This window comes from Cryobacterium sp. HLT2-28 (genome assembly GCF_004402495.1).
GTDB classification, from domain to species: domain Bacteria; phylum Actinomycetota; class Actinomycetes; order Actinomycetales; family Microbacteriaceae; genus Cryobacterium; species Cryobacterium mannosilyticum.
In genome coordinates, this window is record NZ_SOFH01000009.1 from 1 (window position 1) to 55783 (window position 55783).

Consider the following 55783-nt stretch of genomic DNA (forward strand, 5'->3'; position numbering starts at 1 on the left):
CGCCGCGTCCAGCCGGCCCGGCGCGGCCAGCCGGCGCGGCGTCAGCGGCGCGCCGCGTCCAGCCGGGCCGCGGCCAGGTGCTCGGCGGCGGCGAGGGTCGTGATCCCCTGCTCGCGGGCATCCGTGAAGATGGTCGCCACGGTGTCGCCGATCGCGTCGACCCGCGCCGCGACGACGTCCAGGTCGGCACCCGGCTCCGAGGCGAGCGCCAGGTAGATGACCCCGCCGGAGTTGACGACGAAGTCGGGGGCCCAGAGGATGCCGCGCGCGTCGAGTTGGACGGCGCCCTCCGGCTGGGCGAGCTGGTTGTTGGCTGCGCCGACGACCCCGAGCACAGTGAGTTCGCCGATCACGCGCGCGGTGAGCACCCCACCGAGGCCGCACGGCACGAACAGGTCGGCCGGCACGAGGTGCACGTCGTCGACGGACACCCAGGTGGCGCCGAGCGAGTCGGCCAGCTCCCGCCGGGCGAGGTTGACGTCGCTGACGGTCAGGCGGGCGCCGGCCGCCGCCAGCGCCGTGGCGAGGCGTCCGCCGACCTGGCCGAGCCCGGAGATCACGATGTGCCGGCCGGACACCTCCCGGCTGCCGAACAACGCGTCGAGGGTGGCGACGACGCTGGCGTAGACGCCCGCCGCGGTCGCGTCGGCGGGCTCGCCCACCCCGCCGGTGGCGGTGGGGAGACCGCAGACGTGGTCGGTGCGTTCCTTGACGACGGCCATCAGCTCGGCGTTCGTGCCCACGTCCTCCGCCGTCATGTAGGCCCCGTCCAGGCTCTCGATCGCGTCGCCGAGGTCGAGCATGGCGTCGTGCTGCTCCGCCTCGGTGAGCACGGTGCCGAGGGGCAGGTGGATGACGGACTTGCCGCCGCCGAGGTTCAGACCGGCGGCCGCGTTCTTCAGCGTCATCGCCGCGGAGAGGCGCAGGGCGTCGGCGACGGCATCGGTCCAGTTCTCGTATTGCCACATCCGGGCGCCGCCCAGGGCCTGGCCGAGCCTGGTCGAGTGCACGGCCACGGTGATCACGAGGCCCGAGCGGATGCCCGTGGTGATCAGCACGCGTTCGTGGGTGAACGGGATTCCGACGAGCGCATCCAGCGACGGTGATGGTTGCGTGAGGGTCATGACTGTTTCTCCTTGCTGGCCTTGTGGGCCGGTGGGTTGGGGCCGCGGTTGTGGCGCGGCGACTGACCCAGACTAGCCTCGTCAGCGCAGGTCAGCGCGGGTCTTCCTGCACGGGGATCGAGGTGGTGAACTCCGCGGCCCGCGCCTTGGCGTTCTCGTCGCCGGAGAACAGCCCGATCGGCGCGGTCACGGGGTGGGACGGCTGCGGCCCGCGCGCGACGGCAGGCCTGGTCTGCGGTTCCCGTCGCAGCTCCATCCGGCCCACCGGCAAGGCGTCGGGGTTGTGGGTGACCAGCCAGTCGATCAGGTTCTCCCGCACGAGGCAGCGCAGGTCGAACAGGGTGGGAGCGTCGCCGGCGGAGACCAGCACACGCACCCGCACGAAGCCGCCGACGGCATCCGTCACCTGGAGCACAACGACGCGACCGTCCCAGAGTTCGGTCTGGGCGACGATCCGGTCCAGCTCCCGGCGCATGCCGGCCGGGTCGACCCGCCAGTCCAGGTCGAACTCGACCGCGCCGAGCAGCTCACTGTTGTGCCGGGTCCAGTTCTGGAACGGATTCGTCGTGAAGTAGGTCGACGGCAGCACCATCCGCCGGTCGTCCCAGATGTGCACGACCACGTAGGTGAGCGTGATCTCCTCGATCTTCCCCCACTCGTTCTCGACGATGACGACGTCATCCACCCGCAGGGCGTTGTTGAAGGCCAGTTGCACCCCCGCGAACACGTTGGCGAGGGTGGACTGGGCGGCGAGGCCGGCGACGACGCTGAGCAGGCCGGCCGAGGCGAACAGGCTGGCGCCCAGGGTCGCGGCCCCCGGGATACTCAGCAGCACGGCCCCGATCGCGCAGATGATGACCACGACGACGCCGATGCGCCGCAGCATCCGCAACTGGGTGCGCACCCGCCGGGCGACCCGGTTGTCGCGCACGTCGACCCGGTAGCGGACTGCGGTGACTTCCTCGATGAAGTAGAGCAGCGCGCACACCAGCCAGGTGGCCGCGGCGATGAACAGGGCGCGGAACACGAAGTCGACCAGGCGCTCGATCTCCGCCGTGCTCTGCAGGAACAGCGTGTTGACGGACCACATGGTGCCCATCAGCAGGGTGAGGCGGAACGGGACCCTGGCCAGCCCGATCAGGGTGCGGGCCCACGCCTCCCGCCGGCCGACCATCCGGAACACGAGCGCGGTGATCGCCGTGACCGCCACGGCGGCCACGACGGCGACCAGGAGTGCGATCAGGTAGTCCGGTTGGATGAACGCCTCGAGGTCTGACACGACTGCCCTTCCCGCCGCTGCGCGTCTGGTGGCACCTCGGACCTCTTAATCGTGCCAGAGTCCGCGGTGCCCTGCCGCACGCGGGTCAGTGGAAGAAGTGGCGCTCCCCGGTGAAGTACATGCTGACGCCGGCCTGGGCGGCCGCCGCGATGACCTCTTCGTCGCGCACCGAGCCGCCGGGCTGCACGACCGCGGTGACGCCGGCCTCGAGCAGCACCTGCAGGCCGTCGGCGAACGGGAAGAACGCGTCGGAGGCTGCGACGGAGCCGGCCGCACGGTCGCCCGCGCGCAGCACCGCGAGGTGGCAGGAGTCGACCCGGTTGACCTGCCCCATTCCCACCCCGACGGATGCGCCGCCGCGGGCGAGCAGGATCGCGTTCGATTTCACCGACCGGCAGGCCTTCCACGCGAACTCGAGGTCGGCGCGGGTGGCCTCGTCGACTTCCTCGCCCGCGGCGAGGGTCCAGCCGGACGAGTCGAAGTCGTCGAAGGTGTCGGTCTCCTGCACGAGCAGCCCGCCGGAGATCTGACGCAGTTCGAGTGAGGACCGGTGGTAGTCGGCGGGGAGTTCGAGCAGGCGGATGTTCTTTTTCGCGCTGAGCAGTTCGAACGCGGCCGGTTCGAAGCCGGGGGCGACGAGCACCTCGGTGAAGATCTGGCTGACGGTCTCGGCCATGCCGAGGGTCACGACCCGGTTCGCGGCGATGACCCCGCCGAATGCGGAGACCGGGTCGCACTCGTGCGCGCGGCGGTGGGCCGAGGCGATCGCATCCGGTGCCTTGGGGCCTGCGATGGCGATGCCGCACGGGTTGGCGTGCTTGATGATGGCCACGGCCGGTTCGGTGAAGTCGAAGGCGGCGCGCACGGCGGCGTCGGCGTCGACGTAGTTGTTGTAGGACATCTCCTTGCCGTGAAGCTGCACGGCCTGGGCGATGCCCTGCCCGCCGTCGCCGACGTAGAGCGCCGCCGCCTGGTGCGAGTTCTCGCCGTAGCGGAGCACGGCCTTGCGGGTGGCCTGGATGGCCAGGGTGTCGGGGAACGACGCTTCGGCCTCGAAGCTGGTGGCGATGACGGCGTCGAACTGCTCGAGGATCTCCTCGTCCAGGACCTCGACGTCGTCCTGCCACTGGTCGTAGACGTTCTCGGTGAACCAGGCGGAGACGCTGAGGTCGTAGCCGGCCGTGTGCTCGAAGGCGAGCGAGGCGAGCTTCTGGCGCAGGCGCAGCGTGGTTCCGCCGGCGCCGACGGCCGCGATGATCTCGTCGTAGTCGTCGGGGTCGACCACGATGGCCACGTTCGCGTGGTTCTTCGCCGAGGCGCGCACGAGCGCCGGTCCGCCGATGTCGATCTGCTCGATGACCTCGGCCGGGGTGGCGCCGGATTCCACGGTTTCGACGAACGGGTAGAGGTTCACGACGACGAGCTGGAAGGCCGCGATGCCGAGGTCGTTCAACTGGGCCTCGTGCGACTCGAGGCGGAGGTCGGCGAGGATGCCGGCGTGCACGCCCGGGTGCAGGGTCTTCACCCGGCCGTCGAGGGATTCGGGGAAACCGGTGACGGCGGAGACATCCGTCACCTCGTGGCCGGCGGCGCGGATGGTCGCGGCGGTCGAGCCGGTCGAGACCATCTCGACGCCGGCGGCCGCGAGGGCCCCGGCCAGCTCAAGCAGGCCGGTCTTGTCGCTGACCGAGATCAGCGCGCGCTTCACCGCAACGATGTCCCGCTCGCGGTACAGGCTCTGGTCGTTGGTGTGCCCGCTCATATCTGGGAATGCTCCTCGAGGTCGACGTGTCCGTTGGCGATGTCGAGCACGGCCTGCACCAGCAGGCGCCGCTCGACGGTCTTGATTCGTTCGTGCAGGGATGCTTCGGTGTCGCCGGGTAGCACCGGCACCCTCTCCTGCGCGATGATCGGTCCGTCGTCAACACCGGTGTCGACGACGATGAGACTGGCCCCGGATTCCGCGACGCCGGCGGCGATCGCGTCGCGCACCCCGTGCGCTCCGGGGAATTCGGGCAGGTAGGCGGGATGCGTGTTCAGCAGTTGCGGCGACAGCGCGGCCACCACCCGCGGCGGGAGCAGGCGCATGAAACCGCTCAGCACGACCAGATCGGGCGTCCACTGCCGGATCTGGGCCAGGAGCTCGTCGCCCCAGGCCTCCCGGCTCCGGTGGGAGGAGAACGGCACGGTGAAGGTCGGGATCCCGAACTCTTCGCCGAGGTCGAGGCCGTCGGCGTCACGGTCCGCGCCGATGGCGACGACCCGGGCCGGGTACTCGGCATCCTGGCACGCCTCGAGCAGGGAACGAAGGTTGGATCCCCCGCCTGAGATCAACACGACCAATGACAGCACGGGACGAGCCTACCGTTTGGCGGCCGGTTCGTTCTTCGGTGTGGCGCGGCTGCGCTGGAACGGATGCGGCGTCAGCAGCCCGGCACCGGCCGCGACACCCACCTCGACGGCGGTGAGCAGCCCGACCAGCAGGGGATCAGGCCCGACCTCCACGAGCCGCCCGGGGCCCATCGCCCCGCCGGACCACCAGGCGAGCAGGCCGAGCAGGATGCCGGCGACGATACCCGTCGCCAGCCCGGTGACCAGCTGTTGCGGGACGGTGGGCGGCGCCGTGTCGGTGCGGGCCTGTCGCTGCCGGGTCACGGCCGCGGCGAGGAAGCCGATCAGAACGGGCACCAGCAGGCCGAGGAAACCGAAGGCCAGCGTGCCGTGCGGGAGCACCCCGAGGATGGGCAGGCCGGGCACCGAGCCGAGGGCCGTGCCGACCGGGGACACGCTCGTGCCGACACCGACCGCGATGCCGGGGCCGACGAGCCAGGCGGCCGCCCAGACAACCAGGTTGGGGATGAGCGCGAGCTCGAGCAGGGTGAGCACGATGCCGCCGGTCAGGCCGGACTGCACCGTCTCGTAGAGACCGATCACCGTGGCGTAGTTGCTGAGGATGAGCACGAAGACGGCCACGGCGGAGACCGCGACGATGGCGGCGGCGGCGGCGGTTCCGCCGCGGAGGGCCGTTGCCGCGATGCCGCGGGCCACGGCGGGCAGGGTGCGGTAGCGCCTGACGAGGGCGCCGGCCGCCTGACCCCGGAACGCGCCGCTGAGCACACCGCTGAGCACACCGGCTGCGTAGACCGCCGTCGGGAGCAGGATTCCCTGCGGGAGCGACGGGCGCACGGCATCCGTGCCTGCGGTCAGGCTGAGCACCGTCGCGAGCAGGCCGTAGCAGGCGATCGCTGCCCCGGCGCCGACCCAGCGGTACGGGGTTTCGGCGGCGCGGGCGCCGGTGCGCCGGCCGAGCAGCACGGCCAGCAGACCGTAGCCGAGCAGGGCGATGGTGAGCGTGAACGGGGCCTCCGAGCCGGGCAGCCCGAGCGTGGTGACCACGGCGGGGTCGAGTTGCACGGTCAGGTCGACGCCGTTGCCGAGCAGCCAGACGTCCACCGCGGCCCGCCAGAAGACGACCCAGTCGATGGCGAGGCCGAACTGGGTGGCCCAGAGCACGGTCAGCGGCACGAGCGCGATCCCGACGCCGATGGCGACGACAAGGACCGCCTCGAGAGCGGCGAGCAGGGCTGTCGTTGTGCGGTTCATCGGCCCCGAGCCTACTTGGCCGGGCAGGCTGCGGGTTTCGCCCTCGCCGCCCCCGTCGAATTCGACGGAGATTTTGCCCGTTCGGCCGCTGAGCGGGCGATTTCAGGCCGTTTCCGGCAATATCTCCGTCGAATTCGACAGGGCGAGAGAGACGGGGGCCAGGGCGGAGACGACGAAGGGCCCGCCTGGTCAGGCGGGCCCTTCGTGCGGATGCTGGTCTTACAGGGCCGCGAGAACCTCGCGCAGCAGGGTGGCGGTCTCGCTCGGCGTCTTGCCGACCTTGACCCCGGCGGCCTCGAGGGCCTCCTTCTTGCCCTGGGCGGTTCCGGCCCCGTTGGAGACGATGGCGCCGGCGTGGCCCATGGTCTTGCCCTCGGGAGCGGTGAAGCCGGCGACGTAGCCGACGACAGGCTTGGTGACGTGGGCCTTGATGTACTCGGCCGCCTTCTCCTCGGCGTCGCCGCCGATCTCGCCGATCATGACGATGGCGAGCGTCTCCGGGTCAGCCTCGAACGCCTCGAGCGCGTCGATGTGCGTGGTCCCGATGATGGGGTCGCCGCCGATGCCGATGGCCGTGGAGAAGCCGAGGTCGCGCAGTTCGTACATCATCTGGTAGGTCAGGGTGCCCGACTTGGAGACGAGGCCGACCGGGCCCTTGCCGGTGATGTTCGCCGGCGTGATGCCCACGAGTGCTTCACCGGGGGTGATGATGCCGGGGCAGTTCGGGCCGATGATGCGGGTCTTGTTGCCCTTGGCCAGGTTGTAGGCCCAGAACTCGGCCGAGTCCTGCACCGGTACGCCCTCGGTGATGATGACGAGCAGCGGGATGCCGGCGTCGATGGCCTCGATGACGGCGTCCTTGGTGAAGGCCGGCGGGACGAACGCGATGGAGACATCCGCGCCCGTCTTCTCCATGGCCTCGGCGACCGTGCCGAACACGGGCAGCTCGACGCTGCCGTGCACGACGGTGGTGCCGGCCTTGCGGGCGTTCACCCCGCCGACGACCTGGGTGCCGGCCCCCAGCATGAGGGCGGTGTGCTTGGTGCCCTCACCGCCGGTGATGCCCTGCACGATGACCTTGGAGTCCTTGTTGAGGAAGATTGACATGTTCGAAAATCCCTTACTTCGCGGCGTGGGCGAGTTCGGCGGCCTTGTCGGCGCCCTCGTCCATGGTGGCGGCCAGTGTGACGAGCGGGTGGTTGGCCTCGGCGAGGATGCGACGGCCTTCCTCGACGTTGTTGCCGTCGAGGCGCACAACGAGCGGCTTGTTGGCGGCGCTGCCGAGTTCGGCGAGCGCACCCACGATGCCCTTGGCGACGGCGTCACAGGCGGTGATGCCGCCGAAGACGTTGACGAAGACGGCCTTGACCTGCGGGTCGCCGAGGATGACGTCGAGGCCCGCGGCCATGACCTCGGCGGATGCTCCGCCCCCGATGTCGAGGAAGTTGGCCGGCTTGACGCCGCCATGGTTCTCGCCGGCGTAGGCGACGACGTCGAGCGTGCTCATGACGAGCCCCGCGCCGTTGCCGATGATGCCGACCTCACCGTCGAGCTTGACGTAGTTGAGGTCGTTCTCCTTGGCCTTCGCCTCGAGCGGGTCGGCGGCGGCGGCGTCCTCGAGGAACGCATGCTTCGGGTGGCGGAAGCCGGCGTTCTCGTCGATGGTGACCTTGCCGTCGAGCGCGATGATGTCGCCCTCTTCGGTGAGGACGAGGGGGTTGACCTCGACCAGGGTCGCGTCTTCACCGGTGAACACGGTGTAGAGCTGCACGAAGACCGGTGCGACCTTGTCGACGAGCTCGGCCGGGAACTTCGCGGCGATCGCGATCTCGCGGGCCTTGGCCAGGTCGATCCCGGCGATCGGGTCGATCGCCGTGTAGGCGAGCGCTTCGGGCTTCTCGACGGCGAGAACCTCGATTTCCACGCCACCCTCGTAGCTCGCCAGCGAGAGGTAGGAGCGGTTGGTCCGGTCCAGCAGCACGGAGAAGTAGAACTCCTGCTTGATTCGGGCTCCCCCGGCAACCATGACCCGGTTGACGGTGTGGCCCTTGATGTCGAGGCCGAGGATGGCTCGTCCGGCGGCTTCGGCGTCGTCGGGGGTCTTGGCGACCTTGACTCCGCCGGCCTTTCCGCGACCGCCGACCTTCACCTGGGCCTTGACGACGACGACGCCACCGAGCTTCTCCGCGGCCGCGCGCACCTCTTCAGGGGTATCCGCGATGATGCCCGGCAGAACCGGGACTCCATATTGTTCAAACAGGTCTCTGGCCTGGTATTCGTAAAGATCCACGCTGCTCTTTCCAATCCGCGTCTTGGCGTTCCTGCTGGGTACGAGGGGGTGTGGGCACAGTGTGCAGAGCCGAATGTAGCTCGACATCAAGACATACTGGCCAGTTCAAACTCTAGCGTCCCACATCGGCACCGCGAACTCTGGCCAAACGGCCGGTGCGGCAATACCATCGCATTCACGGGCAACGCATGCCCGGGAGTTGGTCGCCCACGATGAGGTCACGCGCGAAGAAGGTTTCTGCTCCGGGGTCGCCCCCTGGGCAGACGCCCGAGCCGCGCGTGCTCGAGCTGCGGGTGCATGGCATCAACAACACCGCCCCCTCGGCGCTTCTCGATCTTGCGGTCACCGAGATCGAATGCGTGGCCGGGGACGGGTTGGGCAGCTTCTGGGCCCCGACGCCCGCCGCGCTGGACCGGCTTCGCCGTCCGCCGGATGCCGCGGGCCGGCGCGGCTTCGTGCCGCGCGGCATCCGACGCGAAGCGTATTCCTGGGGCGGGCTGGTGCGCAGCACCCCGGAGCCCACCGGGCCGGGCGGCGCACTCGTGGCCGGACTCGCTCGGGTCGGCTGGGCGCTCCTGCTGCCGTTCAGCATCGCCAATGCCGCCGTCTGGTGCTGGCGGCTGCCCGCCGGGACCGTGGTGCTGAGCGTGCGCGCCGGTCTCGTGCGTCTGTTCGGCGGGCTGCTCACACTGCTGTTGCTGTCGACGGTCATGTCGGTCGCCGTCGATCTGCTCGCCGTGCAGTGCTACGCGGGCGACAGCCTGGTCTGCACCGTGCTGCCGCAGCCCTTCGAGGCACTGGCCCGGTGGACCCCGGAGCGCCGGATGGCACTGTTCTCGCTGGCCCTGGTGCTGGTGGTGGTGGGGCTCTGGCTGTTGTCGGGCATCAGCCGGCTGCGCTACGACGTTGCCGACCGCTATCTCGACGCCCGCGAACCGTCGGAATCGGCCGATGCTGCCGACGCCCAGAAGGCCGCCGCGCCGTTGCTCGCGAGGCCGCAGTTCTGGAGCAACCGCGGCGAGACACGCCGGTTGTCCCTCGGCCACCTCGCGGCCGGAGTGAGCCTGGTCTCGGCCGAATTGGGCGCGCAGGCCGTGATCGACGGCGGAGGCGTCGGCCTGGCCATGGCCGCCTGGCTTTGCGGCGGCCTGCTGCTCCTCTCCCTCGCCACCGTTTTCGGGACCCGCACCCTCCCGGTGGAGCGCGTGGCGGCGTCGGCGGCGGGCCGCTGGCAGAAGACGCTGGCCGGGCTGGGCGGCGCCGGCTATCTTGCGACCCTGGGTCTGCTCATCGCGGGGTGGCCTTCCACCGGTGGCGACGCAACCGGCCGGCCCGGTTTCACCGTCACGACCCTGGCCCCGCTCACCATGGTCGGGCTCATGCTCGCCCTGATCGTGTCGAGCGTGTTCTTCCGCCTTCCGCGTGCCGGCGCCGCGCTCCAGTTCGAGGCCTGGCACGGACTGGCCCCCGCCGTGTTCCTCAGTCTCGCCCTCGGTATCGGGCTTGTCCTGTCCAGCCTCGTCGCGGTGGCGGCAGGCGACTGGCTGAACGGCGGGGCGGGCGCGAGCGCGCTGCTCGGCTCCGGCCCGGCCGGCGACCCGGCCGCCACAGTGCGCACGCGTTGCACCGGCACGTGCGTGTCCCTCGATCCGCAGCTCACGATCCCCACCCTCTACCCGTGGTTCGGCGGCGTCGCCCTGTTCGTGTTCGCGGCTGCGGTCCTGGTCGTCGTCGCGGCCCTGCTGCGTCGGAGAGCGGTGGCCCGCCGGGTCGAGGTCTGGGCGCCGTCGACCTCTTTCGTCGGGACATCGGCCGAGGACCAGCCGATGCCGGTGGGCTCCGCGGCCGAGCTGCTGGCCCTGCTCGGTCCGGTGCGGGACCGGAAGCGGGCCACGGCGGCGCGCCTGCACCTGGTCGAACCGGTCGTCGGCATCCTGGCGGCCGCTGCGGTCGTCGCCGTCCTCGCGTCGGAGTTGCTGGCCTGGCTGTATCCACGGCTGTCTGCCTCCCCTGTGCCGACCGAGGTCCAGGCGGCGTGGACCGGGAATGCCGGCTGGGCGCTGTCGTGGCTCGACGTGGCCATGGGCGCCTGGGCCGGCATTGCCGTGCTCGTGCTCGCCGGGCTCGTCCTGCCCGCCGGTCCGGGCCGGTCGACCCGGCCGCTGGCGACCGTCTGGGACCTGGCCTGTTTTCTGCCCCGGGCGGGACATCCGCTCGGAGCGCCGTGCTACACCGAACGGGCCGTGCCGGAGCTGTCCCGCCGTATCCTCTGGTGGCTGCGCCCCGAATCGGACACGCCGGCGACGCGGCGGCGGGAGGTCGTTCTCGCGGCGCACAGCATGGGCGCCGTCGTATCCCTGGCCGCACTGTTCTCACTGTCGTCACACCCGCACTGGGTCGCGCTTCGCCCCCGGATGTCGCTCCTCACCTTCGGCGTGCAGCTGCGACCCTACTTCGGGCGGTTCTTCCCCGAACTGCTCGGGCCGGCGGTGCTCGGGACCACCCCGTGCCTGCGGCCGCGGCTGTGGGCGGCCGACCCGTGGCGTGCGGACCACGCGGCGGGAGCGCCTGAGGCCGGAGCGAATGCCGCCGCGGCCGCGTCTCCGGTTCCCGCCCGGCGCTGGGTCAGCCTGTGGCGGGCGACCGACTCGCTCGGTTTTCCGGCATTCTCGAACCGGCCGACCGGCAACCCGATCGACGAATTCGCGGACGAAATCGACACCAGCGGGTATACCGGTGCAGTCGGAGCCCACCAAGGGTATTACCGAACCCGGCAGTACCATTCCGCTCTGGCGGATCTCGCCGGCACGGTGCGGCCGGATCCGCGCTGAAGGACAGTCAGCCCTTGGTAGCGGCGCCGACCGGGGGATGGTTGGATGCAGACATGACTGAACCGGACCACGGCACCGATCCCCACTCCGCTGGCCACGCCTCGCGCCTCAACTGGCTCCGCGCGGGCGTGCTCGGCGCCAACGACGGCATCGTCTCGGTCGCCGCCCTCGTCGTGGGCGTTGCGGCGGCGACCCCGGATGCCGCCGCCATCCTGATCGCAGGCGTCGCCAGCCTCCTCGCCGGCGCCATCTCGATGGCCCTGGGCGAGTACGTGTCGGTGAGCAGCCAACGCGACACCGAGCGCGCCCTGATCGCCAAGGAACGCTGGGAGCTCGAGCACATGCCGGATCAGGAGCTGGCCGAACTGGCCGGCCTGTATCAGGCGAAGGGGCTCAGTTCCGGCACCGCCCGGCAGGTGGCGCTCGAGTTGACCGCGCACGACGCGCTCGGCGCCCACCTCGAGGTGGAACTGCACATCGGCACGGAAGAGCTGTCGAATCCGTGGCATGCGGCGTTCGCCTCCGCCGCCGCTTTCACGGTGGGCGCCATCCTGCCGCTGCTCGCGGTGCTGCTGCCGCCGCCCGCATGGCGACTGCCGGCCACGTTCCTGGCCGTCGCGATCGCCCTCGTCATCACGGGCTGGCTGAGCGCCTACCTCGGTGGCAGCCCGAAGACCCGTGCGATCTCCCGGGTGGTCGTCGGCGGTCTGCTCGCCCTCGGAGTCACCTGGGCCATCGGCGCCCTGATCGGCACGTCGATCTAGCGCACGCCCCCGACCCCGGTCGTAGGCTTGCGGGATGAGCGCAGAGCGAGCAGTCCCGGCATCCGTCATCGTCCCGGCATCCCTTGACGCCGTTCTCGTGCTGGTCTTCGCCCTGGTCGGCCGGGCCAGCCACGGCGAGGGTCTCCTCGGAGTGCTGACGACGTGGTGGCCGTTCCTCGGCGGACTCGCGATCGGCTGGCTCGTGGTGCGCGCCTGGCGCAGCCCCCGGCGGATCGTCTGGACCGGCATCGGCGTCTGGCTGTGCACGGTGGCCGGCGGGATGCTGCTGCGGCTCGCGAGCGGCCAGGGCGTCCAGCCGAGCTTCATCATCGTGGCCACGATCGTGCTGGGCCTGTTCCTGCTCGGCTGGCGTGCGATCGCGCTCCTGGCGGCGAGGCTGCGGCGCACGCCCTCGGACGTCTGAGCCCGCGCCGCTCGCCCTCGCCGCGCCCGTTTCGGCAGCCCGCCACCGCGGGCGCGGGCGCGGGCGCGGCCCGCCGGTGCGCCCTCGTCGGCGCTGGCCCCCAGTCGGCCGCCCGGTCTCCCGCCGCTGAGCGGTCAGCCGGCCGCGATCGCATCGTAGGCCACGAACGCGCCGAACAGGACTCCGGCCACGAGCACCGCCCCGGCGAGCGCCACCGCCCGATCACGTGCCGCGGGTCCCCAGGCGAGCGCGAGGGCGACGCCGACGGCCGCCTCCAGCCACCACTGCGGGCCGCCGATCAGCAGGATGCCGTAGAGGCCTTCCCCGAGGACGACCCCGCCGATGGCCGCGGCCGCGGAGCGCCGGAACAGGGGCTCGGACCGCCGCACCAGTCCGCCGGCGAGGCCGCAGAGCGCCCCGGCGATGACCCCGACGACTCCCCACAGGAACACTTCACGCGGGGTGGGCGGCGCGGGGGCGAGGAACGCCCAGACCGCGACCATCGCGGCCAGGCAGATGGCTCCCGCGACCGCCGAATGGCGGGCTCGAGGCCGAAGGGCCACCACGGCGAAGAACGGAACGAGCCCCCACAGAGCGCTGGTGTTCGCCAGGGTGCCCCATGGTCCGGGCAGCAGCAGGAAGAGCAGCCGCGCCGCGCCGCCCGCGAGCGCTCCTCCGGCAACCATCAGCGCGAACAGGGCGGGGAGCCGTGTCCCGGCCGCCGGGTCACGCGCGGGCTCCGCGGCATCCGTCGCCTGGGGCTCGGGGCGCGGAGTCTCGGTCACTGGCCCAGCCTAGGTGCGCCGGACGACTGGCGCCGGCCCGCGCACCGGCGCATCATGGTCCCCTCGCCCCGCCTCGCTAGCTCCGGTATTCCTCCGCATCCAGGTCGGCGTCGCGGTCGTCCGCGTCGTCGAAGTCGACAGCGCGGTCATCGGCGTCGACGGTCCAGTCCTCGGCGTCAGGGTCGATCGGCAGATCCTCGTCGAGGGTCAGAGCGATGTCGTCAAGGTCGCGATCCTCGTCCAGGCCGTCGTTCGCCGCATCCGCTCGACGCGGCCAGAGCCCATCCGGGTCCATTGTCATGATCGTTTCCTCCCCGCCAGGCGAAGGGCCGGGTGCCCCCGCGCGAGCCACGGTACGCTCTTCGCCAACCCGCGACAAGGGTGCCGGCCGATGCCGCGAAGCCACGGGACGCTCGTCAGCAACCCTCGACAAGGGTGCCGGCCGATCACGCGTGCCGCCGGGCAGGGTCAGGCCCGCAACCCGGGGGTCGCCAGGAGCGACCCGTCCCGGAGCACGGCGAGCACCTCCACCGGCCAGGTCTCGGTGCTCCGGTTCAGGGTCGCCTCCCCGCCGGCGATGATGGCCGTGGCCAGCACATCGGCGGTCACGATGTCACGGGCGAGAACGGAGACCTGCCGGTAGGGCGACGCTCCCCCGTTGCCGGAAGACCAGATGTGGTCGCCGCGTTCGGCGCTGCCGGAGGTCGCGACCGCCCGCAGCGGCAGCGCCAGGGTGACGACGGCCAGGGTGCGCGCCCGGTCCTCCGGGTCGACGATGCCGGCCACCCAGTCGAGGCCCGGCGCCTGGTCCCCGGCGACGAGGACGTCCCCGCCCGCGTTGAGGGACCAGTCCCCCAGGCCGAGGGCGTGGAGCGCTCCCCCGGCCTCGTCGATGGCGAGTGCCTTGACCACTCCGGACAGGTCGAGCACGCCATCCGCCCGGTGCGGGGTGAACACCCCGTCGGTGCGGTCGCGCCAGTCGAGGGCCAGTGCGTAACAGTCCCGCAGTGCCGGGCTCGCCTGGGTGAGGCGGAGTTCCCCCCGGTTGATCCGGCTCAGTTCCGAGTCGTCGCGGTACAGGCTGAACCGGGCATCCCACCGTCCGAACACGCGGGTGACCGCGTCGCGGGCGGCCTCGCGGGCGGCAGGGTCGACCGTTCGGCCGAAACGGATGCTCAGCACCGTCCCCATGGACGTCACGGTGAGCGCGCCGGTTCCGGCTCCGTCCTCGGGTGAGACCCGGGCGTCGGGCGGCATCACGGTGCCGGGCCGGCTAGAACTGGGCGGCATCGAGGGCCGCCTGCAGTGAGGTGAGGTAGCCGCCGGTCGTGTAGGTGGCGCCGCTGACGTTCTGCACCTGGGCCGACTGGGCGGCGAGCACCTCGCTGCGGAGGATCGGCGCCGCCTGGTTGCTGATCATCACCGAGCGGCCGCCGTCGTTGGTCAGCTGGAGCGCCATGACCTCGGTGATCGTGCCGTTCGCGATCGTCACGGACACCTGCACGGGTCCGAACCGGGTGTGCACCACCGACCCGTCGAAGGTGCCGCTCGCCGCCGCCGGGGCGGCGGCGGCCGCTGTCGGTGCGGCCGATGGGGCCGCCGACGGCGTCGCCGCCGTGCCCGTCGCAGTGGCGGCGGTGCCGATGGCGGCGGCCGGCACCGACGTCGCCAGGGTCTGCTGGGATGCCGTGAGCTGGGCGCCGAGCTGCCAGCCGACGCCGACCACGGAGACTGAGGCCAGCGCGGCCAGGGTCATCGCACGGAATCTCACCAGTCGAACCTTTCAAAATGGATCTGCCGTGTCGGCAGGCCGGCCGCCCGGGCGTCGCGCACGACCTCGTCTGTCCAGCGCCGGGGACCGCAGATGTAGACGTCCGCTTCCCGCAGCTTGGGAACCAGGGTGCGGAGGCTGACCTTGGCCCGCACAGCGTCCGCCGGCAGCCAGCTGTTGACGCCGGGTGAGCGCTTCCCGGCGATGATGCGCAGTTGGGCACCCCTGGCCCGGCACAGGTCGGTCAGTTCGTCGACGAGGTAGGTGTCGTCGGCCGTGCTCGAGCGGAGGATCACGGTGGCCTGGCCCGGGGCGAAGGTCGCCGTTTCGAGCAGTGACCTGATCGGGGCCACCCCGATGCCGGCGGCGATCAGCACGATCCGGGGAGAAGTGCGGGCGAAGTCGGTGAAGAGCCCGTAGGGGCCTTCGAAGCTGACCCTGGTGCCCTTGGGCAGCGCCGACAGAGCCGAGGAGGCGTCGCCGAGGCCGCGCACGGTGATCCGCAGCGCGTCGCCGGTCGGTGCGGCCGACAGCGAGAACGGATGCGCCTGCCACCAAAGCTTCGGCGTCCAGAACCTCCAGATGAAGAACTGTCCGGAGCGGGCCCCCAGCCGGCGCAGCTGCCGGCCGGACAACCGGATCGACACGACGCCGCGGGCGACGGGGTCGACCCCTTCGACCACGAGCCGGGAGCGGAGCGAGCGCACGATCGGCACGATGAACCGGAAGAGCAGGATCGAGCCGGCCACCCCGACGTAGAGGGCGAGCCAGTAGTAGCGCTGCACGGAGCCTTCGCGGAACAGGGTGCCCACGCTCAACTGGTGCGGGATCGACACGAGCACGGCCAGGTAGGAGAGCAGGTGCACCAGGTGCCACGCCTCATACCGGAAGCGGTGCCGCACCACGACGAGGGAGGTGACCACGACGGTCACGAGCAGCCCGAGACCCACGAAGGCGAGCGGCATGTCGGGGAGGGTCGTCAGCATGATCCACACCTCCGCGAACACCGAGGCCGGCTGCACCATCGCGTAGCCGATGGTGAGCAGGACGCCGTGGCCGAGGATCAGGTAGAGCGCGGGCTTGCCCAGCGACTGGTGCAGCTCCATCGCGCTGTCGTGCCCGAAGGCCCGGTCGATCGAGGGGAGCCGCGCGGCCAGCAGCATCATCAGGAGGAGGAGATCGGTCCCGACGAGGCCGGTGACCACTCCGAGGGAGGTGATGGCGTCGGCCGGCGTTCCGAAACGGGATGCCCCGCCGTCGGCGAGGAAGATCGCGATCACCAGGGCGACCGAGACCACCGCGATGATCTGCAGCCCGTCGGCCAGGCGCATCCGCCGGTGGTAGTTCGGGTGGATGCGCGGCACCGAGGTGTGGCGCCGGGTGCGCTGGGTGGGACGGGTGTCGAGGCTCATACTCGGAGCTTTCCGGGCGATTCAGTTGAATCCCTATCGAAAAGCTGAGAACGACCTGTGCGCCACCAATGCGTCCTGCACGAGCTCTCAGGAACGCTGCCGGGTTCGAGCGAGGAGCACGATCAGGATGGCGATCCCCAGGACACCGACCGCTAGATCTTCTCGATCGGCGCGATCTTGATCAGGAGCTTCTTCGCGCCCGCGGTGTCGAACTGCACGTGCGCGATCCGTTTCGTTCCGTCGCCGGTGACCTGGTTGACCCGGCCGTCACCGAAGTCCACGTGGCGGATGCGGTCCCCCGCCGCCAGGGTCAGGTCGCCGTTGTCCCGCACCTGCGACACCCGGTTCGTCCACTCCGTCTTCGGCTTGGGCGCCGGCGGCAGCGCCTGAGGTTCGCCGCGTTTGGCGAACCCGCCGCCGAAACCGTCGCGGCGGGCGTTGAGCGCGCGCGGCTGGGTGCCGCCGCGGGAGTTCGCCATGCCGGGCGACTGCTTCCAGTCGATCAGGGCGACCGGGATCTCCTGCAGGTAGCGGCTGGGCATGGCCACGTTGATGTCGCCGAACTGCGCGCGGGTCATCGCCAGCGACAGGTACAGTCGCTGCCTCGCCCGGGTGATCCCCACGTAGAACAGCCGGCGCTCCTCGGCCGGGCCGCCGGGCTCGTTCGCCGACATCTGGTGCGGGAGCAGCCCCTCCTCGACGCCGGTGAGGAACACCGCCTCGTATTCGAGCCCCTTGGCAGTGTGCAGGGTCATCAGCGAGACCGTGCCGGAGGCGTCGTCGAGGTCGTCGGCCGCAGCGACGAGTGACACCTGGGTGAGGAAGTCGACGAGCCCCGAGTCGGGGTTCTCCTTGTTGAAGTCCTTGGTCTGGGCGACGAGTTCCTCGATGTTCTCGGCGCGCGCCTCGTCCTGCGGGTCGCGGCTGCCCCGGAGCAGGGTGAGCAGGCCGCTGCCGTCGAGCAGGAAGGTGAGCAGTTCGGAGACGTTCGCCTGGCCGGCCGGGTTGGCGGGGTCGATCTTCAGCGCCGCCTCGTCGAGCAGGGCGGCGAGCTTCAGGATGGCCCCGGTCACCTTCGGCCCGAGTCCGAGCGACGCGCAGTCGCGCATGGCCTGGCGGAAACTGATCTGGTTGGCTTCGGCGAAGCTGGCGAGCCCGGTCTCGGTGGCCGGCCCGATCCCGCGCTTCGGGGTGTTCAGGATGCGGCGGAGTGCCAGCTCGTCGTTCGGGTTGGCGACCGAGATGAGGTAGGCCAGCGCATCCTTGATCTCGGCCCGCTCGTAAAACTTCGTGCCGCCGACCACCCGGTAGGGCACGGCGGAGCGCACGAGGATTTCTTCCAGCGCACGGGTCTGCGCGTTGGTGCGGTAGAACACGGCCATGTCCCGGTAGGCCATGCCTGCGGAGTGCAGCACCTCGATCTCGTCGGCCACGAACTGGGCCTCGTCATGGCCGGAGTAGGCGGTGAAGCCGACGATCTTCTCGCCGTCGCCGCCCGCGCTCCACAGTTTCTTGTCCTTGCGGTCGAAGTTATGGCCGATCACCGCGTTGGCGGCGGAGAGGATGTTCTGGGTGGACCGGTAGTTCTGTTCGAGCAGGATCACCTTGGTGCCGGGGAAGTCCCGCTCGAACTCGGTGATGTTACGGGTGTCGGCGCCGCGGAAGGCGTAGATCGACTGGTCCGAGTCGCCCACCACGGTGAGCGAGGCGCCGGGGATGCCGCCGGTGGCGTCGCGCAGGTTGCGCACGTGCACTCCGGTGGCTTCCATCTCGTCGGCGAGTTCGGGTTCGACCGGACGGGTCAGCTCTCGCACGAGCGAGTACTGGGCGTGGTTCGTGTCCTGGTATTCGTCGACCAGGATGTGCCGGAACCGGCGCCGGTAGAGGGCGGCCACCTTGGGGAAGGCCCGGAACAGGTAGACCGTCTCCCCGATCAGGTCGTCGAAGTCGAGCGCGTTGGCGGCGCGGAGGCGCTGGGTGTACTGCCGGAAGATCTCGACGAACATGACCTCCTGCGGGTCGCTCATGTTCGCGTTGCGGGAGTAGGAGTCCACGTCGGCGAGCTCGTTCTTGAGCTTGGAGATCTTCGCGGACGCGTTGCCGGGGGTGAAGCCCAGGGTGTCGGCGTCGAGCGACTTGATGATGCGTTTGAGGGTGACTTTGGTGTCGGCGGAGTCGTAGATGCTGAAGCTGGCGGAGAGGCCGGCGTTCTCCGCCTCGCGGCGCAGGATCCGCACGCAGGAGGAGTGGAAGGTGGAGATCCACATTCCGTCGGCGCCCTGGCCGAGGATGGCCTTGACCCGGCCCTGCATCTCGGCGGCGGCCTTGTTGGTGAACGTGATCGCGAGGATCTGGCTCGGCCAGGCCTCGCGGGTCTCGAGCAGGCTGGCGATGCGCCGGGTGAGAACGCTCGTCTTGCCGGAGCCTGCCCCGGCGATGATCAGGAGGGCGGGGCCGCGGTATTCGACCGCCTCGCGCTGCTGGGGGTTGAGCCCCTCCAGCAGCGGGCTCTGGTAACCGCCGGGCCGTTCGCCGTCGGGCCGTCGGCCGTCCATGATGATCGGCCCCCCGGTCGGGGCCTGGTGGGCGGGCGTGTTGTCCGGGTCGAAAAGCGTCATCATCTCGCTGACAATCCTAGGCGCTGCATCTGACACCGGGCCGGGCGACGGGCCGGTCACTGCTCGGCAGCGAGCTCGTCCCGCACGGTGACGGCGAGGTCTGGGTGGTCGGCGAAGACCCCGTCGATCCCGGTTCCCATGATCGTGCGGAACTCACTCCGCCAGTCGCCGAAGTCTGCCCTGAACCGCCCGCGCCGGAACGTCTTGGCGAGGAACCGGTTCTCGGGGCGGAGGGTCCAGCAGTAGATCTCCAGGTCGGCGGCGTGCGCGGCGTCGACCAGGTCGGATGCCCCGGAGACGTGGCCGTCGGCATCCGTCTCGAGGATGAGAGATTTGGGCACGCTGATGCCGTCGACCTTGCCGCTCAGCGAGTAGAGTCCCTGCTCGGAAAGGAAGTCGGCGTAGTGCGGAGCCTTCGGCCCGTGGAGTGCGACCTCGTCGAAGGGCTTGCCGCGCGCCTCGAGCAGGAAGATCCGCTTGCCGTAGATGCCGCGGGCGTACACCTTGTCGAGCAGGCTCTGTTCGAAGCTTTCGATCGTGAGCCGGCCGTCCCCGGCGTTCCAGCCCGCGGTGTTGACCTCAGCCGCGAACAGCTCGTCGAGGGGCAGGCCGATCGACTCGAAGTAGGAGGCGTGCTTGATCTCGGCGACGACGCCGATCGGGCGCCTGGCCCGGCCGGCGACCCGGTCGATGAGCTTGAAGACGTCCCGCAGCCGCAGCAGGGGGAACCGGTCGTCGAAGGTGGCGCTGGACTTGCGCAGCTCGGGCAGCCGTTCCCTGGCGCGCAGGGTGCGCAGCTCCGACCAGGTGAAGTCCTCGGTGAACCAGCCGGTGAGACGGATGCCGTCGATCACCTTCGTTGCGCGGCGACCCGCGAATTCCGGATGGTCGGCGACGTCGGTGGTGCCGGAGATCTCGTTCTCGTGCCGCACGATCAGCACGCCGTCGCGGGTCGCCACGATGTCGGGTTCGACGGCATCCGCCCCGAGGGCGACGGCCAGCTCATACGCGGCACGGGTGTGTTCCGGCCGGTACCCGCTCGCCCCGCGGTGGCCGATCACAATGGGGTGCATGTGCCCAGAGTACGCGCGCAACTGCCAGACTCGAGGCGATGACACCCTGGATCGCACCTGCCGCGCGGCCGACCGCGTGGGGAAACGCGCGCGCCCGCTTCCTCGTCGGCCTGGCCCTGATCATGCTCGGCGTCGCCGCGACGGTCTTCACCAGCACCTACAGCATGTTCTTCCTCCTGATCGGGCCTTCGCTTCATCTGCTCGGCTGGCTGGTGATGCCGGGGGCGCTCTGGCGCCGCCTGGTCGTGCTGCTGCCGTGTCTCCTGGCCGGCCTCACCCTGCTCGGCGGGCCCGATTTCGCCGGCGCCTTCGCCGTGCTCCTGGCCGGCTGGCTGCTCGTTCGGCACCGGCCGCTGCCGAGCTACCTGGTGTTGGTGTTGCCGATCGGCGTGAGCTTCCTGATCAAGGCGTTCCTGCACGGCTACGCGCAGAACTGGGTCGGCGACCTCGTGGGCACGGCCACCGTGATCGCATCCGCGTGGCTGGCCTGGTGGATCGCCGGCCGGCTGGACGTCGAGGCCGGTCAGGTCGCAGAAACAACTCGGCAGATACCCAGCAGATCTGAATAGACTTTCCCCAGTCACCAGCACCGTTCGGCGCTGGCCGCAACCTCAGTCGATTGTGAGTTACGAAAACCATGGCATCCTCCAACCCCGCATTCTCCCGAAACGCCGCGTTCGGCGCTCCTGGCGCCGTTGCAGCGGGCAAGGTGCTTTCCGACAGCGACCTCCAGGGCATGTTCAACGCCCCGTCCGCCGGCTCGCAGGACACCGACCGGATGAGCTACGAAGACACCATCGTCAAGACCGTCCTCAGCTTCGCCCTGCTGCTCACTGCGGCCGTGGGCGCTTGGCTCCTGACTCCGTCCCTGCCATTCCTGCCGTTCCTCGGCATGATCGTCGGCCTCGTGCTCGGACTGGTGAACACCTTCAAGAAGGAGCCGTCCCCGGCGCTGATCCTCTCCTACGCGGTGGCCGAAGGCCTCTTCGTCGGCGGTATCTCTCAGATCTTCGACCAGCGCTTCTCTGGCGTCGTCGTGCAGGCCGTGCTGGCCACGCTCGTCGTCGTCGGTGTGACTCTCGCGCTGTTCGCCAACGGCAAGGTGCGCGCGTCGAAGAAGGCCACCAAGGTCTTCCTGGTCGCCATGGTCGGCTACCTGGTGTTCTCCCTGGTCAACTTCGGCCTGGTCGCGTTCGGCGCGATCGACAGCCCCTTCGGCCTCAGTAGCTCCGTGACGATCTTTGGCATCAAGCTCGGCCTCATCATCGGCGTCCTCGCCGTGCTGATGGCCGCGTACTCGCTGGTCCTCGACTTCGACTTCATCCAGCGCGGCGTCAACAACCGGGCTCCCCGCAAATTCGGCTGGTCGGGTGCCTTCGGCATCATGGTCACCGTCGTCTGGCTCTACGTGGAGTTGCTGCGCATCTTCGCGCTCGCCCGCGACTAGCACGACACGAATACAGGAAGGGCCTCCCCTCGGGGCGGCCCTTCCGCATTCCGGCGGTCAGGTCCCGTCAGCTCCCACCCTGGCCGTACCTGCGGTTTCCGACGCCGATGATCGCCTCGGGGGGGATATTGTGCGTGGCTCGCCATCTGTCGAACTGGTTCGTGGTTCGGAGCGGAACGAGGCCGTCGCTGGGATACCCGGCCTGGTCAAGCTCGGCGGCGACGCGGCGCCCGAAGATGTCTACCCGGTGAACGGCCACGAACAGGGCGATCAACGCGGGGGCCACCACCAGCAGGGCGACGATCAGGAGCGAGTTGACGCTCGACCCGGCCAGCGCGGGAATGGCGATCGCCATCAGCAGCAGCGCGACGGGCAGCGCTATCGCAGATCGCACGAAGAAGAGCCAGACCGGGTAGTACTGGCGGCAGAACCCTTCGCCGATTCGTGGTCCCCACGCTGCGGTCATTCGTCGTGCGCCCGGCGTTCCCGGCATGTCGGTCGTCAACACTGCACCCTGTCTTCTGTGGTGTGGTCGGCCTCGGGTGCCCGTGCCGCGGATGGTCACGGCTGCCCGGCCGCTACCCAGAATATCGCCTGGGATCACGGCGGGGTTGCCCGGCGTAGGGCGGGCCTCGCCCATCGCCTGGATCGGGGGCAGACTCCACCGTGAGAACACCGACCGACGAGGAGGCACACCCGTGTCGAAGGAACAGGATTTCGTCATCGTGGGGGCATCCCTCGCCGGGGCGTCAGCCGCGAAGGCGCTCCGCGACGAGGGCTTCACCGGCAGCATCCGTTTGCTCGGGGCCGAAGCCCACCATCCGTACATCCGTCCCCCGTTGTCCAAGGGTTTCCTCGCCGGCACGGCCGAGCGGGGCACGGTCTTCGTCGAGGCGGACGACTGGTACGCGGCGAACCAGGTCGAATTCGGCCGTCCACCCGGGTGGTCGGACTCGACCCCCGGGAGCACCGCCTCACCCTTGACGGCGGCGAGACCCTCGCCTGGGACCGGCTGCTGCTGGCCACCGGATCGTCCCCGCGCCGGCTCGCGATTGCCGGTGCCGACCTCGCCGGGGTGCATTACCTGCGCACCCTCGACGACTCGGAGACCCTCCGCGAACTGTTGGCCGGCGGAGGGAAGCGACTCGTCCTGATCGGCTCAGGCTGGATCGGCATGGAGGTCGCCGCGATCGCGCGCACGCTCGGCAACGACGTCGTCATCCTCGAGCGCGACCCGATCCCGCTCGCGAATGTGCTCGGCGACGAGCTCGGGCAGATGTTCGCCGACCTGCACCGCGAGCACGGGGTGACCCTGCGCACCTCCGTCGTCGTCGACAGCATCGCCGGCGCCGACGGCCGGCTGACCGGTGTGGTCCTGCAGGGAGGCGAGGTGGTGCCGGCGGACCTGGTCCTGGTCGGAGTCGGCGCCGTCCCGAACGTCGGCCTCGCCGAGGACGCCCGGCTGCAGGTCGAGAACGGGATCGTGGTGAACGAGAGCCTGCAGACGAGCCACCCCGACATTTACGCGGCCGGCGACGTCGCCAACGCGTACCACCCGATTGCGCGGATGCGGCTGCGCAGCGAACACTGGGCGAACGCTCTGCACGGCGGGCCGGCGGCGGCGCGCGCCATGCTCGGGCAGTCCGTGTCGTTCGACGCGATCCCGTACTTCTACACCGACCAGTTCGACCTGGGGATGGAATACTCGGGATTCGGGCCGCTGACCCGGGGGGCTAACCTCGTCTTCCGCGGCGACCGCGGCAGCCGCGCCTTCATCGCGTTCTGGCTGGCCGGAGGCACCGTGGTCGCCGGGATGAACGTGAACGTGTGGGACGTGAATGAGGCCGTCCAGGCCCTCATCCGCCGCGGCGCCCCGGTCGACCCGGGCCGCCTGGCCGACGGATCGATCCCCCTCGAGGCCGTCTAACCCCGGCTCGCTCGTCCCGAGCGGAAAGTTCTACTCCCACTCGATGGTGCCCGGCGGCTTCGACGTGACGTCGAGTACGACCCGGTTGACCCCGTCGACCTCGTTGGTGATCCGGTTGGAGATCTTCGCCAGCAGGTCGTAGGGCAGGCGGGTCCAGTCGGCGGTCATCGCATCCTCGGACGACACCGGGCGCAGCACGATCGGGTGGCCGTAGGTGCGGCCGTCGCCCTGAACGCCCACCGAGCGCACGTCGGCGAGCAGCACGACCGGGCACTGCCAGATCTCGCGGTCGAGGCCGGCGGCGGTCAGTTCGGCGCGCACGATCGCATCCGCGTGACGGAGCAGGTCGAGCCGGTCCTGGGTGATCGAGCCGACGATGCGGATGCCGAGGCCGGGTCCGGGGAACGGCTGGCGCTGCACGATCTCGGCCGGCAGTCCCAGCTCGGCGCCGATCGCGCGCACCTCGTCCTTGAACAGCGTGCGGAGCGGTTCGATCAGTTCGAACTGCAGGTCATCAGGCAGGCCGCCCACATTGTGGTGGCTCTTGATGTTGGCGGTGCCGCTGCCGCCGCCGGACTCGACGACGTCGGGGTACAGGGTGCCCTGCACGAGGAAGCGGATCGGGTCGCCGTCGATCGCGGCGGCCTCCTTGATCAGCTCGGCCTGGGCCTGCTCGAAGGTGCGGATGAACTCGCGGCCGATGATCTTGCGCTTGGTCTCCGGGTCGCTCACGCCCTCGAGCGCGGTGAGGAACTGCTCTCGCACGTCGACGGTCACCAGGCGCACGCCGGTGGCCTTCACATAGTCTTCTTCGACCTGGCGGCGCTCGTCATGGCGGAGCAGGCCGTGGTCCACGAAGACGCAGACGAGCTGGTCGCCGATGGCCTTGTGCACGAGGGCAGCGGCCACGGCCGAGTCCACTCCGCCGGAGAGCCCGCAGATGACCTTGCCGGTGCCGACCTGGGCGCGGATGCGGGCCACCTGCTCGGCGATGACGTTGCCGCTGTTCCAGTCGGCGGGGATTCCGGCGGCGCGGTGCAGGAAGTTCTCGAGCACGTTCTGGCCGAACTCGGAGTGCTTGACCTCGGGGTGCCACTGCACGCCGTACAGCCGGCGCGCGTCGTTCGCGAACGCGGCGACCGGGGTCGACGCGGTCGAGGCGAGCACACTGAAGCCGGCGGGGGCCTCCGACACCGAGTCGCCGTGGCTCATCCACACCGTCTGCGCGGCCGGCTGGCCGGCGAGGAGCGCGTTGGTGCCGTCCGAGACGGTGACCGGGGTGGAGCCGTATTCGCGAGCGCCGGTGTGGGCGACGGTGCCGCCGAGGGCGGTTGCCATCACCTGGAAGCCGTAGCAGATGCCCAGCACGGGGATGCCGAGGTCGAAGATGGCCGGGTCGAAGGTGGGGGCTCCGTCGGCGTAGACGCTGGAGGGTCCGCCGCTGAGCACGATGCCGAGCGGGTTCAACGCCCGGACCTCGGAAGCGGTGATCGTGTGCGCGACGATCTCGGAGTAGACGGATGCCTCGCGCACGCGCCGGGCGATCAACTGCGCGTACTGCGCGCCGAAGTCGACCACGAGCACGGGGCGGGCGCCGGTCTGGGCGGCGACGGCGCTCATGAACGAGCCTCCGCGGTCGCTGCGGACACGTCGACGTCACGGCCGGCCAGGAACGCCTTCACCTCGCGCGCGACGCGCACCTCGAGGAAGAACGACAGGGTGGGGATGATGCCGCCGAGCGCGATCAGGAGGAAGCGCGGGAACGACCAGCGCATCAGGCTCCACAGCCGGAAGTCGGCGAACAGGTAGAGCACGTAGAACCAGCCGTGCACGATCAGGATCGCGGTGCTCAGGTTGAACGCGGTCACGCTCTCGCGCGGAACCAGGGCGAGGAGCCCGTTCGGTCCGCCCAGTTCGAGCTCGTACTGGAAGACGAATTTCAGGATGACTTCGACGCAGAGCAGCAGGAGGAAGACACCGGTGATGATCGACGAGACCTGGTAGAGCCGGAGCGCACCGGGGATGCTGGGGATGTCGGCGGGCTTGGGTTCAAGTGGCATGCGGCAATTCTATCGCGCCTCCGCGGCGTCGATGGCGGCCTGCTCCTCCTCACGCTCCCAGGCGTCCCGCACGAGACGGTACCAGAGGAACACGGCGAAGCCGGCGAAGACCGCCCATTCGAGGGCGTAGAAGATGTTGAGCCAGTTGAGGGACGCGTCGGATCCCGGCTCAGGCGAGTCGATCACGAGCAGGCCGGTCGGGCTGGTGGAGTCCACGAGGTAACCCGCGTAGACGGACTGGTCGGTGAAGCCCGTCCACAGGTTGATCAGCGCGGCGGTCGACACCGTCGACTGAGTGTGCGGGTCGCGCCCGTCTGCCGGAACGACCGGGGCCTCCGACGGAACGAAACGGCCGGTGAGGGTGAGCGGCTGCCCGGCGGGAAGGCCGGCCAGCGCCTCGATCACCTTGTCGGCCGCGGCCCGGTCGGCGGTCCAGCCGCGGGCCACCGGGATGTTCGCGGCATCCGTCGTGACGAACCGGCTGACCACCCAGAAGCCGCTGGCGCCCACGTTGAGCCGGTCACTGATCAGCTGGTCGTCGCCCGGCACGAAGGAACCGTCCACCGTCACCATCTGCCCGGTAGCCGCCTCGCGGGGCGGCCCGTCAGGATCCACGGTCTCGTCGAGCGGGCGCACGGTCTCCGTGCTGCGTTGGACGACCTGGCCGGAGGCGACGGCGCGTTCCAGCTGCCATCGGCCGAGCAGGGCGAAGGCCGCCGCCACCGCGAGGGCGAGCAGCAGGGCAAGGATCCAGCGCGGCCGGAGCATCATTCTGATCACGAGTAGTCTCCTGTGCCGGTGTCCCGGGGTGGTTTCGCTGCGGGGCCGGCCTCGGTGGTGAACCGCTCGGTCACGAAGTCGGCCATCGAGTCGGAGCCGGCGGATGCCGCCTCCGCGCCGGCGCGTTCGGTCATCCGTTTCACGGCGTGCTCGGTGTCAGTATCGGTGGGCTTGCCGCTGTCTCTCGTGACCGCCTCGACCAGGGCGATCTCCTCGTCGAGCATCGGGTTGCGGGCGGGCCGGGCGGCCGGTTTGGCCCGGCGCAGGCGACGGCCGACGGCCGCGCCGATCTTCTCCGAGTTCGCGGTGAACAGCGGTCCGAGGATCGCCATCGTGAGCACATAGAGACCGGCGAACGGCTGCAGCCGCTGGTCGAGTCCCGCGCTCACCGACAGCGTCGCCAGGATCAGGGTGAACTCGCCGCGGTTGACGAAGATCGCGGCGGTGTTCAGCCCTTCCCTGGGGCCCATCCCGTGCAGCCTGGCCATCAACATGCCGGAGACCACACTGAGCACGAACGTCATCGCCACGGCCAGCAGCACGATCGTGATGACCGAGCCGAACTCGGCGACATTGAGGGCGAGGCCGAAGTTGAGGAAGAAGAAGGCGCCGAACACGTCGCGGAGGGGCACGGCGACGCGCTCGATCCGGCCGCGGTAGGTGCTGGCGCCGAGCACGACCCCGATCAGGAACGCGCCGATCGCATCCGTCACCCCGATGATCTCGCCCACCCCGGCGAACAGCACCGCCAGACCGAAGAAGAGGATCGTGAAGAGCTCGTCGTCCTTGGTGCGCATCAGGCGGGAGACGACCCGGCCGCCCCAGCGGGCGACGGAGAACATGACCACGAGGAAGAGGAACGCGATGCTCAACTGCAGCACGATCGGCCAGATCTCGGTCTTGCCGCTGAGAACGACGGAGACGATCGCGAGGTAGACCGCGATGAAGATGTCGCCGACGACGGTCACCCCGAGGATCATCGGGGTTTCCTTGTTGGCCAGGCGGCGCAGTTCGATCAGGAGCTTGGTGATGATCGCGCTCGAGGAGGTGCCGGTCATCCCGGCGATCACGAGGGCCTCCCTGGTGCCCCAGCCGACCATCAGGCCGAACGCGAAGCCGAGACCCATGTTGATCAGAACGTAGGAGCCGCCGGAGATGAGCAGTTTTCCGGCGTCGCCGAAGAACGCCTCCTGGTCGAACTCGAGGCCGAGGCTGAACAGGAGCAGGATCAGCCCGAAGATGGCGATCAGCTCGATGTCCGCTGACTGGAAGTTCAGCGGGAACCAGCCGCTGTTCGGGCTGGCGAGCAGGCCGACGATCATGTAGATCGGGATCGACGGGAGCCCGATCAGTTTTCCGGCGCGCCCCAGGATGTAGGCGACGACGAGCAGGATGCCAAGAGTGATGAGGTCTTCGCCGAGGTTCATGGGCTAGCCCCCGGGCGGTGCGTCGACGGTCTTGGCCTTCACTTCGCCGGTGCGGAAGAATGCGAATGCCTTCGCGACCTTCTCGGGCGAGCCGGCGACGACGAGCGTGTCCCCGGGGAAGACCCGGAAGTCGTGGGCGGGCGCCGGGTTGGCGGACTCCCCGCGCACGACGGCGACGACCGTGAGGCCGGCGATGCCGCGATCGGCCGGGTTGCCGAGGGTCTGGCCGGCGATGTGGTCCTCGTAGTCGACGGTGAACCAGTCGATGCTGAGACCGGGGATCTGGTCGAGTGCGGTGAGCGACTCGGTGATCTGGGTGCCGCCGAGAAGCTCGGCGAGGGTGTGCGCCTCGTCCTCATTGAGCCGCAGGGACACCTTTGCCGCGTCGGGCCCGCCCTCGTCATCGGCGAACGTGATCAGGTCGCTGTGGCCTGAACGGTGGGCGATGACGCCGACCTTGCCACCGTCATCCGTGATGAAGGTGTGCAGCACACCGACTCCTGGGAGCTTGACCCGACGAACGTCAACCATGGTGAGGACTCCTGAGGCTTGTGGGCTGTCCGCCTAGTGTACCGGAGCCGAATTGTGCGCCCACCGGATGCCTCCCTCCGCGCCCGGCTCGCGCCCCCGCCCGGCAACTGTTGCCGGGGCGGACGAGTGTTGCCCGCACACCGGCGACAGTTGTCCGCTCCGGCATCACTTCTCTGCCGGCCGGCCGCCTCCCGCTACTTGGTCGCGACGATGTCCGGTGCCTCGAGTCGGGCGCGGTCGGCGGACTCGTCGTCAGGCTCCAGCTGCGACGCTCGCTCGGCGGCGACCCGCTTGAGGTAGTACGCCACCTCGCGTTCCTCCCGGTCGGTGTCCCAGCCGAGCACCTCGGCCATCAGCCGGGCCGCGACCGGCGCCGCCGAAACCCCGCGATCCCAGGCCTCGATCGAGATCCGGGTGCGCCGGGCGAGCACGTCCTCGAGGTGCAGGGCGCCCATGTGGCTGGCGGCATAGACCACCTCGGCCTTGATGTAGTCGTCGGCTCCGGGCAGCGGATCGGCGAGCTCCGGTGTCGCCTTGATCAGGTCGAGCAGTTCGTCGGTGAGGGTGCCGTACCGGTTGAGCAGGTGCTCGATCCGCACGGTGTGCAGCCCGAACGCCTTGGCGATCCGGCCGCGTTTGTTCCACGCGGCCCGGTACCCCTCCGCGCCGAGCAGCGGGATCTCGTCGGTGGTCGAGGCCGGGATCCGCCCGTCGAGCGCATCGACGGCCGCATCGATCGCATCCTTCGCCATCACGCGGTAGGTGGTCCACTTGCCGCCCGCGATCACGACCAGTCCGGGCACCGAGTGGCCGACGAGGTGCTCCCGCGACAGCTTCGAGGTGCTCTCTGATTCCCCGGCCAGGAGCGGGCGGAGGCCGGCGTAGACGCCTTCGACGTCTTCCCGGGTGAGCGGAACCCGCACGACGGCGTTGACGTGTTCGAGCAGGTAGTCGATGTCGGCGGCGGTGGCCGCGGGGTGCGCCTTGTCCAGGTGCCAGTCGGTGTCGGTGGTGCCGATCAGCCAGTGCCGGCCCCACGGGATGACGAAGAGCACGCTCTTCTCGGTGCGGAGCAGCAACCCCATCGCCGACTGGAACCGGTCGCGCGGCACGACGAGGTGGATCCCCTTCGACGCGCGCACCTTGAACGTGCCGCGTTCACCGACCATGCGCTGGGTGTCGTCCGTCCACACCCCGGTCGCGTTGACGACCTGCTTGGCGCGCACCTCGAAGCGTTCGCCGGTCTGCAGGTCGTGCGCGTGCACGCCGACCACCCGTTCGCCGACCTTGATGAAGCCTTCGACCCGCACCCGGCTGGCCGCGTGGGCGCCGTAGAACGAGGCCGTGCGCACGAGCGACGCCACGTAGAGGGCGTCGTCGACCTGGGCGTCATAGTAGGTGATACCGCCGACGATGGCGTCGGTGTTGAGGCTGGGCAGCAGCCCCTTGACCTGGCGCTTCGACAGGTGGCGGTGGTGCGGCACGCCGGGCGGGCGCCCGCCGGTGTAGGAGAAGATGTCGTAGAGCAACATGCCGGCGCCCACGTAGAACCGCTCGGTGACGCGCTTCTTGAGCGGGTAGAGGAACCGCACCGGCTTCACCAGGTGCGGCGCGATGCGCTGCAACAGGAGCCCCCGCTCGGTGAGCGCCTCCCGCACCAGCCGGAAGTCGAGTTGTTCCAGGTAACGGATGCCGCCGTGCACGAGTTTGGACGACCGGCTCGAGGTTCCGGAGGCCCAGTCCCGCGCCTCGAGGATGCCGACACTCAGCCCGCGGGTGACTGCGTCCAGGGCGCAGCCCGCGCCGACGATTCCCCCGCCGACCACGAGGATGTCCAACTCCTTGCCTTTCAGCCGCGCGAGCGCGGCTGCGCGTTCGTCAGGACCCAGCTTCGTGGACCGTGACACCGAGTTACCTGTGGCCATGTGCTCACTCCCATCTGGTGGTGTGTTGCTTACCTTGACGCTAGTTCGTTCGGTACGGCGCGACAACCACTTCGACGCGCTGGAATTCCTTGAGGTCCGAGTACCCGGTGGTCGCCATCGAACGGCGCAGAGCGCCGACGAGGTTGGCGGTGCCGTCGGCGATCGGGGTCGGACCGTAGAGGATGGTCTCGAGCGGGGCCAGGGCGCCCACCTCGACGCGCTTGCCGCGGGGCAGCTTCGAGTGGTGCACCTCGGGGCCCCAGTGGAAGCCGCCGCCCGGGGCATCCGTCGCCCGGGCCAGCGCCGTGCCGAGCATGACCGCGTCGGCGCCGCAGGCGATGGCCTTGACGATGTCGCCGGAGGTGTTCAGTCCGCCGTCGGCGATGACGTGCACGTAGCGGCCGCCGGACTCGTCCATGTAGTCCCGGCGGGCGCCGGCGACGTCGGCCACGGCGGTGGCCATGGGGGCGTGGATGCCGAGCGAGGCCCGGGTCGTGGAGGCGGCGCCGCCGCCGAAGCCGACGAGCACGCCGGCCGCGCCGGTGCGCATCAGGTGGAGGGCCGCGGTGTACGTGGCCGCGCCGCCGACGATGACGGGCACGTCGAGCTCGTAGATGAACTTCTTGAGGTTGAGCGGCTCCTGGTTCTGGGAGACGTGCTCGGCGGACACCGTGGTGCCGCGGATGACGAACAGGTCGACTCCGGCGGCGACGACGGTTTCGTAGAGCTCCTGGGTGCGCTGGGGCGACAGGGCGCCGGCCACGGTGACGCCGGCTGCGCGGATCTGGGCCAGGCGCTCGGTGACGAGGGCGGGCTTGATCGGCTCGGCGTACATCTCCTGCATTCGCGAGGTCGCCCGGTCGGCGGGCAGGTCGCGGATCTCCGCGAGGAGCGGTTCAGGGTCGTCGTAGCGGGTCCACAGGCCCTCGAGGTCGAGCACGCCGACTCCGCCGAGCTGACCCATCATGATGGCCGTGGTCGGTGACACCACGGAGTCCATCGGCGCGGCGAGGAACGGGATGGAGAACTGGTAGGCGTCGATCGTCCAGTTGATCGAGACATCCTCCGGGTCGCGAGTGCGCCGGCTGGGCACAATCGCGATGTCGTCGAAGGCGTACACGCGGCGAGCGCGCTTGGAGCGGCCGATCTCGATTTCCATGGTCCCAGTTTAGGTGCCGCCCGCCGACACCGCCCACCTGGCACCGGGAGCGACTGAGGGCAGGTCGGCCGGCACCCTCGACGGCGCCGGCCGGAGGGTGCATCCTGAGGGCATGGACGTGACCGCCGAACCACTGACCCTGTTGCGCGAACGCACGAGCATGAAATGGCGCACCTACCCGGGCGACGTCCTGCCGCTGTTCATCGCCGAGATGGATTACCCGCTCGCCGAGCCGATCGCGGACGCCCTGCACGACGCCGTGCGCCGCAGCGACACCGGCTACGCTGCCCCGGCCAATGACCTCGGCGAGGCGTTCGCCGGATTCGCCGGAAACCGGTGGGGCTGGCGGGTCGACCCTGACCAGGTGGCCAGCACGACGGATGTCAGCGTCGCCATCGTCGAGACGCTGCGGGGCTTGATCCTCCCGGGCGACCGGGTCGTGATCACTCCCCCGGTCTACCCGCCGTTCTTCGACCTGGTCGCCGAGGCGGGCGGGCGGGTGGAGCCGGTGCCGCTCCTGCACGGCCAGACCGGCTGGACGCTCGACCTCGACGCGCTCGAGCGGGCCTTCCTGGGCGGCACCCGCTTCATCCTGCTCTGCAACCCGCACAACCCGATCGGGCATCCGCACGGCATCGAAGACCTCACCGCCCTGGCCGAACTGGCCGCCCGCCACGGCGTCACCGTGGTCAGCGACGAGGTGCACGCGCCGCTCACCCAGGCCGGGGCCGCGTTCACGCCCTACCTGACGGTGTCGCCGGAGGCGGCGGAGCACGGCGTGTGCCTCACCTCCGCGAGCAAGGCCTGGAACCTCGCCGGGCTCAAATGCGCCCTCATCGTCACCGCGTCAGAGCGGATGCGCCGGGTCGTCACCGCCCTGCCGCAGGAGGTGTCCTGGCGCACGAGCCAGTTCGGCCTGATCGCCGGGGTCGCGGCGTACCGGCACGGGCAGCCGTGGCTCGACGGGGTGCTCGCCGCGCTGGACGCCAATCGCGGCCTGCTCGGCGACCTGCTCGACGCGCAGCTGCCCGGCGTGCCCTATTCCCCGCCCGACGCGGGCTTTCTGGCCTGGCTCGACCTTCGCAGCCTCGGCTGGGGCGACGACCCGTCGGTCGCCGCCCTGGAGCGTGCGAAGGTGGCGCTCAGCCCCGGCCCGATGTTCGGCACTCCCGGGCAGGGCTTCGCCCGCCTCAACTTCGCCTGCTCGCCCGAGGTGCTCTCCGAGGCGATCTCGCGCCTGGCCGCCGCGATCTGACGCGATCAGCGCCGGTACGCAATCAGCGCCGGTACGCGATCAGCGCCGGTAGTTGGGTGCCTCGACCACGATCTGCACGTCGTGCGGGTGCGACTCCTTGAGCCCCGCAGCCGTGATCCGCACGAACTTGCCCTTCTGCTTGAGCTCGTCGATCGTGCGCGCGCCGACGTAGAACATGGACTGGCGCAGCCCGCCGATCAGCTGGTAGGCCACCGCGGACACCGGTCCGCGATAGGGAACCTGGCCCTCGATGCCCTCGGGGATGAGCTTGTCGTCGGACGGGACATCCGACTGGAAGTAGCGGTCCTTCGAGTACGACGTCTTCGTGCCGCGGCTCTGCAATGCGCCGAGCGACCCCATGCCGCGGTAGGTCTTGAACTGCTTGCCGTTGACGAAGACGAGTTCGCCCGGGCTTTCGTCGCAGCCGGCCAGCAGGGAGCCGAGCATGACGGTGTCCGCCCCGGCCACGAGCGCCTTGGCGATGTCGCCCGAGTACTGCAGGCCGCCGTCGGCGATCACGGGGATGCCGGCCTCCCGGGCCGCGAGGGACGCCTGGTACACGGCGGTGATCTGCGGCACCCCCACGCCGGCGACGATGCGGGTGGTGCAGATCGAGCCGGGGCCCACGCCCACCTTGATCGCGTCCGCGCCGGCGTCGACCACGGCCTGGGCGCCGGAACGGGTCGCCACGTTGCCGCCGATCACGTCGACGTCGGCGAAGGCCGGGTCGGTCTTCAGACGACGGATGATGTCCAGCACCCCGGCACTGTCGCCGTTGGCGGTGTCGACCACGAGCACGTCGACCCCGGCCTCGAGCAGCGCGGTGGCGCGCTGCCAGGCGTCGCCGAAGAAGCCGATCGCCGCGCCCACGCGCAGGCGGCCGGCGTCGTCCTTGGTCGCGAAGGGGTATTCCTCGCTCTTGTCGAAGTCCTTGACGGTGATCAGGCCCGTGAGCCGGCCCGCGTCGTCGACCAGCGGAAGCTTCTCGATCTTGTGGGTGGCGAAGATGGCGACGGCGTCCATCGGCGCCATCCCGACCTTGCCGGTGATCAGGGGCAAGGTCGTCATGACCTCGCGCACGCGAGTGGTGTGCTTCTTGGTGCTCGAGACGAATCGCATGTCGCGGTTGGTGATGATCCCGACGAGCACGCCGTCCGAGTCGATCACCGGGAGGCCGCTGATCCGGTACTGGCCGCAGAGTGCGTCGACCTCCGCGACGGTGGCGTCGGGCGAAGTTGTTACCGGATTGGTAATCATGCCGGATTCGCTGCGTTTGACCAGGTCGACCTGCTCCGCCTGATCGGAAATCGACAGGTTGCGGTGCAGCACCCCGAGTCCGCCTTCGCGGGCCATCGCGATCGCCATCCGGGTCTCGGTGACGGTGTCCATGGCGCTGGACAGCAAGGGCGTGGCTACGCTGATCCGCCGCGTCAGCCGAGACATTGTCTCGGCTTCACTGGGAATGACGTCGGTGTGCCCCGGCAGGAGCAGCACGTCGTCGTAGGTGAGCCCGGTGAAACCGAACGGATCTGGCTGATCCATGAAACCCCTTTTGCGTGAGCTGAAGAATGGAAGAAGTCCGGGAATCCCAGGGATGCGACCGGTTCATCAATGTTAAGCGAGATTGCCCCCCGCGCATTCCGGCGGGATTAAACAGCGCGACTCGCCGAACCCGCCGAACGAAATCGTCGTCTGGGGGAACATTGCCGAAACATATGAGACATAATCGGCACGTACTGTCGACAATGATGTTGGCAGGTGAGACCCGGGGCAGGCTCGGTGACAGACCCAGCATGCCGCCATGGAGGTGCAGTGAATTCCACTGAAGCTGTTCGCAGATACTCACCCAGGATGCTGGTGATCTTCCTCGGTCTGCTCTTCGCAGCCCTGACGATGTCCACATTCTCCACGCTGTCGGCAAGCCCGGCGCACGCGGACGAGGTCGGCACCGACCAGTACGACTACGTGCTGGCCGGGAACGTCCAGTTCAATCAGAAGCCGCTGGACGGCGTGCTGATCACGGTCAAGGGCTCCGGCTACGAGGCCGAGGTCAAGACCGGCGTCGACGGCAAGTGGAAGGTCGGCGTCCCTGAGAAGGCCACCTACACGGTCAGTCTCGACGAGAAGACCCTGCCCAAGGGCGTCATCGTCGCCAAGGGCGGCAGCGTCATCAAGGCCGAGTTCGGACTCACCAAGGTGAAGTCGGTGAACTTCTTCCTCGGCGAGGGCACCCGGGTCACGGTCAGCTTCTTCGACCAGTTCCTCAACCGGTTCGTGAACGGAATCAACTTCGGGCTCCTGCTCGCCCTGGCGGCCATCGGCCTGTCCCTGATCTTCGGGACCACCGGGCTGAGCAACTTCGCCCACGCGGAGATGATCACCTTCGGCGCGCTGATGACCCTGGCCTTCTCGGTCACACTGGGGCTGCCGGTCTGGCTCGCCATCATCATCGCGCTCGTGCTCAGTGCCGGCCTCGGCTGGAGCCTCGACGCGGTGATCTGGAAGCCGCTGCGCCGCAAGGGAGTGGGCCTGATCCCGCTGATGATCGTCAGCATCGGTCTGTCGCTCGCCCTGCGTTACGTCTTCCAGTTCTTCGTCGGCGGCGGCACCAGCCAGCTGCCCGGTTCAGGCCTGGCCGACCTGCAGTTCGGCCCGGTCCGGCTGTCCCTGATCGACCTGGGGAGCATGGGCATCAGCATCGTGGTGCTGCTCGCCGTCTCCTACTTCCTGCTGCGCACCCGCATCGGCAAGGCCACCCGTGCCGTGTCGGACAACCCCAGCCTCGCCTCCGCGAGCGGGATCGACGTGGACGGCGTCATCCGCATCGTCTGGGTCGTCGGCGGCGCCCTGGCCGGCCTCAGCGGCATCCTCTGGGCCTACTTCCGCCCCGGCGTCAGCTGGGACATGGGCTTCCAGATCCTGCTGCTCGTGTTCGCGGCCACCACGCTCGGCGGCCTGGGCACGGCCTTCGGCGCCCTGGTCGGCTCGATGATCGTCGGCCTCTTCGTCGAACTGTCGACGCTGTGGCTTCCCTCCGACCTGAAATACGTCGGTGCACTCGTTGTGCTGATCCTGGTGCTGCTGCTTCGGCCGCAAGGCATCCTGGGTCGCAAAGAAAGAATTGGCTAGAAGGGCATCCGATGATCGACTGGGGAGCAATCTTTAGCAACGCGGCCGTCGAGCTGATCAGCCCGACCACCGCCGCCTACGCCCTTGCGGCGCTCGGGCTGGCGGTCCACTTCGGCTACACCGGCCTGCTCAACTTCGGCCAGGCCGGCTTCATGGCCCTCGGCGCCTACGGGTACGCGATCTCCATCCTCAGCTTCGGCTTCCCCGTCTGGGGCGCCGTGCTGGTGGGGATCGGGGCATCCGTGGTCTTCGCCCTTGTCCTGGGCATCCCGACCCTGCGCCTGCGCGCGGACTATCTCGCGATCGTCACGATCGCCGCCGCCGAGATCGTGCGGCTGCTGTTCACGACGAACACGTTCGAGCCGCTGACCGGTTCGGCGAACGGCCTGAGCGGGTACAAAGGCGGCTTCGCCGCACTGAACCCGATCCCACCGGGGAGCTACGGCTTCGGGCCGTTCGAATACAACGCCTACGACTGGTGGCTGCGCATCGTGGCCTGGACGATCGTGGTGCTGGCCTGCCTGTTCACCTGGCAGATCATGCGCAGCCCGTGGGGCCGGGTGATCAAGGGCATCCGTGAAGACGAGGATGCCGTGCGCGCCCTGGGCAAGAACGTCTACTCCTACAAGATGCAGTCCCTGGTTCTCGGTGGCGTGTTCGGCACGATCGCCGGGATGATCTTCGTGCTTCCCCGAGCGGTGGTCCCGTCGAACTACCAGACGTCGCTCACATTCTTCATCTACGCCATCCTCCTGCTCGGCGGCGCGGCCACGATTCTCGGCCCGGTCATCGGCTCGATGATCTTCTGGGTGCTGCTCTCGTTCTTCTCGGGTTTCATCGCCCGGGCCGTCGAGGCCGGCTGGCTGCCGTTCATGACCAGCATCCAGGCCGGACAGTTGCGCTTCATCCTGGTGGGTGTCGCGATCATGCTCATAGTCATCTTCAGACCGCAGGGCATCTTCGGAAACAAGAAGGAGTTGGCCTTTGTCAAGTAATCCAGTTCCCAGCAGCAAGCCGGTCAAGTCGATCGACCTGCACATCGGCGAGGCCGAACCCGGGTGCAAGAAGCGCGACCCGATCCTGATCGCGGACGGCGTGAGCCGCACCTTCGGCGGGCTCAAGGCCGTCGACGTCGACCACGTGGAGATCCCCCGCGGCGCCATCACCGCCCTGATCGGGCCGAACGGCGCCGGCAAGACCACGCTGTTCAACCTGTTGACCGGCTTCGACAAGCCCGACACCGGGTCGTGGACCTTCGAGGGCCGGTCCCTGTCCGGGATGCCGGCGTTCAAGGTGGCCCGGATGGGCCAGGTGCGCACATTCCAGCTCACCAAGGCGCTCGGCCTGCTCACCGTGATGGACAACATGCTCCTCGGGGCGAAGGGGCAGTCCGGCGAGAACCTGTTCCGGGCGATGCTCCCGTTCTTCTGGCGCAAACAGGAGGAGGACAACAAGGCCAGGGCCATCGACATCCTCACCCGGTTCAAGCTGGACACCAAGAAGGACGACTACGCCGCCAGCCTGTCCGGCGGGCAGCGCAAGCTCCTCGAAATGGCTCGCGCCCTGATGAGCGAGCCGACCCTGGTCATGCTCGACGAACCGATGGCCGGTGTGAACCCGGCGCTGACCCAGTCGCTGCTCGACCACATCCTCAACCTGAAGACCCAGGGCATGAGCGTGCTCTTCGTCGAACACGATATGCACATGGTGCGCCACATCGCCGACTGGGTCATCGTGATGGCCGAGGGCAGGGTGGTCGCCGAAGGCGACCCGCACGAGGTCATGCGCAACCCCGCCGTAATCGACGCCTACCTGGGCCAGCACCACGATGAAGACCTCGGCGCGGATCCCTCCGCCGAGAAGGAACACGTCGTAGCGATCAAGGAGCTGCTCGATGACGAACTCTAGCCCGACCACAGCCCCGGCACCCTCACCCGCGCAGACGGGCGTGCCCGTCGTCGACGTGAAGACGGTCACGGCCGGCTACCTGCCCGGGGTGAACATCCTCAACGCCTGCTCGCTGACCGCCTACGACGGCGAGCTGATCGGCATCATCGGCCCGAACGGCGCCGGCAAGTCGACGCTGCTCAAGTCGATTTTCGGCCAGGTGAAGGTGCGCGAGGGTGAGATCCTGCTCCGCGGGGAGAACATCACCAACCTCAAGGCGAACAAGCTGGTCTCCAAGGGTGTCGGCTTCGTCCCGCAGACGAACAACGTCTTCCCCACGCTCACCATCCAGGAGAACCTGGAGATGGGCATGTTCCAGAAGCCGAAGGGCCTCGCTGAGCGCCTCGAGTTCGTCACCGAGATCTTCCCCGAGCTGAAGAAGCGCCTGCAGCAGCGGGCCGGGTCGCTTTCGGGCGGTGAACGGCAGATGGTCGCCATGTCGCGGGCGCTGATGATGGGTCCGCACGTGCTGCTGCTCGACGAGCCGAGCGCCGGGCTGTCCCCGGTGCGGCAGGACGAGGCGTTCCTGCGGGTCAAGGAGATCAACAAGGCCGGCGTGACCACCATCATGGTCGAACAGAACGCGCGCCGCTGCCTGCAGATCTGCGACCGCGGCTACGTGCTCGACCAGGGTCGGGACGCGTACACGGGAACCGGCCGTGAGCTGCTGAACGACCCCAAGGTGATCGGCCTGTACCTGGGCACCCTCGGCCAGGACGACTAGCCTCCCGGAACCCGCCAGTCGGGCACAGAAGCGGCGCCGGAGGACATCCTCGGGCGCCGCTTCTCTGTGTGCCCGCCGCCCTCGTTCCCACCCCGGAGCCCCCGCCCCGCGTTCCCACCCCGGAGCCCCCGCCCCGCGCTTCCCCGACCAGCAGGTGGCTAATTCAGGAGATTCCGGGCTGTCGCCGCGCTCCGCCGCACTGCTCCGGGCCCTCCGCAGCAGACTCTGCCCGATTCTCCTGAATTAGCCCCAGCGCCAGAGCGCGACGGGGTGCTTCGGGCCCCGGGACGCGCAGCTGAGACGGGTGGTTGAGACGGGTGGTTGAGAAAAAAGGGGGCCCCGACCGAAGTCGGGGCCCCCTCCTTGGTGCTGCGGAGACTAGTTGATGCGCTTGTACGTGTTGTCAGCCTTGTACTCGTAGACGCCGATGGTCGCCTCGGTCGGGTCGCCGTTCTCGTCGAACGTGACGGGGCCGGAGAAGCCGTCGTAATTGACCTGCTCACCCTTCGCGAGGGCCTTGGCGGCCGTCTTGAAGTCGGTGACCTTGGTGCCGTCGCCGGTGCCGCCCGAGACCTGGCGGAGGTAGTCGGCGATGGACGTGCCCTTGACGTCGTTCGCAGCGTAGGCGGCGAGCGCGATCAGCACAACCGCGTCGTAGGACTCGGCCGCGTAGCTGTAGTCGGTCAGGGTCGGGTCGATCTCCTTCAGGCGCGTGGTGAAGTCACCGAGCGTTCCGACGTCGAGTCCGGGCAGCGTGCCCTTCGCACCGGTGATGAGACCGGGGGCGAAGTCCTTGCTGTAGTCGGACAGGTTGCCGTCGACGAAGTAGAGCTTGCCACCCGGGTAACCGGAGCCGACGAGCGCGGGCGTGATGACCTTGGCCTGGTCGAACGTGATCAGGGCGATCGCATCCGGCTTGGCGGCGGTCACTTCGGAGATCTGCGCGGCGAAGTTCGAGTCGCCCTCGTTGAACAGTGACTTGGCGACGACCTTGCCTCCGGCGGCTTCGAACGCCTTCGTGGTGGAGTCAGACAGGCCGGTGCCGTAGGAGTCGTTGAGCACGATCAGCCCGAGGGTGCTGTTGCCGTCCTCGGCAATCTGGTTGCCGAGCACCTCGCCCTGGAGCAGGTCGGACGGCGCGGTGCGCCAGTACAGGCCCTTGTCGTCGTACTTCGTGAAGTCCGCGGAGGTGTTGGCCGGGGAGAACTGCACCACGCCGGCGCCGGTGATCTGGTCGATCACGGTCTTAGAGACGCCGGAGGAGGCGGCACCGATGATGGCCGAGACGTCCTGGGACAGGAGGTCGGTCACCGACACGGTGGCGGTGTCGGTCGTGGTGTCACCCGAGTCGCGGTAGACGGGATCGATGGTGAGCCCGAGCTTCGCGTCGTTGATGTCCTTGACGGCGAGTGCGACACCGGCTTCTTCGGGCGGGCCGAGGAAGGCGAGGGCGCCACTCTGGGGAAGGATCGTGCCGATCTTGAGAGTGAGGTTGCGGTCGCCGGCCTTGATGGCCTTCGCGTCTCCACTCGCAGCGGGCTTCTCCGATGCAGTCGGGGCAGCGGAATTGCTGCTGCATCCGGTGAGCAGAAGTGCGCTGACGCCGACCATGGCGACGCCGGTGATGACTGCCCGGACTGAGCGGGAGGCCGAGGCCTTCGCGAATACGCTCATGTTGCTCCTTGGGAATAGGAAGTGAAAGGTCACGGCGATCGATTGACCGCCGTGCTGTCACATTATTGACAGGAATCGCGTGAAACAAGACAACCGGGTTACATCCGTGTAACGCGACCCAAATCGTTACGATCGGCGGCCGGTGACACCCTCATAGGCGATCTGTTGCGTCTCGGCCAGCGCAGCCGCACATTCTCCCCAGGAGGCGCAGACCCTGGGGCCCGAACTCACCCGGTCGAGGGCCTCCGCAATCGACGGCCCGCCGTCGTCGTCGGCCTGCACCGCTGCCAGCGCCGTGAGGATCACGCCGTCGTAGGCCTCGCCTCCGCCGGCCGTGCCCTCCATCCCCGGGTCCATGGTGCCAAGGCGCGCCGCGAACTCGTCGCCGGCGGCGAGCGGGGTGCCCCCGTTCGCGAACTGAGCGAGGGAGACCAGCGCGACCCGAGCGGCGGCCAGGGCGGATGCGACGTCCGGCGGCACCGGACTGGTCGCGTCCCAGAGCACGGCGTCGACGCCGCGGGCCAGGAGATCGGCCACGGCTCCCGGAGCGTCGCGGACGGAGTCCCGGTGCACGATCACGACGGGGTGGCCGAGCACCAGGCCCTGTTCGGAGATATCCCTGGCGGCCAGTTCGGTGCCGGCGACCTGGGCTGCCCCGGAGGCGGCGGCATTCCCCGTCATCGGGAACAGCGAGCCCAGCAACAGCGTGCCGTCACCGGATGCCGCCACCCGGGGCGCGACGCTGGGCGCGGCGGTGGCCGGGGCGGCCACGGTCGTCGGCGCGCAGCCCGCGACGGAGACGAGGAGCAGCCCGGCGAACGCGAGCGAGGCGGCGATGGGGCGACGGGGCATCCGGACTCCTTTCCCCGAGCGTAACGCGGGTCAGGCCGGTTCGAGGGACGCTCGCCGCGGCGCCCGCCCGCTGACGACCATGTCCGTGGTCAGGATGACCAGCGCCACCCAGACCAGGCCGAAACCGACCCAGCGTTCGGGCGGCATCGGTTCGTGCAGGATGAACACCCCGACCAGGAATTGCAGGATGGGCGCGATGAACTGGATCAGCCCCAGGTAGGTGAGCGGGAGACGCCGGGCCGCGGCGGCGAAGAAGAGCAGCGGCACGGCCGTGACGACGCCGGTGGTGAGGAGACCGACCGTGTGCCACGGCGAGATGGCTCCGAAGGTGAGCCCGGAGACGGCACCGACGACGATCAACTGCACGATCGCGATCGGGGCGAGCCAGATGGTTTCCAGGGTGAGTCCGGCCAGGGCGTCGACGCTGTGGCCGACGCGTTTCTTGATCAGCCCGTAGAAGCCGAACGAGAACGCGAGCACAAGGGAGATCCAGGGCAGCGAGCCGTAGCCGACGGTGAGCACGACCACGGCGGCGAGACTGATGCCCATCGCCATCCATTGCAGCGCCCGGAGCCTCTCGTGCAGCACCAGAACGCCGAGCAACACGGTCACGATCGGGTTGATGAAGTAGCCGAGCGCGGCCTCGACCACGTGGCCCGACAGGGTTCCGAAGACGTAGGTCTGCCAGTTGACGAAGATCAGGATGCCGGCCAGGCCCATTGTCCAGACGATCCGCGGGCGGCGCAGCACCGCGAGGAACTGACCCCACTTCTTCGTGACCGTGATCAGCAGTGCGCAGAAGACCAGGGAGAACAGCACCCGCCACGCGACGACCTCGAACGCTCCGGTGGGGGCGAGCAGGAGAAAGTACAGCGGCAGCATCCCCCAGAGTCCGTAGGCGAGGACCGCGTAGATCAGCCCGGTGCTGTGCGCGCTCCGCTGCGGGCGTCCTGCTTCGATGTGGGTGTCCATGGTCTGCCCATCCTCCGGGACGGCCCCCGGAAACGACAAATCCCGGATGGCCAAGGCCATCCGGGATTTGCTGCGTGGTGCGTCTGACTAGCGGACGACGACCGCGAGCACGTCGCGGGCCGACAGCACGAGGAGATCCTCGCCACCGAACTTGACCTCGGTTCCGCCGTACTTGGAGTAGATCACCTTGTCGCCGACGGCGACGTCGAGCGGGATGCGGTTGCCGTTGTCGTCGATGCGGCCGGGGCCGACGGCGACGACTTCGCCCTCCTGGGGCTTTTCCTTGGCGGTGTCAGGAATGACCAGACCTGATGCGGTGGTCTGCTCTGCGTCGACCTGCTTGATGACGATGCGATCCTCGAGCGGCTTGATGGAGACCGACACGGTTGACCTCTTTCTTAGCTAAGACTTGGTTGGCAGACTCACAGCGAGAGTGCTAAGTCGAGTTTAGGGCGCATCTGGCACTCACGCAACGTGAGTGCCAGATGCGCCCATGGTTGGTAGGTTTGCGGGATGGATCGCTCAGAGCTCGTCGAGCTGTTATCGCCGGACGGCTTGCGCCTGCTGGACTCCCTGCCGCCCTATGACCCGACGGGCGACGTCGTGCGGATGGTGAGTGACCTCCGCAAGGCCGGCCACGCCCCCGGCCTGGTCACCGCCGTGCTGAACCAGTCCCGGCTGCGCGCACGCGCCGTACCCAAGTTCGGAGAGTTCGCCGGGCGGATGCTGTTCACCGAGGCAGGCCTGGAGCAGGCAACCCGGTTGCGGGTGGCCGCATTGCACGCCGGCCGATTCGTCGGAGCCGCCGTGGCCCGCGTCGTCGACCTCGGGTGCGGGATCGGCGGCGACGCGATGGCCATGGCCGCGATGGACCTCGCGGTGACGGCGGTCGACAGCGACGAGGTGACCGCGACCGTCGCCAGCTTAAACCTGGCTCCGTTCCAGAACGCGGCGGTGGCGCACGGCGACGCCGAGACGTTCGATCTCTCCGGCTTCGACGCGGCCTGGCTCGACCCGGCCCGGCGCACCGCGGGCCACAACAACACGTCCCGGCTGACCCGTCCGGAGGACTACTCCCCCAACCTCGATTTCGTGTTCGGCCTGAGTGAGCGGATGCCGATCGGCGTCAAGCTCGGCCCGGGGCACGATCGCGACCTCATCCCCGCCGGCGCGGAGGCGCAGTGGGTGTCCGTCGATGGAAAACTGGTCGAGATGGGACTGTGGTTCGGCGCCCTGGCCCGCGACGGCATCCGCCGGTCGGCCCTGCTCCTGGACCGGGACGGAACGCACGAGCTGAACGCGCCCGCCGACAGCGAGGACGTGGAAGTGGGGGTGCTCGGTGACTATCTCTACGAGCCCGACGGTGCGGTCATCCGTGCCCGGCTGATCGGCGATCTCGCCCGCTCGCAGGGCGCCCTCATGTTGAGCGAGGGAATCGCCTACCTCACCTCCGCCGTCCTGCGCCCGACCCCGTTCGCCACGGCCTTCCGGGTGCTCGAGGTGCTGCCGTTCGACGAGAAGAAGCTCCGTCTGGCGCTACAGGAACGCCGGATCGGCACGCTGGAGATCAAGAAACGCGGCGTGGACGTCGACCCGGCCACGCTGCGCACCCGTTTGCGGCTGAAGGGATCCGAATCGGGCACCCTCGTGCTCACCCGGGTCGCCGGCCAGCGCGTTGCACTGCTCGTGGAGCGTGTGCGCACACTGGCCTGAGCAGCCGGCCGAGGCCGTTCGACGGCCCGGAGTCAGTACGCGATCGTCAGTACGCGATCCGGCCCAGGGCCTGGCTGATGATCACGCACCAGCCGATCACGATCGCCAGGCCGGCGAGACCGGAGACCAGCCCCCAGACCCACAGTGCGCCGCCGAGGCGTTCGGACCGGCGCGCCATGATCGCCAGCACGACGGCGGCCAGCGAGAGCGGCGCACCCCAGACGCCGAACAGGGCGACGAGCAGTCCGGCCAGTCCGAATGTGAGCGCTGCGACGGAGAGCCCCCGCCCACCCTCACGCGATTGCAGCTCGGTGTCGGTGTAGACGTACGGGACCCATTCGGTGGGCGCGGTGACGGTCGACTCGTAGTCCAGTTCGCCGTCGACCGTTCCTCGCGGTCGCGTGAGGTCGAGCCGGAAGTCACCGCGTCCGGTGGGCGGGGCGGGCAGGTCCCCGTCCGGGCGTTCGGCCTCCATGGAGCGGTTCAGTAGCTGTATCCGGTGTTCGGGATGTTGGCGAAGACGACGGCCCAGATGACGATGCTCAGCAGCGCGAGGGCCACGCCGATCGCCCCGGTGATGATTCCGGTCAGCCAGAAACCCTTCGCGCGGGGTTCCTTGGTGCGCCCGAGGAACCCGAGCACGACGGCCGCCGCGGGAATGAACAGACCGAAGATGCCGCCGGCAATCGGGATGAACACCACCGGGGAGCCGAGGATTCCGATGATACCGGCGACGAGCGCCAGAATGCTGAGAATCGGCTGTTTGGTGGCGGGCCGCCCCGGATAGGGAGCATACGGCGCACCGGAGGCCGGCGGCGGGCTGCCGTAGGGCGGCGGGGCGTCAGGACCGGCACCGTAGCCGGGCGGCGGCGGCGTCGCGGCCGGGCCCGCACCGTAGCCGGGCGGGGGTGTGGCTGAGGCGTAGGCGGGCGCGACCGGCGGCGCGGCTGACGTGTTCGGGAAGTCGGGAACCTGCGGGACCTCAGGCACGTGCGGGACATCCGGCACCTGCGGTACCTCCGGCACGTGCGGCACCCCCGAGAGGCCTGGAGTATTCGAATCGCTCATGAGCAATTTCCTTTCCACATCTTTCATTCCGAACCGCGGCCTCGCCCCGGCAAGATCAGTAGCCGGAAATGGAGCCGTCGTTGACCGCGGCGGCGATGACCACGAACCAGACGATGATGACGATGATGGTCGCCAGCACGCCGAGATAGCCGAGGACGAGGCCTCCGATGGCCAGGCCGCGGCCCTTTTCACCGGTCTTCTTGATCTGGCTCAGGGCGATGTGCCCGGTGATGATCGCGACGAGGGAGATAAAGAACGCCGACACGAGCGAGACGATCGCCAGCACGTTGTACTTGTCGGAGGGCGCCTGGGCGTAAGGCTGCGCGTAGGCGCCGCCCTGACCGTAGGCGGGCGCGGCCGGGGCTCCGTAGGCCGGGGCGGCGGGCGGCTGGTAGATCGGCGGCTGGTTGGTCGGGGGCGGGGTCACCGGCGGCAGGTTCGGGTCGGTCATGTCATGCACTCCTTCAGGAAGTGGGTCGTGTGGCGGTGCCATAGTGGCAGCGCGGGCCGCGCGGTGTCAACGTGTCTGACGAACCGGGTCCCACTCGCCCAGAATATCCCTTTCCGCAAGGAACCTCGGATGAGACGGGGTTTCAGACCTGGATCTCCGAGACCGGCAGTGTCGAGTCCGCCCCGAACTCGAGCGACGAGGGCTCGTGCCCGGCCATGATCAACTGAGCGCCGAGGGCGGCGATCATGGCGCCGTTGTCGGTGCAGAGCGACAGGGGCGGGATTCGGAGGGCGATGCCGACGGCTTCCGTGCGCTCCACGGCCACCTGGCGCAACCGGGCGTTGGCTATCACTCCGCCGCCGAGCAGCAGCCGCGGAACCTCGAAGTCGACACAGGCGGCAACGGCCTTGGTCAGCAGGATGTCCACGACAGACTCGCGGAAGCTGGCCGCCACGTCGGCGATCGGCACGGGTTCGCCCGCATCCTGCCGCTGCTCGACCCACCGGGCCACCGAGGTCTTCAGCCCGGAGAAGGAGAAATCGTAGCGGTGCCTGGCCATGTCCTTGGTCTGGCTGAGGCCGCGCGGGAACCGGATGGCCGCGGGGTTGCCCTCCAGCGCGGCCCGGTCGATCTGCGGGCCGCCGGGGTAGGGCAGACCCAGGATGCGGGCGACCTTGTCGAACGCCTCCCCCGCCGCGTCGTCGATGGTCTCACCGAGGAGTTCGACATCGGAGACGAGGTCGCGCACGAGCAGCAGGGACGTGTGCCCGCCGGAGACGAGGAGCGCGATTGTCGGGTACTCGAGCGGAGCACCGGTCTGGTCGTCGTCGATGCGAAGCAGGTCTGCCCCGACGTGCCCGACCAGGTGGTTGACCGCGTAGATCGGTTTGCCGAGTGAGATCGCCAGGGCCTTGGCCGCCCCGACGCCGACCATGAGCGCTCCGGAGAGACCGGGGCCGCAGGTCACGGCGACCGCGTCGATCTCGGCCAGGCTGATGCCCGCCTCGGCGGTCGCCGCGCGGATCGCCGGCACGAGCTCCTCGAGGTGGGCGCGGGCGGCGACCTCCGGCACGACGCCCCCATAGCGGGCGTGTTCGTCCATCGACGAGGCGATCGTGTTGGAGAGCAGGGTGGTGCCGCGCACGATTCCGATCCCGGTCTCGTCGCAGGAGGTCTCGATCCCGAGTACCAGCGGGTTGGTGCGATTCATTCGGCCGCCTCCGGGCGTTCGGGTTCCGAGGGCACGGTCGGGGCCATCTCCGGGGCCGTCAACCGCACCCGCATCACCAGGGCGTCGACATTGTCGGGCTGGTAGTAGCCGCGGCGCACGCCGAGCTCTTCGAAGCCGAGCCGGCTGTAGACCCGCTGGGCCCCCGGGTTGTCGGCGCGCACCTCGAGGAAGACCTCGCGGGCGCCGCGCAAGCGGGCCTCGGTGAGCAGGGTCTGGACGAGCGTGCGCCCGAGGCCGTGCCCCCTGGCTTCCTCGGTGACCGCGATCGTCTGGATGTCGCCCTCCGTCGCCCCGCGGGGTGCCTGCAGGCCGGCGTAGGCGTCGATCTGGGTGGGAGCGTCGGGCGGGAACGCCACCAGATAGTAGCAGTCCGGGTCGGCGACGTCCCTGTTCATGGCTTCCCTGGACCAGGCGTCGTTCTCGAAGATGCGGGTTTCGAGCGCCATGATGGCGTCGACGTCGTCGTGGGTGGCCCGCCGCAATTGCCAGGTCACGTCAGCTCACCCGTTTCGGGCCGGTGGACATGGTGACGTCCGGCGACCGCAGGTAGAGCGCTTCGTCGGCGGCGAAGGCGCGCTGGTGGGCCCAGCTGAGCTCGGCGACCAGCCCCAGCTCGCCGGCGGACACCGTCGCCGCGTCGAAACGGGGCAACCCGGCGTGGGCCCAGTCGGGCTCCTGCAGCACGGCCGGCTTCGCCACCCCGGGCGGGTCGATGCGGATCGGCAGGCCGACGGCATCCGCCCCGCTGTACGCGGACCAGTTCACCTCGCGGCGTCGCGCGTCGGTGACCACGACGAGGCCGCCGGCATGGCCGGCCCGGTAGCGTCCGAAGGCGATGGCGTCGTGGCTGACGATCGGCACGAACGGCTTGCCGGCGCCGAGGGCGAAGACACGCGCGGCGGCGATCCCCACCCGCAGCCCCGTGAACGGGCCGGGGCCCATTCCGCCGGCGACCGCGGAGAGGTGGCCTACTGTGACGCCGGCGGCGGCGAGGCAGTCTGCGATCAGCCGGCCGACCACCTCGGCGTGGCGCATGGTGTCGTCGGTGCCGAGTTCGGCGAGGATACCGCGCTCGAGGTCGACGACGGCGACACTCGTGCCGGCGGAGGTATCGATGGCGAGAAGCACCTCACCAGCCTATTCGCTGAGCCGCGCGTCCCCGGCCTCTCCGGCGGCGGCGGGTTCGAATCCGGCGGCCCCCGCCCAGCGCGGACCGTGTGGCGTGATCGTGACCGTGCGGGGCTCGTCGAGGTCGAGCCCGTCGTCGTCGAGGCCGGATGGCGCGGCCTGCGACGCCCCGAGCGGGCGCTCGATCTCGATGTCCAGCCACGAATCGGTGATGCCGTCCAGCATGCCGCGGCCCCACTCGACGACGACGATCGAATTCGGGAAATCGATGTCGAGGTCGTCGAGTTCGACGGCGCTCGCCAGGCGGTAGGCGTCGACGTGCACGAGGGGCGGGCCGCCGACCGTGCTGGGATGCGTGCGGGCGAGCACGAAGGTGGGGCTGGTGACGGAGCCGCGAACCCGCAGGCCAACGCCCAGGCCGCGGGTGAAGGTGGTCTTCCCCGCTCCGAGCGGCCCGGTGAGCACGACCAGGTCGCCGGCCCGCAGCCGGCCGGCGAGGGCGGCGCCGAAATCGTGCATTCCGTCGGCGTCGGGGATCACGGTGCGCACGAGGCCGATCAACCCTCCGTGCCGGACTGAGTAGCCTCTCCCGGCTGCCGGTAGCTGCGCGGAACGCGGTGCCCGATCCGGGTCACGATCTCGTAGTTGATGGTGCCGGCGGCGTCCGCCCAGTCGGTGGCGCTCGGCGCGCCGGCCCGGGGGTCGCCGAACAGCACCACCTCGTCGCCGACGGAGACGTTCACCTGGCCGACACTCACCACGAACTGGTCCATCGCGATCCGGCCGACGATCGGATGCGTGCGGCCGCCGATCCGCACGGTCGCGGCGCCGGACGCCTGCCTGGGCACCCCGTCGGCGTAGCCGAGGGGGACGAGGGCGAGGTTGCCGTCTTCGGGCGCCCGCCAGAGGTAGTCGTAGGAGACCCCGGCGCCGGCGGCGACCCGGCGCACGGCGGCGACCCTCCCGCGCAGGGTCATCGCGGGGACGAGACCCAGGTCGTGCGAGTTCTGGTCCTCGAACGGCGACAACCCGTACAGGCCGATGCCGATCCGCACCATCGAGAACCGCGCTGCCGGCAGCCGGAGCGCGGCGGCCGTCGAGGCAAGGTGGATCAGGCTCGGGGCCAGTCCGGCGTCGGCGGCCAGCCGCACGCCGCGCTCGAACCGGCCGACCGCATCCGCGTCGTCGGACGGGGACGCGTTCGAGAGGTGGCTGAAGAGACCGCGCACGCGGAGCAGTCCGGCCCGCTCCAACCCGGCGGCCAGTGCGAACACGTCGGCCCAGTCCGGTTCGTGCACGCCGTTGCGGTTGAGCCCGGTCTCGAGTTTGAGCTGAACCGAGGCCGTGCGGCCGAGGGCTGCCGCGGCATCCGCCGCCTGCCGCAGCTGGCGTGCCGACGACAGGCCGAGGTCGATGTCCTGGCTGATCGCCGCCCTGAAGTCGACGTCAGGGTCGTGCAACCAGGCGAGGATGGGCGCGTCGATGCCGCCGGCGCGCAATTGGAGCGCCTCGTCGACGTCGGCGACCCCGAGCCAGTCCGCCCCGGCGGCGAGCGCCGTGCGGGCCACCGGCAGTGCGCCATGGCCATAGGCGTTCGCCTTCACCACCGCCATCAGGTGCGGAGTGCCGATCAGGGTGCGCAGGTGGGCGACGTTGGCGGCGATCGCGCCGAGGTCGATGACCGCCTCCCGGAAGCCCGTCACGAGACGACGCCCGCCATGAGGACGCACGTCATGAGTCGCCCTCGGCGACCACGAAGGCGCAGGCCACGCCGGCGTCGTGCGTCATCGTCAGGTGGACCGTGCTGATCCTCCGCGCCCGCAGCGCCTCGGCCACTCCGCCGGTGAGGTGGAAGCCGGGGTTGCCGTGTTCGTCGGCGACGACCTCCATCTCCTGCCAGGTTGCCCCCGCGCTGTCGCCGAGGGCCTTGATCAGCGCCTCCTTGGCGGCGAACCGGGCGGCCAGCGAATGCACGGGCAGCTCGCGTTCGGCGGCAGTGAACAGCCGCGGCACCAGTCCGGGCGTGCGCAGCACCTGGCGTTCGAAGCGGGCGAGGTCGACGATGTCGACCCCGATGCCTCGAATCATGCGACGACCTCGCCCATCCCGTTCCCGACGACCGCTACTCGACCGTGACGGACTTCGCCAGGTTGCGCGGCTGGTCCACGTCCAGGCCCTTGACCGTGGCCAGCTCCATCGCGAAGATCTGCAACGGGATCACGGCCAGGAGCGGCTCGAACAGCGGTGCGGCCAGCGGGATCCGGATGACGGTGTCCGCGTAGGGCAGCACCGCCACGTCGCCCTCTTCGGCGATCGCGATGATCCGGGCACCGCGGGCGCGGATCTCCTGGATGTTGGAGACGACCTTCGGGTGCAGGTGCGCCGAGCCGCGGGGGCTCGGCACGATCACGAAGACCGGCTGGCCGGGCTCGATCAGGGCGATCGGGCCGTGCTTGAGCTCTCCGGCGGCGAAACCCTCCGCGTGGATGTACGCGAGCTCCTTGAGCTTGAGCGCACCCTCGAGGGCGATCGGGAAGCCGACGTGGCGGCCGAGGAAGAGCACCGCGCGGGTGTCCGCCATCCAGCCGGCCAGTTCGTGCACGACGGATTCCTGGAGCAGGGTGGTGGCGATCTTCTCGGGGATGGCCTGGAGTTCGCGGACCTGTTCGGCCGACTCGGCGGCGGTGAGGCTGCCGCGCACGCGGGCCAGGTGCAGCCCGAAGAGGTAGAGCGCAGCGATCTGGGCGGTGAAGCCCTTCGTCGATGCGACGGCAACCTCAGGGCCGGCGTGCGTGTAGATCACGGCGTCGGATTCGCGCGGGATGGTGGCACCCTGGGTGTTGCAGATGGAGATGGCCTTGGCGCCGCCCTCCCGGGCGTACTTGACCGCCATCAGCGTGTCCATGGTCTCGCCGGACTGGCTGATCGAGATGACCAGGGTCTCCGGGCTGAGCACCGGGTCGCGGTAGCGGAACTCGTGGCTGAGCTCCACGTCGACCGGGACCCTGGTCCACTTCTCGATCGCGTATTTGGCGACGTAGCCGGCGTTGGCCGCGGTGCCGCAGGCGACGATGATGATCCGGCGGATGCCGGCGAGCACGTCATCGCCGAAACCGGTCAGCTCGGGCACGACGGCCTGGCCCTCGTGGATACGCCCGCGGAGGGTGTTGGCCACGGCATCCGGCTGCTCGGAGACCTCCTTGGCCATAAAGCTGGACCAGCCGCCCTTTTCGGCCGCCGACGCGTCCCAGGCGATGTCGAACTCCTCGATGTCAACCGGGGTGCCGTCGAAGTCGGTGACGGTGACCAGGTCAGGGGTGATCGTGACGATCTGGTCTTGGCCGACGGCCACGGCCCGGCGGGTGTACTCGACGAAGGCGGCGACGTCGGAGCCGAGGAAGTTCTCCCCGTCGCCGAGGCCGATCACGAGCGGGGAGTTGCGGCGGGCGCCGACGACGACTCCGGGCTGGTCCTGGTGCACGGCAAGCAGGGTGAAGGCCCCGTCGAGGCGGGAGACGACCGACCGGAAGGCCTCGCCGAGGTCGCCGAGCCGCTGGTATTCGCGTCCGAGCAACACTGCGGCAACCTCGGTGTCGGTCTCGCTCTCGAAGTCGAAGCCCTCGGCGATGAGCTCGTCCTTGAGGACGGCGAAGTTCTCGATGATGCCGTTGTGGATCAGGGCGAGCTTGCCGTTGTCGCCCAGGTGAGGGTGCGCGTTCGCGTCGGTCGGGGCGCCGTGGGTGGCCCAGCGGGTGTGGCCGATGCCGGTGCGACCGTTGTTGATCGGGTGGGCCTCCAGCTCCCCGGCCAGCACGGCCAGCTTGCCGGCGCGCTTGGCGGTGTTGAGCACACCGTCGGCGTCGATGACGGCGATGCCCGCCGAGTCGTACCCTCGGTACTCCAGGCGCCGCAGCCCTCCCATCAGGACCTCGACGCTTTTATCTTCTCCGACATATCCCACGATTCCGCACATGGACCCGATTTTAGTCGGACTAAGCTTGGGGAAATGTCCGATCCGGTTGCGAGCCCCTGGAAGAACGGCCATGGAACCCCGTTCGTCGAGCTCGACCGGGCCGACTGGGCCGCTCTCGCCCCCACGACGATGCTGCCGCTCCGGGAGACGGAGATCGTGCAGCTGCGGGGCCTCGGCGAACCGCTCGACCTCAGTGAGGTGACGGATGTCTACCTTCCCCTGAGCCGGCTGCTCAACCTCTACGCCGCAGGAGCCAGGCAGCTGCACCGGGCCACCAGCGACTTCCTCGGCGAGCGGGCGCAGCGCACGCCGTTCGTGATCGGCGTCGCCGGATCCGTCGCGGTCGGCAAGTCCACCATCGCCCGCCTGCTGCGGGAACTCCTCGCCCGGTGGGAGGACACCCCCCGGGTGGAACTCGTGACCACCGACGGTTTCCTCTTCCCCAACGCCGAACTGGGCCGGCGCGGCCTGATGGACCGCAAGGGATTCCCTGAATCGTACGACCGGCGCGCCCTGCTCCGCTTCGTGGCCGCGGTCAAGAGCGGCGCCGCCGAGGTGCGGGCCCCGTTCTACTCGCACCTGAGCTACGACATCGTCCCGGACGCCCAGATCGTGGTCCGCCAGCCCGACATCCTGATCGTCGAAGGTCTCAATGTGCTCCAGCCTCCGGGGCCGGGGCACGGGCTGTCGGTCAGCGACCTGTTCGACTTCACCGTGTTCGTCGACGCCCGCACCCAGGACATCGCCCGCTGGTACGAGGAACGCTTCCTCAAGCTCCAGCGGGGAGCGTTCACAAACCCGAAGTCGTACTTCCACCGCTTCTCCACGCTGACCGAGGCGGAGGCGCGCAGTCGGGCGCGGTCGATCTGGACCGAGATCAACGAGCCCAACCTGGTGCACAACATCCGCCCGACCAGGTCACGGGCGACTCTCGTGCTGCGCAAAGACCCCAACCACGCCGTCTCGAAGGTGCTCCTGCGAAAGGTGTGACTCGCCCCCGCGGCAACTCGCACCGGCGCTCGTGGACTCAGGCTCGGCAGGACGTTCGCGGCAGCGGTTCCGGTCGCTCAAAGGGCCAGGCACTCCCGCACGACGCCGGCGAGGGTGTGCGCCAGCCGGTCGGCGGTCGCCTGGTCGGCAGCCTCGACCATGACGCGCACCATCGGCTCGGTGCCCGACGGGCGCAGCAGCACCCGCCCGGTCTCGCCGAGTTCGGCCTCGGCCGCGAGCACCGCGGAGGCGATGGTGTCGTCGTGCCCCAGCGCGTGGTGGTCGACGCCGCGCACGTTCACCAGGATCTGCGGGTAGACCGTCATCACGGATGCCAGTTCGGCGAGTGTCTTCCCGGTGCGGGCCATCTCGGCGACGAGGTGAAGTCCGGTGAGGATGCCGTCACCGGTCGTGGCGAACTTGGTCATGATCACGTGGCCGGACTGTTCGCCGCCCAGGGAGAGATCGTGTTCGTTGAGCGCTTCGAGCACGTACCGGTCGCCGACCTTGGTCTCGATCATGCGGATGTCGTTGGCCGCCATGGCCTTGCGCAGGCCGAGATTGCTCATCACCGTCGCGACGAGGGTACGGTCCTTGAGCACGCCGCGCTCGGCCATCGACACCGCGAGGATCGCCATGATCTGGTCACCGTCGACGATGTTGCCGTCGCGGTCCACCGCGAGGCACCGGTCGGCGTCGCCGTCATGCGCGATGCCGATGTCGGCTCCGCTGGCGAGCACGGCGGCGGCGAGGTTGTCGAGGTGGGTCGAGCCGACGCCGTCGTTGATGTTGAGACCGTCGGGGTCGGCGCCGATCACGGTCAGGCGCGCGCCGGCATCCGTGAAGACCTGCGGCGAGACGCCGGCGGCGGCGCCGTGGGCGCAGTCGAGCACGACGTGGATGCCGTCGAGGCGGTTCGGCAGGGTGCTGAGCAGGTGCACGACGTACCGGTCCTCGGCGTCGGCGAACCTGCGGATGCGGCCCACGTCACCGCCGATCGGCGTGAGGTTGGGTCCCGCGAGGTGCTCCTCGATGCGGTCCTCGACGTCGTCGGGGAGCTTGGTGCCACCGAAGGCGAAAATCTTGATCCCGTTGTCGGGAGCGGCGTTGTGGGAGGCGGAGATCATCACGCCGAAGTCGGCGCCGATGTCCGATATCAGGAATGCGGCGGCGGGCGTCGGGATGACGCCGGCGTCGAGAACGTCCACCCCGGAGCTGGCCAGGCCTGCTGCGACGGCGGCGGAGATGAACTCGCCGGAAATGCGGGGGTCGCGGGCGAGCACCGCCACGGGGCGGCGGCCTTCCGCGAGACGCAGCCTGGCGCGGCGGCCCTGGGTGAGTACCGCCGCACTGGCCTGCGCGAGTGAGAGGGCCAGGCCAGCCGTGAGATCACGGTTGGCCAGGCCCCGAACACCGTCGGTACCGAATAGTCGAGGCATCTGGTACCGGCTATCGAGTTAGCGCTTGGAGAACTGAGGCGCCTTACGGGCCTTCTTGAGTCCGGCCTTCTTACGCTCCTTGACGCGGGCGTCACGGTTGAGGAAGCCGGCCTTCTTCAGGATGGCGCGGTTGTTCTCCTCGTCGATCTGGTTCAGCGAACGCGCGATGCCGAGACGCAGGGCGCCGGCCTGGCCGGACGGGCCACCACCGGTGATGCGGGCGATGACGTCGTAGCTGCCGATGAGGTCGAGCACCTTGAACGGGTCGTTGATCAGCTGCTGGTGCAGCTTGTTCGGGAAGTAGTCCCCGAATTCGCGGCCGTTCACCGTGATGGTGCCCGAGCCGGGAACGATGCGCACGCGGGCGATGGCCTGCTTGCGACGTCCCACGGCTGCGCCGGGAACGTTGAGGATGGCGCGGGGCGCCTTGGTTGCGGTCTCGGCGGGAGTCTCGGTCGAGTAGCTCTCCGGAGCCTGGTCAATCTGGTCTGCGATCTTCGCCACGATGTAGTGAATCCTTTTTTCTTAGAGTCGAGAAGTCTGGTGGCCGGCGCTACTGAGCGACCTGGGAGAGGGTGTACGGCTTCGGCTGCTGGGCAGCGTGCGGGTGCTCCGGGCCGGCGTAGACCTTCAGCTTGGCCAACTGGGCGCGGCCGAGCGTGTTCTTCGGCAGCATGCCACGGATGGCCTTTTCCACTGCACGGGTCGGGTGCTTCTCGAGCATCTCCGAGTAGTTGGTGGCCGTGAGGCCGCCCGGGTAACCGGAGTGGCGGTACGCCATCTTCAGGTCGAGCTTCTTGCCGGTGAGGGCGATCTTCTCGGCGTTGATGATGATGACGAAATCGCCCATGTCCATGTGGGGAGAGAACGTTGCCTTGTGCTTTCCACGGAGGAGAACGGCGGCGTGGCTGGCAAGACGACCGAGAACGATGTCTGTGGCGTCGATGACGACCCAGTCGTGCTGGACTTCGCTTGCCTTGGGAGTGTAAGTGCGCGTCACTATTGAGCTGCTTTCTTGTTCGAACGGAGGTGTTCGTGAATCCCGCTCCGGGTGTGTTCCAAATCTGGGAACACGATCGATGGAGGGCTCACGTTCGTGTGCCTGGCTGCAACGCACAGACACCAAAGATCAATAGTAGTGGCTCCGGCCGCCGGAGCGCAATTCCCCGTCGGCGGACGGCGCCTATTCCGTGTCGTCGATGAGTTCGCGGCGCGCCCTGGTCTCCCGGGCCCGGGCCGCGAGCTGCTCGTCGGCAGGGTAGGCGACCTCCATCAGAGTCAGCCCCTGCGGCGGCATCACCTTGAATTCGCTGGTCCTGGCCCGCTCGATCCGGAGGTCGACCAGCCGGTCCCCGGCCAGCCGGCCCTCGCCGACGGCGACGCAGGCGCCGACCAGGGCCCGCACCATGCTGTGGCAGAAGGCGTCCGCCTGCACGGATGCGACGAGCACGCCGTCCGGATCCCGTCGCCAGTGGAACTCCTGCAGTGTGCGGATGGTCGTCGCGCCCGGGCGCGGCTTGCAGTAGGTGGCGAAGTCGTGCAAGCCGATCAGCGTCGCCGCGGCTTCCGCCATCTTGTCCACATCGAGCCGGAACCCGTGCCAGGTGGTGCGGAACCGTTGCAGCGGGTCGTGGCCGAGAACGGAATCCGCGATCCGGTACTCGTACCGCCGCCACAGGGGCGAGAAGCGCGCGTCGAAGCCGGGTGGGGCGATACTCGAGGACTTGAGCACGATCTCGGGCTGGGTGACGAGGATGCCGCTCAGCCGCCGCTGCACCATCACCGCGAGTGGCGTCGGCGGGCGCCCCTTGCCGCGGCTGACCCGCACGAGACTGTCCGCCTGCTCCGCGTTCAGGTCGAAGTGCGCGACCTGCCCGGCGGCGTGCACCCCGGCATCCGTTCTCCCCGCGACGGTCAGGACCGGGGTCGGCGGGTGACTGTGAAGGATGCCGGCGAGCCCCGCCTCGATCTGGCCCTGCACGGTGCGCAGGCCCGGCTGGGTGGCCC

General features: G+C 69.4%; 54 protein-coding genes and 1 pseudogene (1 of these 55 cut by a window edge). 14 read left to right on the top strand and 41 right to left on the bottom strand.

What is annotated here, in order from left to right; all coding sequences use genetic code 11:
- Positions 1–41 precede the first annotated feature (41 nt).
- The 7 genes from E3O48_RS04160 to sucC form a co-directional block, all read right to left on the bottom strand.
- Positions 42–1124, bottom strand: coding sequence for a Glu/Leu/Phe/Val dehydrogenase dimerization domain-containing protein (locus tag E3O48_RS04160; RefSeq protein ID WP_134537422.1), 1083 nt, complete (start codon positions 1122–1124; stop codon positions 42–44).
- Between the two features lie 91 nt (positions 1125–1215).
- A complete protein-coding gene (locus tag E3O48_RS04165) occupies positions 1216–2403 on the bottom strand; it encodes a mechanosensitive ion channel family protein (RefSeq protein ID WP_241982387.1) in 1188 nt (395 codons plus the stop codon).
- Between the two features lie 85 nt (positions 2404–2488).
- Positions 2489–4165: a bifunctional phosphoribosylaminoimidazolecarboxamide formyltransferase/IMP cyclohydrolase gene (purH, locus tag E3O48_RS04170; protein WP_134537423.1), complete on the bottom strand. Its 1677-nt coding sequence runs from the start codon at positions 4163–4165 to the stop codon at positions 2489–2491.
- Positions 4162–4755, bottom strand: coding sequence for a phosphoribosylglycinamide formyltransferase (gene purN / locus E3O48_RS04175; RefSeq protein WP_134505799.1), 594 nt, complete (start codon positions 4753–4755; stop codon positions 4162–4164). Before purN ends, purH begins: the two co-directional genes overlap by 4 nt.
- 9 nt (positions 4756–4764) lie before the next feature.
- The gene (locus E3O48_RS04180) at positions 4765–6006 is read right to left on the bottom strand and encodes a DUF6350 family protein (RefSeq protein ID WP_134537424.1); all 1242 of its coding nucleotides are present in this window, start codon (positions 6004–6006) and stop codon (positions 4765–4767) included.
- Between the two features lie 219 nt (positions 6007–6225).
- Positions 6226–7113 carry a succinate--CoA ligase subunit alpha gene (gene sucD / locus E3O48_RS04185; RefSeq protein ID WP_134537425.1) on the bottom strand — a complete coding sequence of 296 codons (888 nt, stop codon included), beginning with the start codon at positions 7111–7113 and terminating at the stop codon, positions 6226–6228.
- A 13-nt stretch (positions 7114–7126) separates the two neighbouring features.
- On the bottom strand, positions 7127–8296 hold the full coding sequence (sucC, locus tag E3O48_RS04190) for an ADP-forming succinate--CoA ligase subunit beta (protein ID WP_134505793.1): 1170 nt from the start codon (positions 8294–8296) through the stop codon (positions 7127–7129).
- Positions 8297–8508: 212 nt separating this feature from the next.
- On the opposite strand from sucC, the gene E3O48_RS04195 reads away from it, so the two are divergent.
- Genes E3O48_RS04195 through E3O48_RS04205 form a run of 3 tightly spaced genes read left to right on the top strand, consistent with a single transcriptional unit; the run spans position 8509 to position 12315 of the window.
- Positions 8509–11127, top strand: coding sequence for a hypothetical protein (locus tag E3O48_RS04195; RefSeq protein WP_134537426.1), 2619 nt, complete (start codon positions 8509–8511; stop codon positions 11125–11127).
- A 53-nt stretch (positions 11128–11180) separates the two neighbouring features.
- A complete protein-coding gene (locus E3O48_RS04200; protein WP_134537427.1) occupies positions 11181–11891 on the top strand; it encodes a VIT family protein in 711 nt (236 codons plus the stop codon).
- 34 nt (positions 11892–11925) lie between these two features.
- Positions 11926–12315 carry a DUF3054 domain-containing protein gene (locus E3O48_RS04205; protein WP_134537428.1) on the top strand — a complete coding sequence of 130 codons (390 nt, stop codon included), beginning with the start codon at positions 11926–11928 and terminating at the stop codon, positions 12313–12315.
- Positions 12316–12449: 134 nt separating this feature from the next.
- Here E3O48_RS04205 and E3O48_RS04210 read toward each other — a convergent pair whose 3' ends face one another.
- The 7 genes from E3O48_RS04210 to E3O48_RS04240 form a co-directional block, all read right to left on the bottom strand.
- Positions 12450–13100 (bottom strand): DUF6518 family protein, encoded by a 651-nt coding sequence (locus E3O48_RS04210; protein WP_134537429.1) that lies wholly within the window; start codon positions 13098–13100, stop codon positions 12450–12452.
- A gap of 76 nt (positions 13101–13176) precedes the next feature.
- Complete coding sequence (locus E3O48_RS04215; protein WP_134537430.1) at positions 13177–13401, bottom strand: hypothetical protein; 225 nt, start codon at positions 13399–13401, stop codon at positions 13177–13179.
- A 167-nt stretch (positions 13402–13568) separates the two neighbouring features.
- Positions 13569–14390 (bottom strand): FAD:protein FMN transferase, encoded by an 822-nt coding sequence (locus tag E3O48_RS04220; protein ID WP_241982388.1) that lies wholly within the window; start codon positions 14388–14390, stop codon positions 13569–13571.
- A complete protein-coding gene (locus E3O48_RS04225; RefSeq protein ID WP_241982389.1) occupies positions 14374–14871 on the bottom strand; it encodes an FMN-binding protein in 498 nt (165 codons plus the stop codon). Before E3O48_RS04225 ends, E3O48_RS04220 begins: the two co-directional genes overlap by 17 nt.
- Complete coding sequence (locus E3O48_RS04230) at positions 14868–16283, bottom strand: ferric reductase-like transmembrane domain-containing protein (RefSeq protein ID WP_241982390.1); 1416 nt, start codon at positions 16281–16283, stop codon at positions 14868–14870. Before E3O48_RS04230 ends, E3O48_RS04225 begins: the two co-directional genes overlap by 4 nt.
- A 152-nt stretch (positions 16284–16435) precedes the next feature.
- The gene (locus E3O48_RS04235; protein WP_134537431.1) at positions 16436–18904 is read right to left on the bottom strand and encodes an ATP-dependent helicase; all 2469 of its coding nucleotides are present in this window, start codon (positions 18902–18904) and stop codon (positions 16436–16438) included.
- Between the two features lie 53 nt (positions 18905–18957).
- Positions 18958–19974 carry a glycerophosphodiester phosphodiesterase family protein gene (locus tag E3O48_RS04240; protein WP_134537432.1) on the bottom strand — a complete coding sequence of 339 codons (1017 nt, stop codon included), beginning with the start codon at positions 19972–19974 and terminating at the stop codon, positions 18958–18960.
- Positions 19975–20012: 38 nt separating this feature from the next.
- On the opposite strand from E3O48_RS04240, the gene E3O48_RS04245 reads away from it, so the two are divergent.
- Both E3O48_RS04245 and E3O48_RS04250 read left to right on the top strand, forming a co-directional pair.
- Positions 20013–20543, top strand: a complete 531-nt coding sequence (locus E3O48_RS04245; RefSeq protein ID WP_134537433.1) for a hypothetical protein — start codon at positions 20013–20015, stop codon at positions 20541–20543.
- Positions 20544–20611: 68 nt separating this feature from the next.
- Entirely contained in the window at positions 20612–21421 is an 810-nt protein-coding gene (locus E3O48_RS04250; RefSeq protein WP_134505779.1) for a Bax inhibitor-1/YccA family protein, read from the top strand.
- 67 nt (positions 21422–21488) lie between these two features.
- On the opposite strand, the gene E3O48_RS04255 is transcribed toward E3O48_RS04250, so the two are convergent.
- Positions 21489–21887 (bottom strand): hypothetical protein, encoded by a 399-nt coding sequence (locus tag E3O48_RS04255; protein ID WP_134537434.1) that lies wholly within the window; start codon positions 21885–21887, stop codon positions 21489–21491.
- 91 nt (positions 21888–21978) lie between these two features.
- Here E3O48_RS04255 and E3O48_RS18280 point away from each other — a divergent pair.
- Together E3O48_RS18280 and E3O48_RS04260 are read left to right on the top strand one after the other, a co-directional pair.
- Positions 21979–22239: pseudogene (locus E3O48_RS18280) on the top strand (hypothetical protein); the annotation flags it as partial.
- 125 nt (positions 22240–22364) lie between these two features.
- Positions 22365–23348: an NAD(P)/FAD-dependent oxidoreductase gene (locus tag E3O48_RS04260; RefSeq protein ID WP_370249118.1), complete on the top strand. Its 984-nt coding sequence runs from the start codon at positions 22365–22367 to the stop codon at positions 23346–23348.
- Between the two features lie 30 nt (positions 23349–23378).
- Here the strand turns inward: E3O48_RS04260 and guaA are convergent, their stop codons facing one another.
- The 7 genes from guaA to E3O48_RS04295 all read right to left on the bottom strand — a co-directional run bounded on the left by guaA (position 23379) and on the right by E3O48_RS04295 (position 31230).
- Entirely contained in the window at positions 23379–24968 is a 1590-nt protein-coding gene (guaA, locus tag E3O48_RS04265; protein ID WP_134537435.1) for a glutamine-hydrolyzing GMP synthase, read from the bottom strand.
- Positions 24965–25408 carry a DUF3817 domain-containing protein gene (locus tag E3O48_RS04270; protein ID WP_134537436.1) on the bottom strand — a complete coding sequence of 148 codons (444 nt, stop codon included), beginning with the start codon at positions 25406–25408 and terminating at the stop codon, positions 24965–24967. Before E3O48_RS04270 ends, guaA begins: the two co-directional genes overlap by 4 nt.
- A gap of 9 nt (positions 25409–25417) precedes the next feature.
- Positions 25418–26179, bottom strand: coding sequence for an SURF1 family protein (locus tag E3O48_RS04275; protein ID WP_241982402.1), 762 nt, complete (start codon positions 26177–26179; stop codon positions 25418–25420).
- Positions 26180–26184: 5 nt separating this feature from the next.
- Entirely contained in the window at positions 26185–27615 is a 1431-nt protein-coding gene (locus E3O48_RS04280; protein ID WP_134537438.1) for a cation:proton antiporter, read from the bottom strand.
- A 3-nt stretch (positions 27616–27618) separates the two neighbouring features.
- On the bottom strand, positions 27619–28146 hold the full coding sequence (locus E3O48_RS04285; protein ID WP_134505768.1) for a cation:proton antiporter regulatory subunit: 528 nt from the start codon (positions 28144–28146) through the stop codon (positions 27619–27621).
- Positions 28147–28340: 194 nt separating this feature from the next.
- Positions 28341–30071, bottom strand: coding sequence for a glycerol-3-phosphate dehydrogenase/oxidase (locus E3O48_RS04290; protein ID WP_174774753.1), 1731 nt, complete (start codon positions 30069–30071; stop codon positions 28341–28343).
- A gap of 40 nt (positions 30072–30111) precedes the next feature.
- Positions 30112–31230: a GuaB3 family IMP dehydrogenase-related protein gene (locus tag E3O48_RS04295; RefSeq protein ID WP_134537439.1), complete on the bottom strand. Its 1119-nt coding sequence runs from the start codon at positions 31228–31230 to the stop codon at positions 30112–30114.
- 112 nt (positions 31231–31342) lie between these two features.
- Between E3O48_RS04295 and E3O48_RS04300 the strand changes: the two genes are divergently transcribed.
- On the top strand, positions 31343–32485 hold the full coding sequence (locus E3O48_RS04300) for a MalY/PatB family protein (protein ID WP_134537511.1): 1143 nt from the start codon (positions 31343–31345) through the stop codon (positions 32483–32485).
- Positions 32486–32524: 39 nt separating this feature from the next.
- Here E3O48_RS04300 and guaB read toward each other — a convergent pair whose 3' ends face one another.
- The gene (guaB, locus tag E3O48_RS04305; protein ID WP_134537440.1) at positions 32525–34027 is read right to left on the bottom strand and encodes an IMP dehydrogenase; all 1503 of its coding nucleotides are present in this window, start codon (positions 34025–34027) and stop codon (positions 32525–32527) included.
- A 309-nt stretch (positions 34028–34336) separates the two neighbouring features.
- On the opposite strand from guaB, the gene E3O48_RS04310 reads away from it, so the two are divergent.
- The 4 genes from E3O48_RS04310 to E3O48_RS04325 are packed head-to-tail and all read left to right on the top strand — an operon-like array spanning position 34337 to position 38285.
- The gene (locus tag E3O48_RS04310) at positions 34337–35614 is read left to right on the top strand and encodes a branched-chain amino acid ABC transporter permease (protein ID WP_134508150.1); all 1278 of its coding nucleotides are present in this window, start codon (positions 34337–34339) and stop codon (positions 35612–35614) included.
- A 14-nt stretch (positions 35615–35628) separates the two neighbouring features.
- Positions 35629–36609 carry a branched-chain amino acid ABC transporter permease gene (locus tag E3O48_RS04315; RefSeq protein WP_134537512.1) on the top strand — a complete coding sequence of 327 codons (981 nt, stop codon included), beginning with the start codon at positions 35629–35631 and terminating at the stop codon, positions 36607–36609.
- Positions 36599–37522, top strand: coding sequence for an ABC transporter ATP-binding protein (locus E3O48_RS04320; protein ID WP_134508152.1), 924 nt, complete (start codon positions 36599–36601; stop codon positions 37520–37522). The genes E3O48_RS04315 and E3O48_RS04320 overlap by 11 nt, the downstream gene beginning before the upstream one ends.
- The gene (locus E3O48_RS04325; RefSeq protein ID WP_134508154.1) at positions 37509–38285 is read left to right on the top strand and encodes an ABC transporter ATP-binding protein; all 777 of its coding nucleotides are present in this window, start codon (positions 37509–37511) and stop codon (positions 38283–38285) included. The genes E3O48_RS04320 and E3O48_RS04325 overlap by 14 nt, the downstream gene beginning before the upstream one ends.
- Before the next feature lie 378 nt (positions 38286–38663).
- On the opposite strand, the gene E3O48_RS04330 is transcribed toward E3O48_RS04325, so the two are convergent.
- The 4 genes from E3O48_RS04330 to groES form a co-directional block, all read right to left on the bottom strand.
- Positions 38664–39959, bottom strand: a complete 1296-nt coding sequence (locus E3O48_RS04330; protein ID WP_134537441.1) for an ABC transporter substrate-binding protein — start codon at positions 39957–39959, stop codon at positions 38664–38666.
- Positions 39960–40085: 126 nt separating this feature from the next.
- On the bottom strand, positions 40086–40811 hold the full coding sequence (locus E3O48_RS04335; RefSeq protein WP_134537442.1) for an ABC transporter substrate-binding protein: 726 nt from the start codon (positions 40809–40811) through the stop codon (positions 40086–40088).
- A gap of 30 nt (positions 40812–40841) precedes the next feature.
- The gene (gene rarD, locus E3O48_RS04340) at positions 40842–41783 is read right to left on the bottom strand and encodes an EamA family transporter RarD (protein ID WP_134537443.1); all 942 of its coding nucleotides are present in this window, start codon (positions 41781–41783) and stop codon (positions 40842–40844) included.
- 87 nt (positions 41784–41870) lie between these two features.
- Positions 41871–42167, bottom strand: coding sequence for a co-chaperone GroES (groES, locus tag E3O48_RS04345; RefSeq protein ID WP_066597535.1), 297 nt, complete (start codon positions 42165–42167; stop codon positions 41871–41873).
- Positions 42168–42296: 129 nt separating this feature from the next.
- On the opposite strand from groES, the gene E3O48_RS04350 reads away from it, so the two are divergent.
- Positions 42297–43496 carry a class I SAM-dependent methyltransferase gene (locus tag E3O48_RS04350; protein ID WP_134537444.1) on the top strand — a complete coding sequence of 400 codons (1200 nt, stop codon included), beginning with the start codon at positions 42297–42299 and terminating at the stop codon, positions 43494–43496.
- 46 nt (positions 43497–43542) lie between these two features.
- Here E3O48_RS04350 and E3O48_RS04355 read toward each other — a convergent pair whose 3' ends face one another.
- From E3O48_RS04355 to glmS, 10 genes are all read right to left on the bottom strand, one after another.
- The gene (locus E3O48_RS04355; RefSeq protein ID WP_134537445.1) at positions 43543–43971 is read right to left on the bottom strand and encodes a hypothetical protein; all 429 of its coding nucleotides are present in this window, start codon (positions 43969–43971) and stop codon (positions 43543–43545) included.
- 8 nt (positions 43972–43979) lie between these two features.
- Positions 43980–44564: a DUF4190 domain-containing protein gene (locus E3O48_RS04360; RefSeq protein ID WP_134537446.1), complete on the bottom strand. Its 585-nt coding sequence runs from the start codon at positions 44562–44564 to the stop codon at positions 43980–43982.
- Positions 44565–44619: 55 nt separating this feature from the next.
- Positions 44620–45015, bottom strand: a complete 396-nt coding sequence (locus E3O48_RS04365) for a DUF4190 domain-containing protein (RefSeq protein WP_134508167.1) — start codon at positions 45013–45015, stop codon at positions 44620–44622.
- 142 nt (positions 45016–45157) lie between these two features.
- Positions 45158–46225 (bottom strand): tRNA (adenosine(37)-N6)-threonylcarbamoyltransferase complex transferase subunit TsaD, encoded by a 1068-nt coding sequence (gene tsaD, locus E3O48_RS04370; RefSeq protein WP_134537447.1) that lies wholly within the window; start codon positions 46223–46225, stop codon positions 45158–45160.
- Positions 46222–46740: a ribosomal protein S18-alanine N-acetyltransferase gene (gene rimI / locus E3O48_RS04375; RefSeq protein WP_241982391.1), complete on the bottom strand. Its 519-nt coding sequence runs from the start codon at positions 46738–46740 to the stop codon at positions 46222–46224. The genes tsaD and rimI overlap by 4 nt, the downstream gene beginning before the upstream one ends.
- A 1-nt stretch (position 46741) precedes the next feature.
- A complete protein-coding gene (tsaB, locus tag E3O48_RS04380; protein ID WP_134537448.1) occupies positions 46742–47374 on the bottom strand; it encodes a tRNA (adenosine(37)-N6)-threonylcarbamoyltransferase complex dimerization subunit type 1 TsaB in 633 nt (210 codons plus the stop codon).
- A 9-nt stretch (positions 47375–47383) separates the two neighbouring features.
- Positions 47384–47893: a tRNA (adenosine(37)-N6)-threonylcarbamoyltransferase complex ATPase subunit type 1 TsaE gene (gene tsaE / locus E3O48_RS04385; RefSeq protein ID WP_134537514.1), complete on the bottom strand. Its 510-nt coding sequence runs from the start codon at positions 47891–47893 to the stop codon at positions 47384–47386.
- Between the two features lie 38 nt (positions 47894–47931).
- Positions 47932–49104 carry an alanine racemase gene (gene alr / locus E3O48_RS04390; protein ID WP_241982392.1) on the bottom strand — a complete coding sequence of 391 codons (1173 nt, stop codon included), beginning with the start codon at positions 49102–49104 and terminating at the stop codon, positions 47932–47934.
- Between the two features lies 1 nt (position 49105).
- Positions 49106–49462 (bottom strand): holo-ACP synthase, encoded by a 357-nt coding sequence (locus E3O48_RS04395; protein WP_134537449.1) that lies wholly within the window; start codon positions 49460–49462, stop codon positions 49106–49108.
- A 34-nt stretch (positions 49463–49496) separates the two neighbouring features.
- Entirely contained in the window at positions 49497–51347 is a 1851-nt protein-coding gene (gene glmS / locus E3O48_RS04400) for a glutamine--fructose-6-phosphate transaminase (isomerizing) (RefSeq protein WP_134508177.1), read from the bottom strand.
- 33 nt (positions 51348–51380) lie between these two features.
- Between glmS and coaA the strand changes: the two genes are divergently transcribed.
- On the top strand, positions 51381–52337 hold the full coding sequence (gene coaA, locus E3O48_RS04405) for a type I pantothenate kinase (RefSeq protein WP_134508179.1): 957 nt from the start codon (positions 51381–51383) through the stop codon (positions 52335–52337).
- Between the two features lie 77 nt (positions 52338–52414).
- On the opposite strand, the gene glmM is transcribed toward coaA, so the two are convergent.
- From glmM to E3O48_RS04425, 4 genes are all read right to left on the bottom strand, one after another.
- Positions 52415–53776 carry a phosphoglucosamine mutase gene (gene glmM, locus E3O48_RS04410; RefSeq protein WP_134537450.1) on the bottom strand — a complete coding sequence of 454 codons (1362 nt, stop codon included), beginning with the start codon at positions 53774–53776 and terminating at the stop codon, positions 52415–52417.
- Between the two features lie 18 nt (positions 53777–53794).
- Positions 53795–54280 (bottom strand): 30S ribosomal protein S9, encoded by a 486-nt coding sequence (gene rpsI, locus E3O48_RS04415; RefSeq protein WP_134508183.1) that lies wholly within the window; start codon positions 54278–54280, stop codon positions 53795–53797.
- 49 nt (positions 54281–54329) lie between these two features.
- Positions 54330–54776 (bottom strand): 50S ribosomal protein L13, encoded by a 447-nt coding sequence (gene rplM, locus E3O48_RS04420; RefSeq protein ID WP_134508185.1) that lies wholly within the window; start codon positions 54774–54776, stop codon positions 54330–54332.
- 183 nt (positions 54777–54959) lie between these two features.
- Positions 54960–55783: the 3' portion of a tRNA pseudouridine(38-40) synthase TruA gene (locus E3O48_RS04425; RefSeq protein WP_134537516.1), read on the bottom strand. 10 nt of this gene lie beyond the right edge of the window; only the last 824 of its 834 coding nucleotides appear in the window; its start codon lies off the right edge, out of view; the stop codon is at positions 54960–54962.

Excerpts from the sequence above, each read along its gene's own strand:
- guaB (WP_134537440.1), bottom strand. The coding sequence starts at position 34,027 with ATGGATCAGCCAGATCCGTTCGGTTTCACCGGGCTCACCTACGACGAC.
- E3O48_RS04285 (WP_134505768.1), bottom strand. The coding sequence starts at position 28,146 with ATGGTTGACGTTCGTCGGGTCAAGCTCCCAGGAGTCGGTGTGCTGCAC.
- E3O48_RS04245 (WP_134537433.1), top strand. The coding sequence starts at position 20,013 with ATGACACCCTGGATCGCACCTGCCGCGCGGCCGACCGCGTGGGGAAAC.
- E3O48_RS04160 (WP_134537422.1), bottom strand. The coding sequence starts at position 1,124 with ATGACCCTCACGCAACCATCACCGTCGCTGGATGCGCTCGTCGGAATC.
- E3O48_RS04270 (WP_134537436.1), bottom strand. The coding sequence starts at position 25,408 with ATGCCACTTGAACCCAAGCCCGCCGACATCCCCAGCATCCCCGGTGCG.
- E3O48_RS04330 (WP_134537441.1), bottom strand. The coding sequence starts at position 39,959 with ATGAGCGTATTCGCGAAGGCCTCGGCCTCCCGCTCAGTCCGGGCAGTC.
- E3O48_RS04310 (WP_134508150.1), top strand. The coding sequence starts at position 34,337 with ATGCTGGTGATCTTCCTCGGTCTGCTCTTCGCAGCCCTGACGATGTCC.
- E3O48_RS04335 (WP_134537442.1), bottom strand. The coding sequence starts at position 40,811 with ATGCCCCGTCGCCCCATCGCCGCCTCGCTCGCGTTCGCCGGGCTGCTC.
- E3O48_RS04230 (WP_241982390.1), bottom strand. The coding sequence starts at position 16,283 with ATGAGCCTCGACACCCGTCCCACCCAGCGCACCCGGCGCCACACCTCG.
- guaA (WP_134537435.1), bottom strand. The coding sequence starts at position 24,968 with ATGAGCGCCGTCGCCGCCCAGACCGGCGCCCGCCCCGTGCTCGTGGTC.
- purH (WP_134537423.1), bottom strand. The coding sequence starts at position 4,165 with ATGAGCGGGCACACCAACGACCAGAGCCTGTACCGCGAGCGGGACATC.
- glmS (WP_134508177.1), bottom strand. The coding sequence starts at position 51,347 with ATGTGCGGAATCGTGGGATATGTCGGAGAAGATAAAAGCGTCGAGGTC.
- E3O48_RS04325 (WP_134508154.1), top strand. The coding sequence starts at position 37,509 with ATGACGAACTCTAGCCCGACCACAGCCCCGGCACCCTCACCCGCGCAG.
- tsaE (WP_134537514.1), bottom strand. The coding sequence starts at position 47,893 with ATGCACGATTTCGGCGCCGCCCTCGCCGGCCGGCTGCGGGCCGGCGAC.
- E3O48_RS04235 (WP_134537431.1), bottom strand. The coding sequence starts at position 18,904 with ATGATGACGCTTTTCGACCCGGACAACACGCCCGCCCACCAGGCCCCG.
- glmM (WP_134537450.1), bottom strand. The coding sequence starts at position 53,776 with ATGCCTCGACTATTCGGTACCGACGGTGTTCGGGGCCTGGCCAACCGT.
- E3O48_RS04200 (WP_134537427.1), top strand. The coding sequence starts at position 11,181 with ATGACTGAACCGGACCACGGCACCGATCCCCACTCCGCTGGCCACGCC.
- E3O48_RS04195 (WP_134537426.1), top strand. The coding sequence starts at position 8,509 with ATGAGGTCACGCGCGAAGAAGGTTTCTGCTCCGGGGTCGCCCCCTGGG.
- E3O48_RS04180 (WP_134537424.1), bottom strand. The coding sequence starts at position 6,006 with ATGAACCGCACAACGACAGCCCTGCTCGCCGCTCTCGAGGCGGTCCTT.
- E3O48_RS04295 (WP_134537439.1), bottom strand. The coding sequence starts at position 31,230 with ATGGAAATCGAGATCGGCCGCTCCAAGCGCGCTCGCCGCGTGTACGCC.
- E3O48_RS04240 (WP_134537432.1), bottom strand. The coding sequence starts at position 19,974 with ATGCACCCCATTGTGATCGGCCACCGCGGGGCGAGCGGGTACCGGCCG.
- rarD (WP_134537443.1), bottom strand. The coding sequence starts at position 41,783 with ATGGACACCCACATCGAAGCAGGACGCCCGCAGCGGAGCGCGCACAGC.
- E3O48_RS04350 (WP_134537444.1), top strand. The coding sequence starts at position 42,297 with ATGGATCGCTCAGAGCTCGTCGAGCTGTTATCGCCGGACGGCTTGCGC.
- E3O48_RS04215 (WP_134537430.1), bottom strand. The coding sequence starts at position 13,401 with ATGACAATGGACCCGGATGGGCTCTGGCCGCGTCGAGCGGATGCGGCG.
- E3O48_RS04355 (WP_134537445.1), bottom strand. The coding sequence starts at position 43,971 with ATGGAGGCCGAACGCCCGGACGGGGACCTGCCCGCCCCGCCCACCGGA.
- tsaD (WP_134537447.1), bottom strand. The coding sequence starts at position 46,225 with ATGAATCGCACCAACCCGCTGGTACTCGGGATCGAGACCTCCTGCGAC.
- E3O48_RS04290 (WP_174774753.1), bottom strand. The coding sequence starts at position 30,071 with ATGGCCACAGGTAACTCGGTGTCACGGTCCACGAAGCTGGGTCCTGAC.
- E3O48_RS04220 (WP_241982388.1), bottom strand. The coding sequence starts at position 14,390 with ATGCCGCCCAGTTCTAGCCGGCCCGGCACCGTGATGCCGCCCGACGCC.
- sucD (WP_134537425.1), bottom strand. The coding sequence starts at position 7,113 with ATGTCAATCTTCCTCAACAAGGACTCCAAGGTCATCGTGCAGGGCATC.
- coaA (WP_134508179.1), top strand. The coding sequence starts at position 51,381 with ATGTCCGATCCGGTTGCGAGCCCCTGGAAGAACGGCCATGGAACCCCG.
- E3O48_RS04275 (WP_241982402.1), bottom strand. The coding sequence starts at position 26,179 with ATGATGCTCCGGCCGCGCTGGATCCTTGCCCTGCTGCTCGCCCTCGCG.
- E3O48_RS04365 (WP_134508167.1), bottom strand. The coding sequence starts at position 45,015 with ATGACCGACCCGAACCTGCCGCCGGTGACCCCGCCCCCGACCAACCAG.
- E3O48_RS04250 (WP_134505779.1), top strand. The coding sequence starts at position 20,612 with ATGGCATCCTCCAACCCCGCATTCTCCCGAAACGCCGCGTTCGGCGCT.
- E3O48_RS04255 (WP_134537434.1), bottom strand. The coding sequence starts at position 21,887 with ATGACCGCAGCGTGGGGACCACGAATCGGCGAAGGGTTCTGCCGCCAG.
- E3O48_RS04395 (WP_134537449.1), bottom strand. The coding sequence starts at position 49,462 with ATGATTCGAGGCATCGGGGTCGACATCGTCGACCTCGCCCGCTTCGAA.
- E3O48_RS04280 (WP_134537438.1), bottom strand. The coding sequence starts at position 27,615 with ATGAACCTCGGCGAAGACCTCATCACTCTTGGCATCCTGCTCGTCGTC.
- E3O48_RS04205 (WP_134537428.1), top strand. The coding sequence starts at position 11,926 with ATGAGCGCAGAGCGAGCAGTCCCGGCATCCGTCATCGTCCCGGCATCC.
- E3O48_RS04360 (WP_134537446.1), bottom strand. The coding sequence starts at position 44,564 with ATGAGCGATTCGAATACTCCAGGCCTCTCGGGGGTGCCGCACGTGCCG.
- E3O48_RS04300 (WP_134537511.1), top strand. The coding sequence starts at position 31,343 with ATGGACGTGACCGCCGAACCACTGACCCTGTTGCGCGAACGCACGAGC.